Source organism: Velocimicrobium porci (assembly GCF_009696045.1).
In the GTDB taxonomy this organism is placed as follows: Bacteria; Bacillota; Clostridia; order Lachnospirales; family Lachnospiraceae; genus Velocimicrobium; species Velocimicrobium porci.
Map to the genome: position 1 here is coordinate 1 of NZ_VUMT01000002.1, position 57,671 is coordinate 57,671.

51 protein-coding genes, 1 pseudogene and 1 riboswitch (1 of these 53 running past the window's edge) are annotated in these 57,671 nt (G+C 33.8%); of the genes and pseudogenes, 5 read left to right on the forward strand and 47 right to left on the reverse strand.

Going from position 1 to position 57,671, the window contains the following annotated elements:
* Positions 1-394 precede the first annotated feature (394 nt).
* The 16 genes from FYJ58_RS01590 to FYJ58_RS01665 form a co-directional block, all read right to left on the reverse strand.
* Positions 395-730, reverse strand: a complete 336-nt coding sequence (locus FYJ58_RS01590) for a hypothetical protein (protein ID WP_154516288.1) — start codon at positions 728-730, stop codon at positions 395-397.
* Positions 679-1,581, reverse strand: a complete 903-nt coding sequence (locus tag FYJ58_RS01595; RefSeq protein WP_154516291.1) for an ABC transporter permease — start codon at positions 1,579-1,581, stop codon at positions 679-681. Before FYJ58_RS01595 ends, FYJ58_RS01590 begins: the two co-directional genes overlap by 52 nt.
* Positions 1,571-2,521, reverse strand: a complete 951-nt coding sequence (locus FYJ58_RS01600; protein ID WP_154516294.1) for an ABC transporter ATP-binding protein — start codon at positions 2,519-2,521, stop codon at positions 1,571-1,573. The genes FYJ58_RS01595 and FYJ58_RS01600 overlap by 11 nt, the downstream gene beginning before the upstream one ends.
* The gene (locus FYJ58_RS01605) at positions 2,521-4,905 is read right to left on the reverse strand and encodes a hypothetical protein (protein WP_154516297.1); all 2,385 of its coding nucleotides are present in this window, start codon (positions 4,903-4,905) and stop codon (positions 2,521-2,523) included. The genes FYJ58_RS01600 and FYJ58_RS01605 overlap by 1 nt, the downstream gene beginning before the upstream one ends.
* A gap of 74 nt (positions 4,906-4,979) precedes the next feature.
* On the reverse strand, positions 4,980-6,179 hold the full coding sequence (locus FYJ58_RS01610; RefSeq protein WP_205839129.1) for a sensor histidine kinase: 1,200 nt from the start codon (positions 6,177-6,179) through the stop codon (positions 4,980-4,982).
* Positions 6,169-6,870, reverse strand: a complete 702-nt coding sequence (locus tag FYJ58_RS01615; RefSeq protein WP_154516303.1) for a response regulator transcription factor — start codon at positions 6,868-6,870, stop codon at positions 6,169-6,171. The genes FYJ58_RS01610 and FYJ58_RS01615 overlap by 11 nt, the downstream gene beginning before the upstream one ends.
* A 201-nt stretch (positions 6,871-7,071) precedes the next feature.
* The gene (locus FYJ58_RS01620) at positions 7,072-7,437 is read right to left on the reverse strand and encodes a DUF6142 family protein (RefSeq protein ID WP_154516306.1); all 366 of its coding nucleotides are present in this window, start codon (positions 7,435-7,437) and stop codon (positions 7,072-7,074) included.
* Positions 7,438-7,450: 13 nt separating this feature from the next.
* On the reverse strand, positions 7,451-7,924 hold the full coding sequence (locus tag FYJ58_RS01625; RefSeq protein WP_235912527.1) for a VanZ family protein: 474 nt from the start codon (positions 7,922-7,924) through the stop codon (positions 7,451-7,453).
* A gap of 77 nt (positions 7,925-8,001) precedes the next feature.
* Positions 8,002-8,784: an Rpn family recombination-promoting nuclease/putative transposase gene (locus tag FYJ58_RS01630; protein WP_154516309.1), complete on the reverse strand. Its 783-nt coding sequence runs from the start codon at positions 8,782-8,784 to the stop codon at positions 8,002-8,004.
* Positions 8,785-8,956: 172 nt separating this feature from the next.
* Complete coding sequence (gene pheT / locus FYJ58_RS01635) at positions 8,957-11,398, reverse strand: phenylalanine--tRNA ligase subunit beta (RefSeq protein WP_154516312.1); 2,442 nt, start codon at positions 11,396-11,398, stop codon at positions 8,957-8,959.
* 62 nt (positions 11,399-11,460) lie between these two features.
* Positions 11,461-12,480 carry a phenylalanine--tRNA ligase subunit alpha gene (gene pheS / locus FYJ58_RS01640; protein ID WP_154516315.1) on the reverse strand — a complete coding sequence of 340 codons (1,020 nt, stop codon included), beginning with the start codon at positions 12,478-12,480 and terminating at the stop codon, positions 11,461-11,463.
* Between the two features lie 1,319 nt (positions 12,481-13,799).
* Positions 13,800-14,423, reverse strand: a complete 624-nt coding sequence (locus FYJ58_RS01645) for an ABC transporter ATP-binding protein (protein ID WP_154516318.1) — start codon at positions 14,421-14,423, stop codon at positions 13,800-13,802.
* A 148-nt stretch (positions 14,424-14,571) separates the two neighbouring features.
* Positions 14,572-16,704 carry a hypothetical protein gene (locus FYJ58_RS01650; protein WP_328597771.1) on the reverse strand — a complete coding sequence of 711 codons (2,133 nt, stop codon included), beginning with the start codon at positions 16,702-16,704 and terminating at the stop codon, positions 14,572-14,574.
* 210 nt (positions 16,705-16,914) lie between these two features.
* Positions 16,915-17,307, reverse strand: coding sequence for a hypothetical protein (locus tag FYJ58_RS01655; RefSeq protein ID WP_154516321.1), 393 nt, complete (start codon positions 17,305-17,307; stop codon positions 16,915-16,917).
* Positions 17,308-18,089: 782 nt separating this feature from the next.
* The gene (locus FYJ58_RS01660; RefSeq protein ID WP_154516324.1) at positions 18,090-18,938 is read right to left on the reverse strand and encodes a YihY/virulence factor BrkB family protein; all 849 of its coding nucleotides are present in this window, start codon (positions 18,936-18,938) and stop codon (positions 18,090-18,092) included.
* Positions 18,939-18,986: 48 nt separating this feature from the next.
* On the reverse strand, positions 18,987-21,407 hold the full coding sequence (locus FYJ58_RS01665) for a SpoIID/LytB domain-containing protein (protein WP_154516326.1): 2,421 nt from the start codon (positions 21,405-21,407) through the stop codon (positions 18,987-18,989).
* 268 nt (positions 21,408-21,675) lie between these two features.
* On the opposite strand from FYJ58_RS01665, the gene FYJ58_RS01670 reads away from it, so the two are divergent.
* On the forward strand, positions 21,676-21,834 hold the full coding sequence (locus FYJ58_RS01670; protein WP_154516329.1) for a hypothetical protein: 159 nt from the start codon (positions 21,676-21,678) through the stop codon (positions 21,832-21,834).
* Between the two features lie 264 nt (positions 21,835-22,098).
* Positions 22,099-23,493, forward strand: a complete 1,395-nt coding sequence (locus FYJ58_RS01675) for an NCS2 family permease (RefSeq protein ID WP_154516332.1) — start codon at positions 22,099-22,101, stop codon at positions 23,491-23,493.
* Positions 23,494-23,631: 138 nt separating this feature from the next.
* Here FYJ58_RS01675 and FYJ58_RS01680 read toward each other — a convergent pair whose 3' ends face one another.
* From FYJ58_RS01680 to rsxC, 12 genes are all read right to left on the reverse strand, one after another.
* A complete protein-coding gene (locus FYJ58_RS01680) occupies positions 23,632-24,924 on the reverse strand; it encodes a DUF4340 domain-containing protein (RefSeq protein ID WP_154516335.1) in 1,293 nt (430 codons plus the stop codon).
* On the reverse strand, positions 24,924-27,167 hold the full coding sequence (locus FYJ58_RS01685; RefSeq protein WP_154516338.1) for a Gldg family protein: 2,244 nt from the start codon (positions 27,165-27,167) through the stop codon (positions 24,924-24,926). The genes FYJ58_RS01680 and FYJ58_RS01685 overlap by 1 nt, the downstream gene beginning before the upstream one ends.
* Positions 27,168-28,151, reverse strand: coding sequence for an ABC transporter ATP-binding protein (locus tag FYJ58_RS01690; RefSeq protein WP_328597772.1), 984 nt, complete (start codon positions 28,149-28,151; stop codon positions 27,168-27,170).
* 141 nt (positions 28,152-28,292) lie between these two features.
* On the reverse strand, positions 28,293-29,282 hold the full coding sequence (locus FYJ58_RS01695) for a permease prefix domain 1-containing protein (RefSeq protein WP_154516341.1): 990 nt from the start codon (positions 29,280-29,282) through the stop codon (positions 28,293-28,295).
* Positions 29,283-29,297: 15 nt separating this feature from the next.
* Entirely contained in the window at positions 29,298-29,630 is a 333-nt protein-coding gene (locus tag FYJ58_RS01700) for a PadR family transcriptional regulator (protein ID WP_154516344.1), read from the reverse strand.
* Positions 29,631-29,942: 312 nt separating this feature from the next.
* On the reverse strand, positions 29,943-31,820 hold the full coding sequence (locus FYJ58_RS01705) for a methyl-accepting chemotaxis protein (protein WP_154516347.1): 1,878 nt from the start codon (positions 31,818-31,820) through the stop codon (positions 29,943-29,945).
* A gap of 165 nt (positions 31,821-31,985) precedes the next feature.
* Positions 31,986-32,771, reverse strand: a complete 786-nt coding sequence (locus tag FYJ58_RS01710; protein ID WP_154516350.1) for an RnfABCDGE type electron transport complex subunit B — start codon at positions 32,769-32,771, stop codon at positions 31,986-31,988.
* 16 nt (positions 32,772-32,787) lie between these two features.
* Positions 32,788-33,363 (reverse strand): electron transport complex subunit RsxA, encoded by a 576-nt coding sequence (gene rsxA / locus FYJ58_RS01715; protein WP_154516353.1) that lies wholly within the window; start codon positions 33,361-33,363, stop codon positions 32,788-32,790.
* A gap of 5 nt (positions 33,364-33,368) precedes the next feature.
* The gene (rsxE, locus tag FYJ58_RS01720; RefSeq protein WP_154516356.1) at positions 33,369-34,136 is read right to left on the reverse strand and encodes an electron transport complex subunit RsxE; all 768 of its coding nucleotides are present in this window, start codon (positions 34,134-34,136) and stop codon (positions 33,369-33,371) included.
* A gap of 17 nt (positions 34,137-34,153) precedes the next feature.
* Positions 34,154-34,774 carry an RnfABCDGE type electron transport complex subunit G gene (locus tag FYJ58_RS01725; RefSeq protein ID WP_154516359.1) on the reverse strand — a complete coding sequence of 207 codons (621 nt, stop codon included), beginning with the start codon at positions 34,772-34,774 and terminating at the stop codon, positions 34,154-34,156.
* The gene (locus FYJ58_RS01730; RefSeq protein ID WP_328597773.1) at positions 34,764-35,708 is read right to left on the reverse strand and encodes an RnfABCDGE type electron transport complex subunit D; all 945 of its coding nucleotides are present in this window, start codon (positions 35,706-35,708) and stop codon (positions 34,764-34,766) included. The genes FYJ58_RS01725 and FYJ58_RS01730 overlap by 11 nt, the downstream gene beginning before the upstream one ends.
* 12 nt (positions 35,709-35,720) lie before the next feature.
* A complete protein-coding gene (rsxC, locus tag FYJ58_RS01735) occupies positions 35,721-37,040 on the reverse strand; it encodes an electron transport complex subunit RsxC (protein ID WP_154516362.1) in 1,320 nt (439 codons plus the stop codon).
* A 315-nt stretch (positions 37,041-37,355) separates the two neighbouring features.
* On the opposite strand from rsxC, the gene FYJ58_RS01740 reads away from it, so the two are divergent.
* Complete coding sequence (locus tag FYJ58_RS01740; RefSeq protein WP_154516365.1) at positions 37,356-38,009, forward strand: phosphoribosyltransferase; 654 nt, start codon at positions 37,356-37,358, stop codon at positions 38,007-38,009.
* A 128-nt stretch (positions 38,010-38,137) separates the two neighbouring features.
* Here FYJ58_RS01740 and FYJ58_RS01745 read toward each other — a convergent pair whose 3' ends face one another.
* The 16 genes and pseudogenes from FYJ58_RS01745 to FYJ58_RS01815 all read right to left on the reverse strand — a co-directional run bounded on the left by FYJ58_RS01745 (position 38,138) and on the right by FYJ58_RS01815 (position 51,814).
* Entirely contained in the window at positions 38,138-38,503 is a 366-nt protein-coding gene (locus tag FYJ58_RS01745) for a DUF1667 domain-containing protein (RefSeq protein WP_154516368.1), read from the reverse strand.
* 4 nt (positions 38,504-38,507) lie between these two features.
* Positions 38,508-39,773, reverse strand: coding sequence for an NAD(P)/FAD-dependent oxidoreductase (locus FYJ58_RS01750; RefSeq protein WP_154516371.1), 1,266 nt, complete (start codon positions 39,771-39,773; stop codon positions 38,508-38,510).
* A gap of 18 nt (positions 39,774-39,791) precedes the next feature.
* Entirely contained in the window at positions 39,792-41,231 is a 1,440-nt protein-coding gene (locus FYJ58_RS01755; protein ID WP_154516374.1) for an NAD(P)/FAD-dependent oxidoreductase, read from the reverse strand.
* Positions 41,232-41,405: 174 nt separating this feature from the next.
* The gene (gene glpK, locus FYJ58_RS01760; RefSeq protein WP_154516377.1) at positions 41,406-42,902 is read right to left on the reverse strand and encodes a glycerol kinase GlpK; all 1,497 of its coding nucleotides are present in this window, start codon (positions 42,900-42,902) and stop codon (positions 41,406-41,408) included.
* A gap of 16 nt (positions 42,903-42,918) precedes the next feature.
* On the reverse strand, positions 42,919-43,485 hold the full coding sequence (locus FYJ58_RS01765; protein WP_154516380.1) for a glycerol-3-phosphate responsive antiterminator: 567 nt from the start codon (positions 43,483-43,485) through the stop codon (positions 42,919-42,921).
* A gap of 496 nt (positions 43,486-43,981) precedes the next feature.
* A complete protein-coding gene (locus FYJ58_RS01770) occupies positions 43,982-44,542 on the reverse strand; it encodes a hypothetical protein (protein WP_154516383.1) in 561 nt (186 codons plus the stop codon).
* A complete protein-coding gene (locus FYJ58_RS01775) occupies positions 44,539-45,393 on the reverse strand; it encodes a metal ABC transporter permease (protein ID WP_154516386.1) in 855 nt (284 codons plus the stop codon). The genes FYJ58_RS01770 and FYJ58_RS01775 overlap by 4 nt, the downstream gene beginning before the upstream one ends.
* Positions 45,386-46,096: a metal ABC transporter ATP-binding protein gene (locus tag FYJ58_RS01780; protein WP_154516389.1), complete on the reverse strand. Its 711-nt coding sequence runs from the start codon at positions 46,094-46,096 to the stop codon at positions 45,386-45,388. The genes FYJ58_RS01775 and FYJ58_RS01780 overlap by 8 nt, the downstream gene beginning before the upstream one ends.
* A gap of 11 nt (positions 46,097-46,107) precedes the next feature.
* Entirely contained in the window at positions 46,108-47,106 is a 999-nt protein-coding gene (locus FYJ58_RS01785; RefSeq protein WP_154516392.1) for a metal ABC transporter substrate-binding protein, read from the reverse strand.
* Between the two features lie 77 nt (positions 47,107-47,183).
* Positions 47,184-47,480, reverse strand: a complete 297-nt coding sequence (locus tag FYJ58_RS01790) for a hypothetical protein (protein WP_154516395.1) — start codon at positions 47,478-47,480, stop codon at positions 47,184-47,186.
* 327 nt (positions 47,481-47,807) lie between these two features.
* The gene (gene dapB / locus FYJ58_RS01795) at positions 47,808-48,566 is read right to left on the reverse strand and encodes a 4-hydroxy-tetrahydrodipicolinate reductase (protein WP_154516398.1); all 759 of its coding nucleotides are present in this window, start codon (positions 48,564-48,566) and stop codon (positions 47,808-47,810) included.
* Between the two features lie 81 nt (positions 48,567-48,647).
* Positions 48,648-48,887 (reverse strand): annotated as a pseudogene (locus FYJ58_RS01800) (RNA-guided endonuclease InsQ/TnpB family protein); the annotation flags it as partial.
* Positions 48,865-49,047, reverse strand: coding sequence for a helix-turn-helix domain-containing protein (locus FYJ58_RS15285; RefSeq protein WP_334296394.1), 183 nt, complete (start codon positions 49,045-49,047; stop codon positions 48,865-48,867). The pseudogene FYJ58_RS01800 and the gene FYJ58_RS15285, both read right to left, overlap by 23 nt.
* Positions 49,048-49,073: 26 nt before the next feature.
* Entirely contained in the window at positions 49,074-49,961 is an 888-nt protein-coding gene (gene dapA / locus FYJ58_RS01805; RefSeq protein ID WP_154516401.1) for a 4-hydroxy-tetrahydrodipicolinate synthase, read from the reverse strand.
* Between the two features lie 152 nt (positions 49,962-50,113).
* Positions 50,114-50,291, reverse strand: a riboswitch (Lysine riboswitch).
* Between the two features lie 63 nt (positions 50,292-50,354).
* Positions 50,355-50,852, reverse strand: coding sequence for a cob(I)yrinic acid a,c-diamide adenosyltransferase (locus FYJ58_RS01810; protein WP_154516404.1), 498 nt, complete (start codon positions 50,850-50,852; stop codon positions 50,355-50,357).
* Positions 50,853-51,184: 332 nt separating this feature from the next.
* Complete coding sequence (locus tag FYJ58_RS01815; protein ID WP_154516407.1) at positions 51,185-51,814, reverse strand: single-stranded DNA-binding protein; 630 nt, start codon at positions 51,812-51,814, stop codon at positions 51,185-51,187.
* Between the two features lie 386 nt (positions 51,815-52,200).
* Here FYJ58_RS01815 and typA point away from each other — a divergent pair, with 386 nt between their 5' ends.
* On the forward strand, positions 52,201-54,039 hold the full coding sequence (typA, locus tag FYJ58_RS01820; protein ID WP_154516410.1) for a translational GTPase TypA: 1,839 nt from the start codon (positions 52,201-52,203) through the stop codon (positions 54,037-54,039).
* A gap of 29 nt (positions 54,040-54,068) precedes the next feature.
* Positions 54,069-54,983 carry a DUF2156 domain-containing protein gene (locus tag FYJ58_RS01825; protein WP_154516413.1) on the forward strand — a complete coding sequence of 305 codons (915 nt, stop codon included), beginning with the start codon at positions 54,069-54,071 and terminating at the stop codon, positions 54,981-54,983.
* Positions 54,984-55,044: 61 nt separating this feature from the next.
* On the opposite strand, the gene FYJ58_RS01830 is transcribed toward FYJ58_RS01825, so the two are convergent.
* The 3 genes in view from FYJ58_RS01830 to FYJ58_RS01840 are tightly spaced (at most 51 nt apart) and all read right to left on the reverse strand, a layout consistent with a single transcriptional unit that may run on beyond the window.
* Entirely contained in the window at positions 55,045-56,070 is a 1,026-nt protein-coding gene (locus FYJ58_RS01830; RefSeq protein WP_154516416.1) for a ribitol-5-phosphate dehydrogenase, read from the reverse strand.
* Positions 56,071-56,072: 2 nt separating this feature from the next.
* Entirely contained in the window at positions 56,073-56,780 is a 708-nt protein-coding gene (locus FYJ58_RS01835) for an IspD/TarI family cytidylyltransferase (protein WP_154516419.1), read from the reverse strand.
* A 51-nt stretch (positions 56,781-56,831) separates the two neighbouring features.
* Positions 56,832-57,671, reverse strand: the final stretch of a protein-coding gene (locus tag FYJ58_RS01840; protein WP_154516422.1) for a CDP-glycerol glycerophosphotransferase family protein. The gene runs 948 nt beyond the window's last position; only the last 840 of its 1,788 coding nucleotides appear in the window; its start codon lies off the right edge, out of view; its stop codon occupies positions 56,832-56,834.

Here is a 57,671-nt window from a genome sequence, read left to right on the forward strand (position 1 = left end):
TTTGGTTACTTTCATTTACTCACATCTCCTAAAGTTCAGTCCTTCCCACTATGTTTGCAACCACAATGGTACTATGACCTCTGCTGACTTCTTGCCATTCGTTGTTACTACAAGTTTCATACTCTGTTTCCACTTGCTGACAAGACCTCCCTTGGTACCACACGTTTCTTTCTCTCCACATATCTGCCACATTTACCATAGTTAATTCCGAGTAGTTATTGGACTTTGGTTTGTTAAGCAACCTTATCCTTAACTATAGCCTGATGTGATTTCTGTTCGTCAGACCAGAGATTCGCCGCCACCTTCCTTCAGATTCCCCTCGCGTTAATCATAGTCGTTGCTATGAATAGGACACCCTTGGTCTTGGCTGTATCCTTCCCACTACTAGGGCGGATTAGGGACTTTCACCCATTAGAAACGTGCGCCGCAAGGCGCACTTAGGAAAATGGAATACTCCAAATAAGAGTATTCCAATCATTGTCGTTAAAATCGCTATTATAATAGAAATAAAAACTGCTTTATAAATCGGGAAAATACAAGACATAAGATTAATTGCCGCACCAATTCCAATACCTATACATCCAATGGTTATACCATTTTTAAGAAGCCCAAAACAATATATCTTCGTCTTGTTTTCTTTATAAATGTTACAATTTCTTTTTCCATCGCCAACGCTCCTTATTTTCTCCTTGGTTTTCGGATTGGATTCAATCGTTTTGCTGCTATCCACAACAAAAAAACAGCTAAAATCAACTGAATCATAATACTGATACCAAACCAATGATTTAAAACATGCTTCTCCACATCACCAAACACGGCTAAAAATCGTTCCAGATAAGTAGCATCTCCAAATTGTCCCGATACTAACGATACCATCGTAACTGCCGGATTGACTAAAAAGATATAGGGAAGACCTGTTAATGTAGGTGGCATATAATCACCCGTTGCACCAGAAGCATAATACTGTGTATCATATGCGCTGACTGAAACCATCCGAATCACATAAGCAATTATAATTGTTCCAAATAGCAGGATAATTAATGTACTGTAAGTAAATATGGTAGCCGGAACTGTTTTCTTAAAAACAGTAGAAAAAAAGATTCCGATGCTCCCTATAAATATTGCCGTAATACCAGTTACAAAGAAAAGCACAAGTATATCCTTAATTTCAACTCCTCCAACCGTAAAAATAATTGAAAGTACAGGAATACTTGAAATTACTAAAAGTAACGTTTCACTAATCGAAGAGGCTAGTTTACCAACTATAATCTGATAAGGTTTCATTGTTGTTGTCAACAAGATTTCTAACGTCTGCCGTTCTCTTTCTCCAGATATTGCACTGGAAGTAAATGCAGGAATAACAAACAAGACCAGGCCAAATTGGACACAAGCAATCAACAAATAGATTGATAACACATTTGAATATTGAATTACACCACTATAATCACCTAAAAATGTAAAGTGAAATGCTAACAAACTGATTAATGCTAAAACTGCATTATAAGCAAAAATAATCAGTGACATTCGAATGGTTCGGACACTTATTTTCAACTCCTTTTTATATACCGGATTAATTCTCATTCTCTGCACCTCCAGACATGTCTTCTCTCTCTGTAATCTGCATAAACAGAGATTCTAAATTTCCTTCTTCTCTTGAAAACGAATGAATACTCACTTTGGAAGCTATTAAAGACTGTAACAGCATTGCTTCTTCTCTCTGTCCACCACGAAAGCCAATGGATATGCTTCCTTCTTTTATTGAAATATTTTCAACCAACGGATTTTCTTTCAAAAGCCGAATTACTAAGTCCTGTTCATCTAACACTTTTATTACTAATGGATTCGATGAATTCATCGTATTCATTATCTCCTGCACAGTTCCTTTTACAACCATTTTTCCATGTTCAATAATTCCAATGGAGGAACACATTTCCGCAAGTTCCGGCAAAATATGAGAACTAATCAAAATTGTCTTTCCCATGCTGCTTAAATTTTTTAATATTTCCTTCATTTCCACTCTTGCCCTAGGGTCTAAACCCGATGCAGGCTCATCTAAAATAAGCAGCTCCGGATTATGAACAAGACTTCTTGCAAGGCACAAACGCTGTTTCATTCCACGCGACAATCCATCCACATAGTTTTCTGCTTTATCCGATAAATTAACTAATTCCATTAAATCATAACATAATTTTTTTGCTTCTTTCCCTTCGATTCCATAAATTGAAGCATAAAATTCCATATACTCAATTACCTTTAAGTTGTCATATACACCAAAGAAATCCGGCATATAGCCAATCTTCTTTTTTAAAGCCTGACGGTCACGAATTGCATCAATATCATCTACAAATACTTCGCCGGAATCTGCACTTAACAGCCCTGATACAATTTTCATTGTTGTTGTCTTCCCTGCACCATTTGGTCCAACAAATCCAAATAACTCTCCTTTTGAAATTTCCAGATTTAATCCATCTAAGGCCTTAAATTTCCCATAGCGCTTATACAAATTATGAATTTCTAACATTAGTTGGCCTCCTTTATTGCAGATAATACCGGCATTATTATATTTATATCCTGATGATTTTTCAAATCAGGCACGAACTGCATTTTCATCACATTGTCTTTATCAATATAGGAAGATATATTCTTTAAACTTCCCTCTTTACCACCTATAAATACTTTTTCATATTTCTTCTTATCAAAATTAAACAATAAAACCTCTCCGTAAAATGCCTGATATTGTTGAGCATGTTTATTAATCTCCGGATTCAATTCTTTATTATAATGGAGTTCTTTGATTTTATCATCGGAATCAAACTGTACCCTAAGCATCACTGGTTCTGAAAGTGAATTTGCAAAACCATAAGAGCCTTCTAATACTTCATAATAAGAGCTAATATCAGGAATGGTTATTGTTTTATTATTTTGATAATTTATTTCTATAGGAAAGATTATAATATGAATTCCTTCTTTTTTTATTTTCAAATCATTTACAATAGAGTTTTTAGATTGTTCTGTAAAACCAAAAATCTGACTGTTATTTTCCATGGAATGTTGTAATAAATAGTATTGCATGGAATAAAACATACGTTTTACTGATTCATCCGGATTGTTATAAGGCTCTCCTCCTGCCAATTTGCTAATTATCGAATCATCATATATTGTTTCCGCATTTAAGCTATACTCTTTACAATTCTTTAGACTAACTGTTGCACCTTTATTTAAGTCACCAATCTGATATATCTTATGTCCTAATAAAGCAACCGCATTTTTTATATTATAATTACTATTGTTTGTTATTGTTCCTTCATATTTAAAATTCTTAAATGCTAAGTTAGAAGTTAACTCACCTTTTTCTTTTTTTATCCCGGACATTTTAAAATCTGCACTTTCAAAGGAAGCACAATTTTTCATTACAATGCGATTGGATTTTGCTCCATAATTAATGTCAATATTATATTCTTCTTTCAAATTATATTCCGGGTCATACCATGTTTCTAAAGTATTTGATATAATAGAGTACTTTTTTGGAATATCAACACCGTACTCTCTGTTAAACGGAGCCATAAGCCGGAAATATACTTCTTCTCTGGCAGAACCGGAAGAAATATTGGATACCGTCAAATAATTTAACATTGGTTCTTTTAATCTTGTACTTCCTCCCAATACAAAAATCAGGAAAGAAAAAATTACCGCAACTCCAGGAATACATACCCACATATAATTTCTTTTATCTGCTTTTTTTAAAACAAAGTAAAGAGGTGGTCCAACAAATAACAAATAAACAACCAATATAACCGCATACTTCCCTACTTTTGGAATTTCATCACTATTGACAACATTCAGACTATTACTTAAATTATAAAACCCATCCTGATTATTTCCATTATATTCCATATTGATTTGTTTCTTCTTATTTTCACTAATGTTATCTTTAATTAGTGATGTAACCTCACCCCCTACAGTACTAAAAAATTTATCCTCAAGTCCAAGATCAAACTGGAATATACATACATTTCCAAGTCCAATACTCTTTTTCTGCATCAAATCATGTTTGTCTTGCTTTATTACCGTTTTAGCGTCATCCAGAATAATGTCACTTATGTCTTTCGTAATTTTCTTTTCATTTCCAATAGAAATCTGCTTTTTTTCAACTGTTTTCATTGTACCCGTAAGAAATTCATCTTTAAATAATTGCATTGTTTTATTACCGGTACTTCCAGTTCCCAGCACTAAAGTTCCACCACTTTGAACAAATTCCTTTAAAGCGGAATACTGGTCTTCATTAAACTGTTTTGTATTAAAATTATTAATTACAATAATATCTAGCATATCAAGCAATTTTTCATCTTCCGGAAAAGAATCTACGCTTAACAAAACAGGTTTCAATTTTTCATCTGCCAGGTAACTCAATGCCAAAGAATCATCTGAAAGAATTCCTGCATACAAAGTTTCCTGGTTACTTTCTATTGTAATCCTTACTGCCTTCCTTAAAACTGTAGCTTTCTTTTCATTTACAATGGAAAATTTTATTTTTTCGTTAGCAAATGTGACAGGAATTGCAAATTCAATCTTTTTTGTTTCTCCTTTAGCAATTGCAATATCTTTACTATAGCGTATACTTTTATTCTCATTATTCGGAATCAATACACAAAGCTTACCTTCAAAGTCATCTCCATTATTTGTTATCTGAGTCCATACTCCCATATTTCTTCCATATTTTACACGTTTTCCATAACCATACGTAATTTTCATTACCAGCTGATCTGATTCTACTGTTTCTTCTTTGCTTGTTTGAATATTAGCCGCTACTGCTGTTTTATATTCTACAAAACCTGTCAACAGAAAAAATACACAACTTATTCCAAGTAATATTTTCCATAATTTCTGTTTTTTTAACATAATCATATTTTATTATCACAATAAATCTGCGATATTTTCCCTTCCTTTCATAATATGATATTGGGGTCAAAAGATATTTCTTATTGTTCATCTGCAAGTTTTAAAATCACTTCAAATGTAGTACCTTCTAACGAACTTGATGCCTTAATCGTTCCATCATGCATCATTATAATTTTTTTTGCAATTGCTAATCCAAGACCTGTTCCTCCTGTTTCAGTAGAACGAGAATTCTCAACGCGATAAAATCGGTCAAAAATATAGTCTAAATCAGCTTCTGGAATTACTTCTCCATAATTTACAATTGATACTGATACATAAGAATAATTTTTATTCACAAAAATCCGCAGATTTTTTCCGTCCCTTCCATATTTTATCGCATTACCAATCAAATTCGAAAACGCCCTGGCTAACAAATCGCCATCTCCAATTACAACCGCATTTTCACAGTTATGAGAAAATTCATATTCTAGTTTTGCATCCTCCAATGCAGGATAAAATTCTTCCACCATCTGTTCCATAAATTTTACCATATCAATCGGCATGGACTTAGCCACAACCTCTTCTGAACTATACTTTGTATAGCTAAATAAGTCGCCAATTAGTTTTTCCAATCGAAGTGATTTCTCATAAGCAACGGAAATATATTTTTTCCTTGTTTCTTCATCTAAATTTTCACTTTTTATTGTCAGATTTAAGTAACCAATAATGGATGTCAAGGGAGTCCGAAGATCATGAGCTACATTAGTTATTAAATCATTTTTTGCTTTTTCATTTTTTCGTTCACTCTCAATCAGAATATTGATATCATCAGCCATCTTATTTAAACAGTCTGCAATAAACGCAAATTCATCTTTATCGTCTATTATAATTCTTGTAGATAAGTCGCCAGTCGCAATCTGATTGATTCCATTTACAATCCGCTTTAAATAAATAGAAAATTTCTTTGTTAAAAGTAAAAAATAAAATATAAATAATGCAATTCCAATTAAAGTTACAAAGAATACAAACAACCCAATCATCGGTTTTCCCATTTGAGGGTCGATTTTATTTAAATAATTGACGGAACCGTTTACAACAGCACCATTCAATTGCTGCTTCATCTCCTCTGCTCTGGTTAATCCGATTGGTTTTCCTTGTATATCACGGATAAAATAACAGACCATTCTCGCTAATATTATAATTGCGGCTTCTGATAAGATTGTATAGAGCAAACTGAGCAGACTATATAAAACGATTTTAAAACGAAAACTTTTTACAAAACTTATCTCATTATTTTTCAATTTTGTATCCAACTCCCCAGACTGTTTTAATAATTTGTGCATTTCTAGAATCTAATTCTATTTTTTCTCTTAGTCTTCTAATATGTACCATGACTGTATTATTCGCCTCGTACATTTTTTCATTCCATACTGTTTCAAAAATTTCTTCTGTACTAAATACCTTACCCGGATTACTTGCAAGAAGATATAAAATATCAAATTCAATTGGTGTTAATTTTACATCCCTGTCATATGCAATGACCTTATGCGTTTCTTTATTAATTGCAAGATGCTCCAAATAGATTTCTTTCAAAGGCTCTTTTCCTTGAGAATTAGGATTAAATGTTGTATATCTGCGAAGCTGGGATTTTACCCTGGCTGTCAATTCTAATGGATTAAATGGTTTAATCACATAATCATCGGCTCCACTTCCCAAACCTACGATTTTATCCAAATCCGTTGATTTGGCACTTAGCATAATAATAGGGATTGTACTTGTTTCGCGAATCATCTTACACATCTCAATCCCATCAATCCCCGGCATCATAATATCTAATATTGCCAATTTTATATCATTTTGTTTCAACAGTTCTAATCCCTCTTTTGCGTTATATGCTTTGAATACGCTATAACCATCCCCAACTAAATGAATTTCTACTAAGTCTGCAATTTCTTTATCATCATCTACAACTAAAATACTAATTTGTTCCATCTCTTTCCTTCTTTCTATTTTTCCCATTTCTTTACTTCTCGTTATATATAAAATTTAAAAGCTAATTTTACTATACCATATGTACTATCGTATTTCCTTAAAAAAAACTTACGTTATTCTTTATTTTAAAAAAATTTGGCTGTTGCAAAATACAGACTTCAATCTATTTTGCAACAGCCTAAACACACTGCATATAACTATTTATAAAATTCCAGAAACATATAATGTCAAATATACAATCATTAATATGCCATTTAAAATTCCTCCTATAACCGGAAAACGATAATGAATATCTCTTTTTCTCAGTGCAATCATAGCAAGTACAAATCCTACAATACTTATTAGCATTGAAAGTACTCCAACTACACCTGCCATCAAACCACTTGTCCCTTTTGCGTTTCCAGATAATACACAAAGAATTATAAATGCAAATAATGAAACAATTCCAAAACCAAATGAAATTATCCCCTGTATTGGATGTGTACGGACAGAAAATTTATATTTTCCACTACGGGCTTTCTTTACTTTTCTTGGTATCTTATCTTGTCTTCTCTTATTCTTAATCATAATTATAATCCTCTTATCTCTCTTTTTTTGATGGCTTGATAAATAGTCCGCAAATAGAGAACGCAATATATCCTAACGTCCCTCCGACCGTATTCAGAAAAATATCATCTACATCAAAAATTCCCACTTTAAAAACAAGCTGAAGTATTTCGATTGTCAAAGTCAGCTCTAAACTCAACAAAAATATATGAATAAACTTGCGATTTTTCGGGCTAATAATGGGAAGTATAAAACCAAACGGAGCAAATGCAGCTACATTTAATACTACATTTAAGAAAAAGTATTGAAAACTGCCATGTCGAAGACACCAAAAACCTCGCTTGATTTCTTGAAATAAAGTCAGATTATACCGATACACGCTTCCTACATCAGACCGGTTAAGTCCTTCACTAAAAAACAGAAAGTATGCCATAATCATCATGTATATAATAAAGAGAACCCAAGTGACCTTACGAATATACTTTTTTTGCTTTCTTGTAAACGTCAATTGATTCACTCCTACTTTTTATTCAACTCTTTTGATTATATACGAGATGTCAAATTGTGTAAAGCATTTTTTTCATTTTAAAGCTTATTATTATCTTTTAATTCACTAATTTCTTCAATAGAAAATCCGGTCATTTTAGAAATCATTTCTAAGGGGATGTTTTCTTTTAACATTGCACAAGTTACTTCAATTTTTCCTTCTTTTCTACCTTCTTCCATTTTTTCCTGATCTCTCATAAATAACGTCATAAACTCGCGCCTCCATTCTTTATTTTCTTTTACCCATTCTACTTCTTTATCCAGTTTTTTCACAAACCTATTTTCTGTTTTCTTACCTGCCACATAATCCAAAAATGCTCTTAGAGTTTCATTTACATCATCAACTGTTCCCATTGCATTTAAAAATATTTTCGTTGTGCCATCGTTTAAGGCAATATTTTCTTCCTTACATCTGTTTTCAAAAGTATATATATGTCTCCCCTTCCCAAAAGCATCAAAAGTACAAATAAATATAACATAGCTCCGATTTAGCTTTTTATAGTTTTCCCCTTTATCAATTAAATTTAAATCAATCATTCCCTGATAATATCGACTTCTTTTCGGCAATTCTCCTGTATTTACAGTCTGCATTTCAACATTAAATACGGTTTCTCTCCTATCACTAACGTAAACATCTAATCTCACGCTTTTAGAGTCTTTCGAAATATCAATCGCTTTCTGTTCTTCCAAATATTGTATTGAATCAATATTGACACCCAAAATTGTTTCAATAAGTTCTTTACAAATCTCTGCATTTCTCATAACTCTTCCAAACAAAAAATCATTTGATATACTAATTTTCTCCCAATTAATCTGTTTCATTTGTCCTCCAGTTTCTTCTCACACTGGAATATCCTCTTATCTTCATTATAGCATTTTTTATTGAAAGAACAACAAGCAAAAATAGTAAAATAAAGAAGAAGCCACCGACTAAGAATAAATCTTAGTGCGACAGCCACGTCTTAAAACAGATATGATATATTATCCTATCTAATTATTGTCTTAGTTCAATGCCCAAATCAGACAATCCATTCAGTATCTTCTTCATAACCGCATTGACATCTTTATCCTCTAATGTTTTTTCCTCTGAACGGAAACTGATAGAATATGCTACTGATTTATATCCAGCCTCTATCTGTTCTCCTTCATAAACATCAAACAGATGATAACTTTCTAATAATTTACCGCCACGTTTTCGAATTACTTCTTCAATCTGACCTACTAAAATATCTTTCTTTACTAGCATAGAAATATCTCTTGTAACTGCAGGGAATTTAGCGATTGGGTGGAATTTCTTTGCAAAAGTAGATTTTTCTATTACTTTTGGCAAATCAATGACTGCCACATACGCCTTTGTTCCTATATCGTAGTTATCACATACATCCGGATGAACTTCGCCTAAATATCCAATTACAACATTATCATAAATAATATCAGCCTGACGTCCCGGATGCAGATAAGATTTTAAAGCATTTGGGTTGTATTCTTTCACATCTGTCAGTCCACATTTATCTAAGAACATCTCCACAACGCCTTTCATGTCAAAGAAATCTCCTGCTCCATACATTCCCAATGTAAGCTGTGTTCTCTCGTCTGGTAATTCTTTTAATGGCAATTCCTTTGGAATATAAACATTTCCGATTTCATACAAGCGAACATCTTTATTTCTTCTATTATAATTTGTTGCTAATGAAGTCAACATTCCATTCAAAGGCAATGTACGCATAATACTGTAATCTTCACCAAGAGGATTGGAAATTACAATTGCTTCTCTCGCTTTATCATCTTTTTGCAATAATAATTTGTCAAATACTTTTGGACTTTCAAACGAATAAGTCATTCCTTCTGAAAAACCGCAACGCTCTGCAATATTTCTTGCCAGACCTTCAATTATTAATTTATCAGAAAGCTTACCCATCGTAGCCTCGCCTTTCGGAAGTGTCATAGGAATATTATCATATCCATAGAATCTGGCTACTTCTTCTGCGACATCAGCAAGACAACCTATATCCTGCCGCCATGTTGGTACAATAATCTCTTTCTTTTCTTCGTTTACTTCTAAATCAATCATTCTAAAATAAGAAACCATCGTAGCTTCATCAATATCTGTTCCAAGAAGACGGTTGATGCGGTCAACATCATAGCCTACTACTTTTGGCATTCTCTTTTCCGGATATACATCAACAGATCCGCCTACTACCTCTCCGGCTCCTAATTCTACAATAAGCTGGCAGGCACGATTCATAGCTTCCATCGCATTGTTTGGATCAAGACCTTTCTCAAATTTTGCCTGAGCATCTGTTCGCATTCCTAATTTTTTGCCAGAAAGACGAATATTCGTTCCATCAAAGCACGCAGCCTCAAATAACATCGTTGATACATTATCTGTAATCTTGGAATTTTCACCGCCCATAATTCCCGCGATTCCAATTGGTTTTTCATCGTCGCAGATCATAAGCATAGAAGAATCCAATTCTCTTACCTGTCCATCTAAAGTTTCAAATTTTTCTCCATCTTTTGCACGACGGACAACGATTTTATTTCCCTTGATTGTATCTAAATCATAAGCATGCATTGGCTGACCATACTCTTCCATTACATAATTCGTAATATCAACAATATTATTGATTGGACGAATTCCAGCTGCTGCAAGACGACGCTGCATCCACTCTGGTGATGGTGCAATTTTAATATTTTTTACAATTCTTCCAACATAACGAGGGCAAAGTTCCTGATCTTTTACTTCTACCGAAATATAATCCGATGCTTTTTCATCGTTTTCTGTAACTGTTACAACTGGAGGCACAAAAGGCTTACGGAATGTAGCTGCTGCCTCTCTTGCAATACCAAGAACCGAAAAACAATCCACACGGTTTGAAGTAATTTCATATTCAAATACAACATCATGTAAACCTAATAACTCTGGTACCGAACTTCCGATTTTGGCATCTTTATATGCTTCATTATCACTTAGAATATAAATTCCATCTTCCGCAGCATCTGGATACATCTCACGGCTTGCTCCTAATTCATCTATGGAACACATCATACCAAAAGATTCCACTCCACGAAGTTTTCCTTTTTTTATTTTAATACCATCAGGATGTGGTTCTCCTCCATGAGCACTCGCAGCCACACGACCACCATCTAATACAACAGGAACTTTATCCCCTTCTTTTACATTTGGAGCACCTGTTACAATCTGAACCTGTTCTCCATCTTCCGAAATCTGAACCTGACAAATAATTAATTTGTCTGCATCTGGGTGTTTTTCAATCTTTAAAATCTTTCCAACAACAATCTTTTCTAAATTTTTATCTAAACATTCAAAGCCTTCTACCTTAGTACCTGATAATGTCATTGCATCTGTATATTCCTGTGCAGTACAATCTAGTTCCGGTACATAAGCCTTAATCCATGACAATGGTGTATTCATCGTTTTCATTCCTTTCCTTTTTACCGATTACAATAATCAAATTCTAATAAAATTACAGATTTTTAAAATTGACGTAAAAATCTTTCATCATTCTCGTATAAAAGACGCATATCATCAATTTCATATTTTAATAAGGCGACACGCTCTAAACCTACACCAAATGCAAATCCAACATATTCATTTGGATCAATTCCGCTCATTTCTAATACATGTGGATGAACCATACCACATCCAAGAATTTCTATCCAACCGGAACCTTTACAGAAACGGCAGCCTTTTCCACCACATTTAAAACAGGAAACATCCATCTCAGCACTAGGCTCTGTAAATGGAAAATGATGAGGACGGAATTTTACCTTTGTATCCTCTCCAAAAAGCTGTTTCGCAAATTCTGCTAATGTTCCTTTTAAATCTGCAAATGTAATATTTTTATCAATTACTAGTCCTTCAACCTGATGGAATGATGGTGAATGGGTTGCATCCACCTCATCCGAACGAAATACTCTTCCGGGAGCAATCATACGAATTGGAAGTTTACCCTTTTCCATCTCATGTACTTGTACAGAAGATGTCTGTGTACGCAATACAATATTGCTGTTAATATAAAATGTATCCTGTTCATCCTTTGCAGGATGGTTCGCAGGAATATTTAATGCCTCAAAATTATAATAGTCGTATTCTACTTCTGGTCCCTCAACAACTTCGTAACCCATTCCTGTGAAAATAGTTTCAATCTCTTCTAATGCAATTGTATTTGGATGACGATGTCCCATTGCAGGCTTCTTCGCTGGAAGTGTAACATCAATCGTTTCTTTTTTAATCTGTTCTTCTCTTAATTTTTTTGCAAATGCAACTCTTTTTTCTTCTAATAATTCTTCTAACTGAGTTCTTGCTTCGTTCACCATCTGACCAACCTTTGGACGGTCTTCCGGAGCAACCTCCTTCATTGATTTTAAAACTGAAGTCAGTTCTCCTTTTTTCCCTAAAACTGATACACGAATCTCATTTAGACGTTCGATTTCCTGTGATTCGTTAATCTGTGCAACAGCCTGGTCTAAAATAGCTTTTAATTTTTCCTGCATCTTATTTTCTCCTTTCTTACAACAAGAGCAAAGCGGACAAGTCCACCTCAACTCCCTGTATCCCTCACTCATGAGGGACTTGCTCTACTTTGCGTGCCAGATGCGTGTTGCATGCTTTTTGCAACAACACTCCTTTCGCATCTGTGCACATCCTCGCGGAGCGTTTTTGATTTATAGGATGTAATTTCCTATAAATCAAAAAACGCCCCTTGTAATTCTTACAAGGGACGAACATATCAATGATCCGTGGTACCACCCAGTTTCTTATTTTACATTTTATAAAATAAGCACTTTTTCATAGATAACGGCTATGATTCCGTCAGAACCTACCATTCGTCTGTAAGCAATACGCTTTCAAAACAGCTTTGCCTAAAACTCACTTCAATTCCAAAGCTTGGGTGTGAAATTCTAACTATAATCTGAACTTAAAGAAGCTTCCAGCCGATGACTTCTTTTCTCTGAAAGAAAATTATAGTTTCTTGCACCTTCATTGCTCTTTCATCTTTAATTGTCTGATATAAATCTGTTTTTAATTCTAGCATAAATTTTTATTCTGTCAAGCTTTATTTTCATCCCTATAATGGTATCGTAATTTAAGACACTTTCCGAGACATTTTTTAGTGAATCTGATATACTGTAATCAACACAGAAAGAAAAATTATTATTATATCATGAACAAGAAGAAATTCCCTGATAAAGCTTCCGTTGTCTTTGACGATACACGAGAAGAAAACCTAAAAGAGAAGCTGGATTCAGAACGCAGGTAAAAAGCTGAATACACAAAAAAAGTTGGTTAACTCACCATGCAGGTGAATTGGTTGAAAAAAAATCTGAAGAAATACTTTGACCTGACTACGAGAGTAAATTTAGTCCGAAACCCTTTGAAGACTAAAGAACTCTCGGTCAAAACAAGTGCCAAATTGCTTGATATTAATCACACCGGCATATATTATAATGGAACTCCTGTTTCTCAGGAGGAACTGGGCTGTAAGGTAATTATAGACCGTTTACACACGGACAATCCAGCATGGGGTGCCCGTCAGATGTCTTCCCAACTAAACCACTATAAAATGACATTGATAGTTTATGTCCGCTTTTTTTAATTATATTAATTAAGAAAAGATATTATGAAAAAATTCATTCTCTACATATATTAAATATGTAGTATTCTTTTTATTATAATTATCAAATGTTCTATACCATATGTTTTTAATAAGAATACAAATAGTATAAAAATTAACAATAATATTATAATTATTATTTTTTTCTTTTTCATATAATTTTCACTCCTTATATTAATTTATTTTTTAACTTATTCATTATTTAACTAAATTTATAGTTCTATCTGCTGAATCTGCAACTTCTTTATCATGAGTGACACAAATTATTGTTTTTCCCTCTTTCTTTATATCTTTAAAAATCTTTATAACATCCATTTTATTTTTGTAATCCAAATTACCAGTTGGTTCATCAGCTAATACCAATTCATATTGTTTCAACATCATTCTTGCAATTGCCACTTTTTGTTTTTCTCCTCCACTTAAATAGTACACTTTTTTTTGTAAATAGTTACTATCCAGCCCTACTTTTTTCATAAGTTCATCAACATTTTTTTTATCCATTTCTTTGCTTTTATATTTAGATATACAGATATTTTCTTCAACAGTTTTATCAGGAAGCAATAAATAATCTTGGAATATATATCCAAAAAACTCTCTTCTAAGTCTTAATATATCTTTTTTATCAAAATGCTTTTTACCATCTAAAATCACTTCTCCACTATCTGGTTTTTCAAGTAAACCTATGATATTTAATAAGGTTGTTTTTCCGACACCACTTTCTCCTGTGATACACACAAATTCATTTCTATTTATAGACAAAGATATATTTGACAGAACTATTTTTTTGTCAAACTGTTTATTAATATTTGATAATTGTATCATTTCTATTTTCACGCCTTTCAATCTGTTCAAATACATACCAATATAAAATTTCTCATAAAGTTACATCTTTATGATTTTTCTTTTCAAAAAATCTAGTATCAATACGTGGGACAATAATTACAAAATCTTTTCTACATTTTTAATAACTTTATTGTTCGCCTTTAATAAATTGAATTTCACCTTTTATAATCAAACATCCATTTACAATTTTAGAAATAAAATAATCTATAATCGACATCAGAACAATAATTACAACCATATATAATGATATTTTTTTATATATAATACCAAGAAGAAATAGCACAAATATGTTTATAAATAAATTTCCTAAAATTAAATATTTATAAATCTGACAAAAACTATATCCATGCAAAGACTTTATAATAATCGTCGAAAAGAAGGTTTTGTAATAAGTATATACTATTATAATCATAAACATCACTAAAAACAAAGACATAATTATAGTATTTAATATTAGATTGTTTATGCTCTCCTCTACAAGTCTAATTTCTCTTCCTTTTTTATCATATACAGAGGCTATTGAATTTAATTCAATAACATTATATTTTTGAGTTATAGCACTAATTTCTTTCAACGCACTATATTCATCAGCAGATTCTATGAAGATATAATCTCCAAAACATGCAGCCAAAAAGGAATTATCTACATTGCCTGTATATACCGTAATGATTGAGTCTTTTATGATATTAAAACCATCCCCCGCATTGGGATTATACGTAAAAAGATTCTGATTATTATCTATATAGATTATATTAATTTTTAAATCACTTATACTTTTTTCAACTTTATTTTGTCCTCTGGCCTCTTTATACATATTAGTAACTTCAACTTTTTGAAAATAAAACCACTCTTTAAATGAATTTTGTATAGCATTTTCATAATATTTAAACTTTTTCGGTACTAATATATTCAAAACATTATCATTATTATCTATCTTATCAATAGCATTTTCCCCATCTAAAGATTTGATTGTATGCCTTTTCAAATAATTTTTATCCACCACTATATTTTTCCCATGAGGAGAATACAAATCTTCTTCTGTTTTTGCACCTATTTTATAATTATAATTGATATCTTCTTGGTTTTTTGTGTTTAAATTTTCTATTTTGGGGCGTTCAAAATTAATTGTTTCAATTATAAACGATTTATCTAATTCACTTAATTCTTTATATATTTTGAACATCTTATCATTCAGTATATCTTCTCTTGCTAAATTATCTAAATAATATGGTGAATAGGATTCATATAAATTATAGAGATTTTGGGTATCTTCCCATACTGTTAAACTATCTGACTTTTCTTTCAATTCTTCCTTCTGGAGAAAAAACTGCTCAGACAAAAAAACAATTAACAAGAGTAACAAAATTCTCGCAAAATAAGATATCATCATCATTTTTTTCAAGCCTTTTGTTCTCTTATTATTTGTAATAGAGCAAAACAACCAGAATAACGGAATTGATAATATGAATATGAATAAAATAGTAACTAGATTCAATTTTAACATTGTAAAAAAAACTTCAAGTGATAAACGAGAAAAAATATTTTTATATATTCCCCCAGCCATAAGCAAATTACTCAGAACCGTTGTTAAAAGTAATGATATATACAAAGGTTTATTTAATATATAATATATTCTAGAATCCGTATAGCCCCACAATGTATAAATGAAATATCGCTTTTTACTAACCGAATAATAAAAATATATAACTATTATAAATACAAAAACAAAAAAAGAAAATATAGGAAGAGAATTATTCCCAATATCCTTAAAAAAACGATTAAATGAAAAATTATTATTGTCAAATGTTGTTTCCAAATAATAAATATCACAATCATTTTTAAATGTTTCAGAAAGCCTTTCAATTATATCCTTATCATTTGTATCAATATATAATAAATTTTTAAATCCGACTTCTAAAATCTCATCAAAATTGTTCACTTTTATATCTCTATTAAAGATAATGTTTGGTACAAATAATATTTCTTTATACTTCTCTTTCATTGTAGAATATATGTCTATTTTATCTGCACTCAAAAAACTATATTGTGCTATTTCAACATTATTTTCTTTAGAAAAATCTTCAATTTTATTTAAAAATTCAGATTTTGATGCAACATATTTACTAGTAGAAAAGTAAAAAGATACGGTAGTTTTATCCAATAAGAAATTGTCTATTGTACTGTTACTAATATGTAAGAAAAAAAACACATTAAATAACATAGTCAAAATAACAACTATTATAACTAATTTTTTTTGCACTCCCATACCTCCCTTTACAATATAATTAAAATAGCCAGAGATTTTCTTTAATCCCTCCAATTATAAAGTACTTTTATTAAGCGAAACAAAATCTCTGGCTATTTTTAAGCTGTTATATTAAATTACATTAAACGTGCAAACCTTCATTTTGATGCTCAATAAATTTAATTCTAAATAACATAAGAATTAAATTTTAATATTTCTCAATCTTTATTTAGTTGCTGCATATGCTTTATTATTGCTAAAAGTTTGGTCTAACCAAGGAGATTTAGCTGTTGTACCTTTAGATTCCCATCTGCTCCTTTTTACTGTTCCATGATCATTCGAAACTGAACATCTGTGTGTTTTACTGCTATGATCATAATTAGCTCTAAATACCACACCGTCTTTCCATGTAGTCCAAAGTGTTCCACCTGACACAGAAACTTTATCACCTTGAATTATTGAAGATCGTGTTTTTACTCCTGTTGGTCTTTCCACTTCTATACCAATTCCTTCTTCTGAATCATAAATTAATGGACTAGCAAAAACCGTAGAACCAACCGATAATGTCATTGCCATCGCAGCTACTAAAGCCACTGATTTCTTTCTTCTTTTCAACATAAATACATCCTCCTTACAGTTTGATAAAAAGCAAAATTTGTAATAGTTCCAATTTGTTTCACCCAATTCAAAAGATAATCCCTCAAATTCTGTTCATATCTTAAACCATGAAATTATCTCTCCTTTTTCCAAAAAGCTATAATTAACAATACCGCCAGCAAGCAAACTATCTGCAACTTTCAAATCGAAAATAACTCATTGACCTTGATTTAATTATGGGTTACTCTTGAATATAAAACACATAATATCATTTCCCAATGGCAACATCTCCTTTTCAGTTTTATTTTGCACATCTAGCTTGGCATATTTACTATACCATATATTTACAACTTTGTCATCCAAATTTTTCCACGTTTTAAGAAAACATATGTTTGATTATATCTTGAACTCCTTTTGTTTTGTGGATTTCAAGCATTTTTTATTTTAAAATTTAGGCATATTTTACTAGCATTTTATGATATGTAAATATTATATTAATTGGAGTAATAGTTATATATCTAAAAAAAACACCAACCCCTCACAGTCGCATCCTACTTTCTATCGTTGACACTTATTATGATAAAGTAAAAAAATGCTCTCGTCAGAAAACGATAGAATCACTCAGATAGCTTGATAAACTGGAAAAGCAGTACGATGACCCTATTGTTCATTTCACAAAACGAGTATAACAAAATAACAAGGTCGCAAGCCAGTATAAACACCAGGCTTGCGACCATTTTTAATCTGTTTTATCTGCAAAAGTCAGGATTCTAGCATAAATTTTTATTCTGTCAAGATTTATTTTAAGTCTTCTTTATTTCTTCAATCAAATGATAAATATCGCCATTTTGAAATACAACATTAATTTCTCCACCAATAAACATGATATACATGCAGGCATATAGCCATAACATCAAAAGAACAATTGCGGTCAGCCCTCCGTAAGTATTAAAATTCGCAAAGTTATCAATATAAAATGAATAGAGATAAGAAAAACCCAGCCATCCAATTGAGGTAAGTAATGCTCCAGGAACTTCTGCCCATATACGTCGCACCTTGCGATTTGGAATCCAGATGTAAAGCATCCAGAAAAATAGAAACATAATTAAAAACCCAACTGCAGTTCTAAGGCTGATAACTAAAAATGCTAAATCTAATAATACCGGTAATCGTTCGCTAATTGCTATAAATATTTTATTACCGAATACCAGAACACAAAGGGTGATAACTAACACAACTGCAAACACTGCTGTATACCCACTGGCAATCAGACGAATCATAAAATAATTTCTGCTTTCATGAATTCCATATACCGAATTGAATCCACGAATAATCGCTAAAAATCCTTTTGAAGCTGACCAAATTGCTGCAATTACTGTAACCGAAATAATTGCTGCTGTTGGCTGTCGATAAATTTCATGAATCAGAGAAACAATATAAACATTAATTGCACCGGGAATTCCATCCTGTGCCATGGAAACCAACATTTCTTCTGTTACCGGAAGATATTGAATTAATGTCATTAGCAACATGGCAAATGGAAAAAATGATAAAACAACAAAAAAGGCAGCCTGAGCAGCATATGCAGATACTGCATCCTCATTCATTTTACTCAAAAAATAACGAATATAATTGACAATTGTTCTTATCATTCAATTACTTCCTCCTGCCTGTTTTTTTATCTATTTTCGCCCTATTTATTAGTAAATAACTCCAATCTCTGCACCTTTATAAAAGTGCTTCAGTACTTCCTCGTAGCTCTTTCCCAAATCAATCATCGCTTTAGCTCCATTTTGACTCATTCCAACGCCGTGTCCATATCCGCCTCCAGACAACCGATATCCAACGACCTTATCACCTTTTTTCTTCTCTTCAATACAGAAAAAGGCACTTGGCAGCATAGACAGATGTTCTACCTTACTGTCATCTTGTCTTATCACTTTACTAAATAGTGGTGCAAGTATAGTTCTTACATTATATTCTGTCATAACCTTTATCGTATTTTTACTTCCCGTAATAATAATCTCTGTTATAATTCCCCCTGTCTGCCGCTTTGTAATTTTAATATCTTTTACTGTTCCAACTGTACCGATTGGAACGCTTTTATAAGTTCCATCCTCCTGAAGAGTCTGAATCAAATCTGGATTTGCCTCATAACGTTTGCTAAGTGTTGTGTCAATCACTTTCTTAATTTCTTTCTTTGATAACGTAACCTTCCAGCGATACCATGGGTTATCTTCCTCATACGCTTCATATACCTTTTTCTTTATAAATGTTTTAAAATCATCTTCTTTTGATAAATCCAAATCTTTATCCTGTTTTTCACCCTGAAAGCTTCCCATCAGATAAGGAACCTCTGTCGCGCTGTTCCATACTTCATTGGCATTTGCAGTATGACCACAGGAAGTAGAAAAATAATATGCTGTTATAATTGTTCCGTGATATTTTAATATCTGACCATACGTTTCTTTCACAGCTTCAATTGAAACCTTATTCTCTGGTACATTGTTATACACCTGGTAAGATGGACTATCATCGACATGTGCACCATACTCTCTGCAACCGTTTGAAAATAATTGTTTATAAGCATAACTTCTTGCACAGATTGCCTGTACTTTTTGTGCTTCCACACCATAAGAAGTCGGCATCTCACTAGGAATTACTGCATAAAGATATTCTTCAATCGGTAATTCATTAATAAGTAAAAGCCCGCCATTTTCTTTATCAATCTCTAAATTTCCACGATATGCAGGTATCTCTTCATTTCGTTTCATTGAAAAAATCTTAATTTTTCCATCAGAATCATTTGATTTAAATTTGATTCTTCCTTTCTTTAAAAACCTAGAATTTGGTTTTATTGTTACCTTTTCCCCTGCTTTATATGTTTTTTGTTTTTTTCCATAAGTTAATGTAAAATCGCTTGTAGAAGTAACAACTGCACTCGCATGAATTACATCTTTAAACCCATTTGTTTTCAGCAAAACACGAATTGTTTTCGCCTCTACTTTCTCTTTCATTATAGCAGCACATATCTCATTTTTCACTACAACAAACTCTGAATTTTCATATCCAACTAAAATAGAATTAGCAGGTTCCATTTCAACCCCATTATATATTTTATAAATACAAAAATCTTCGCTTAATTTCTTCTTTCCATAACCTTCAATTTCTATAAAATCTTTTCCGGTCTTTAAAACACGTCCTTTTATTTTATCCGGCTTAATACTTACTTTCAACAGATTTCCTTTTTGGACAGTCAAATCGCCAACTTGTTTTTCTATATTCTTTTTAATCTGATTTCCGGTCTGAAACTTCTTTTTATATCCATTTACAAATACAGTCAATGAATTTTCTTTCTGTTCCATTATCCAAACATTTGATATTTTTGCTTCTTCTTCTATTGTTTCCTCAATACCAAGAATTTCATCCTCTTTACAGATTACTTTTAACTTAGAATCTACAAAAGGGAGAAAGTTAAGTCCATCTCCATAAAATACACCACGATTGGTTATCGTTTTCCATTTTTCAAACTCACTCTCATTTTCCCATGACTCAATGATATACAATTCCCGCTCTGATACATTACTTTTTGTAAATACTTTTTTATAAAGAAAACGATATAATTCAAACCAATCTTGATGAGTTACGAACTCTTCCGGTTTTTTTGAATCTTGAATGGAAGCTACTTTCTTTAACAGTTTCTCGGCATAAGAGTTTCTTTCGTCTTCATCCAGCTCACTTTGAATTGCCAGCCGTTTCATAATATCAGCCAGCTCTTTATAAGTTAAATACCCCATTGGACGAAATTCTGTATTCTCTTTCTGCTCCGTTTCAGATACTAACCCCATTGTATAAAATCCATTGATATACGTATCATACCACTTTTTCTTTGTCGTGTCTGTATATACAATAACACGCTCTAATTCTTGTAATTCTTCCTTTGTATAATTCAATAGGCTAATCATCTTTGCTGCTTCTGCTCTTGTAACATTTCCATTAATTCCTGTCACATATTCTTCCATTCCGGAAGGAGCAGTATCTGATTCCTGCCAAATATCCCATATTATAATCCCTGCTATAATCACAAGTCCAAGTATGATAAGAGAAATCTTTTTTTTCATATCCTCGTCTCCTATTTTGTCCTATTTCTACATTATTCCATATCAAAGCAACTTATGTCAAGTAAATCCAATTTCAAGAACTTTTAGGACAAATAGACTATTTTTATATTTATTTTTTATTGAAAATCCTTTAAAACTATACATTTTTTATTTATTAAAATACAAATTGTAAAATAATTCTGTTGAAATTTGTTATGTAGTTGTGCTATATTGAAAAAGTACCATTTTTTTAACCAAGTATGTTGATGTTTTGTATGGAGGAGTAAGTATGGACTTAATGTTCAAAGAAACACTTGACAGACACCTGTACACCAATGACAACAGTACCCGCTTAAATGAGGTACAAAAAGAGGAAATTGACGGGGAAACGATGGATCCGGAAGACACCCTCCGGTACATCATAGCCAAGTACAAACTTAATTTTTAGCTTCACCAAAAAAAGAAATGTTTCATCACGATTGAAGATTTTGTCCAAACATTTCTTTTTTTATGTCCAACAATTCCATTTTCTTTTCTGTATTTTTATACCACATCTTGTATGATCTTTTACAAATCAGGAAATTATTACCGCATAGATATTATATAATTTTTTCAAAAACCCGATACTAAAAGTTGACACATGTCCTTTCATTTGCTAAACTTTTATGGTAGAATTTTAGTTTTTTATTCAATCAGAGGAGGGCAGTTTATTATGCTTGAAAAACTTTTTAAACTCAAAGAAAACAATACAACCGTTCGTACCGAAATATTAGCCGGTATCACAACCTTTATGACAATGGCTTATATTTTAGCAGTCAACCCAAATACACTAACTGCATTTAACAGTATTTTAGGATTATCTGATGGGGAGCAGATGAATCCAAGCGGAGTTTTTATTGCAACTGCATTAGCTGGCTTTATCGGTTCCCTGCTAATGGCTTTATTAGCAAACTATCCATTTGCATTAGCTCCCGGTATGGGCTTAAATGCCTATTTCTGTTATACCGTAGTTGTTGGTATGGGATATACCTGGCAGGTTGCTTTGGCAGCAGTCGCTGTAGAGGGTATTATTTTTATTCTGTTATCTTTAACCAATGTCCGTGAAGCAATTTTTAACGCAATTCCTCAAACACTAAAATATGCAGTAAGTTGTGGTATTGGACTTTTTATCACATTCATTGGCTTACAAAATGCAAAACTAATTGAAAATAATGATAACACTCTCGTACAATTCCATTCTTTTACACAAGAAACTTTCCACTCTACAGGAATTGGAGCAATTCTTGCAATTATCGGTGTTTTTATTACTGCAATTTTATTGATTTACAATGTAAAAGGCGGCATCTTATTGGGTATCCTTGGAACATGGATATTAGGTATTATATGCCAGCTTACAGGAATCTATCAGATTAATCCTGATTTAGGTGCATTTAGTTTATTACCTGATTTTTCTCAGGGATTACAAATTGGTTCCATCAAAGACGTTGCTTTCAAGGTTGATTTTTCCAATTGTTTTTCTCTTGATTTTGTTGTCGTTGTATTTTCTTTCTTATTTGTCGATATGTTTGATACATTGGGAACATTAATCGGTGTAGCTTCTAAGGCAAATATGTTAGATAAAGACGGCAAGCTTCCTCGTATCCGTGGTGCTCTTCTTTCTGATGCTGTTGCAACCTTAATCGGAGCATTTCTCGGTACTTCTACTACTACAACTTATGTAGAAAGTGCAACCGGTGTATCAGAAGGTGGAAGAACAGGTCTAACATCTTTCACAACTGCTATTTTATTTGGACTTTCGATTTTCTTATCTCCAATCTTTTTAGCAATTCCTTCTTTTGCCACTGCACCGGCACTTATTATTGTTGGTTTTTATATGATGGGCTCCGTCTTAAATATTAATTTTGATGATATGACAGAAGCGATTCCTGCATTTATTACTATCTTTTCTATGCCTTTTGCCTACAGTATATCGGAAGGAATTTTCTTTGGTGTAATTTCTTATGTAGTAATCAATCTTCTTACAGGAAAAGCGAAAGAGAAAAAGATTAGTACATTAATGTATATTTTAGCGATCGTCTTTGTTCTTAAGTATATTTTTATCAGTTAATTTATCTTTATTGCAAAGAAACTCTTTCTTAACCTCAAAAACGCTCCTTAATGGAGCGTTTTTTAATGCTATAAAACCTCTCTCCTATTCCAAAATGTTTGTTCGAAAAAGTGCAAAAAGTTTTATTAAAATCCCACTCTATTTTAGCAATTTATCTACTGCCTTTTTATCAACCAAAAATAATTGTTCTCCATCTTTATCTACACGATAATATTTTTTCCCATCATAAGGCAAAAATGAAACGATTGATTTTTCTCCATTATTTTGAACAATACAGGTATAAATCGGTTCGTTTTCTGATACCTTCTCTTCTATCTCTCCTGAAAAAGTAAGTGCCTGAAGTGCTGTTAATGTATCCAAATCTTTCTTAACTGTCAAGTTCTTTTTATTTCCCTTTTTATCTTCTACAGTAATAGCTTTCAAGCTATCGGTCGAAAACGCAAATACTGTTTTATCAATATAATCAAATATTTTTACATTCAAAAGCTCATCTAGTATATCTTCTTCCATCTGATAAACATAAGCAGAACCCTCTGGTGTCACATAATAGCTTCCGTCTTCACTCTTATTACCGACGTAAAGAATATATTGTTCTTTTACGTTTTTCTTATCCTTCTTAACAGTATAAGTTATTTTTAGACTTTGTTCCGGATTCTCTAAACCATATTGTGAAAAATCTTTACAGGAATATTCTACACAGTTATCAAATGCAAGTTCCCCATAATTTTCAAATAAGCCTAAAATTGCCTCGCTATTACCGGTCACTGTTTTATCATAAGCACCTTTTATAACAAAAGAGCCATCTGATATTTTTTGAATGGTAACTGCCTTTCCTTTGCGATTTGTAAGCTCTAATTTTTTCACATTCTTTGACTCAATTGACGGAATTTTTTCCATTTTCACAAAATCCATCTTATTTCGTAAAATTGCCTGATATAATTCTTCTCCCATTGTATATACTTTTGTTCCATCATCTACAAGACAATAATAACCGCCTAGTATTGGCACCTCGGTTCCAAATGAAACCTTTGCTTTTACTCCATTCGTAAGTTCAATATAAATACTTTGCTCCGGCTTTTCTAATCCATACTGGGAAAGCTCCTCTGTCCCATCTGTTACCTCTGAGTTTGCATTTATTACCTTTACCAAACTTAGAATGTTATCTACCTTATCAGCATCAATTGGTAGTGAAGAATCTCCTGCGAATATCCAATTAGAAGCTTTTTTAGTTAATTCAATTGTTCCGTTTTCATTTGTTATAATAATCTTTTTCGCCTTCTCTGTGTCCAAATGGTACAACTCTATCGACTGTTCCTTTTCTGCTTCTTTCACTGCATTGATTTTTTTTATCGCACCATAACCGACTCCCAAAAGAATCATTAGAAAAATTAAAATTCCCAAAACAACTGTCTGCTTTTTCTTTTTTGTCATTAACCCTTCCTCCTTCTAAGCCAAATGACAAGTCCTGTTATAATTAACGCAAGAGGAATTCCTATTACAATTACGACCGAATAAAAACCAATCTGCCCGCCTGTTAACGTCAGATAATTCTGTGCGATACTTCTTACTGGAATCGACAAGCCATGTTCGATATCTGCCAGCCAGCTAATTGTGTTCAAAAATAATTTGTCATTTCCAAACTGTCCTATTGATAAAACCTCTTCATCCAAAAGATGCGAAGATGAATACACTGCAACCTTAGATTCTGTCTTATCACTTTCTTTTTTCGTAATTGCTGCACCAAGATAAAATGGACCATCAATATCTCCATCTTCTTTTCCAAGTTCTTCGGAATCCAAGTCTGTTTTTGAATAAGCACCTTCCGATGTAGCAAGTAATGGTTTGATTGTAACTGATTTTAAATTTTCGTCAAATTTTAATCCTTTTGACAATTGGGATACAATATATTTGTCAATTCCTGATGTTATATCATCTTCTTCTATTGTTGGTATTAAATCTGTTGGATAATTACCAACATAATTTCCATTCTGCTCAAGAACCAGGCCACTTACCGGACGAACTCCATATTCTTCTAACAAGTCACGATAATTTGTCATTGCATCTTCTGTATATCCGAAGTTTAAAATTGCCTTTCCACCGGCTTTTAAATACGCTTTCATCATTTTAACTTCATCTTTTGTAAAATCGCTTGTCGGTGCATTTACAAATAATATCTCACAGTCATCGGGTATACTCTGGCTGGAAAGTGTTTGAAATTCTTCTGTTTCTACATTAAGCTTCTTTATCGAAGCTTTTATTTTTTCGCCAAGCTCTGCTTCCCCGTGACCGGTTACTATATACATCTTTGGAAAGTTTTTTTCTGTCACATAAGAAAGTGCAGATGTTACCTGTCCTTCTACATCAAGCCCGGTTACCTGTGATTGATAAGTAGTATAGTCAATCTGTGTTTCCAACAAATCAGAATAAGGTATATATTTCGATGAATTTGTTTTATTATTTACAACAATGACACTATTTTCAACTACCTCTTCATCTGTATATTTGCTTGTAAATGTTGGATACTTTACAGGGTCTTTTTTTATTACTTTAACATGATCCGATATTTGATTATATTTATCTAATATTTTTTCTATATTAGAAACTTCATTTCCTTTCGAAACAATATAATAAATTGATATATCATCCTCTAATTTTCCCGCCAGCTTTTTTGTTTCATCGGTTAATGTAAACATTCCATTTGTACTTAAATCTTTTGTGATATCCAATTCACCGACAATTAAATTAGTAAACAATACAATAACAACACTGACTACTATAACCGCAGTCCGATAAGCCCCATTTTTTAATTTTTTTGTCGTAAAAGAGTTCTTTGTCAGCTGAATTGTTAAAAACAAGAAAATTCCTATTACACTAAGATAATAAAACAGAGCAGATCCATCTAAGATTCCAAGTGCAAAATTATTATACCGTTCTGTAACCGAAAACCAATTTAATATATTAGCTGCCAGACCCTCAAATAAATCTGATTTCCAAAAATAAATTCCTGTTAAAATCCCCTCTCCAATTACTGCTGCCACAATAGGTATAATTACACTGTGAAGTGTAAAGTAACTAATTAATACCACAACCAATACCAGTATAGAAATAATTAAAAAGTTGCTGATTCCGCTCGTTGGAAGCAGACTGCCGATTCCCGCCATCAAATTCATTAACAGCATCGTCAAAAACGAGATTACCGCTGCAATTACCTGACTCTCTGTCAACGATGAGATAAATACTCCTACTGCAATATAAGCTGCGCCCAATAAAGTAAAGCCTAAAATTCCACCATAGGCAAGTGCCATATTGACGGTACCAAACTGCCTTAAAATAAGAGGGTATGTTAATGTGATTCCCATTGTAATTAGGAACAGTGTCAATACTGCAAGATACTTTCCAATTACAATTTTTTCAATAGAAACCGGAGATGTAAATAGAAGCTGGTCTGTTTTTTGCTTCTTTTCTTCTGCCATGACCCTCATTGTTATGATTGGAACTAAAATAACAAATAAAAATGAAATACTGTTTAGAACATATTCAAAATTGCTGTATCCATTTAAAAAATTATATACAACAGTATAAATTCCTATGATTGCCAGAAAGAAAGCAATAAACACAAAGCCAATCATGTTTGTGAAATAAGACTTTAGTTCTTTTTTATATATGGCTGACATCTATTCTTCCTCCTTTTCTAAACTACATTCTTCTGGAGTTAATTCTATCTTTTCCTTCGTAACCTCCAAGAAAATATCCTCTAAGGACATTGTCATCATAGACAGCTCCATAATCGGGCACTGGTACTTGGCCAGCTTATAAAATATGTTTTCTCTTAAATCTTCCGTTTCTTTCGTATAAATTGTAAGTGAATGCATTTCGCTCTCTTCTGGTTCTTCTTCCCACTTAATATCCTTGATGCCCTCTATTTCACTAAATGCCTTTTCGACAACCTCTCTTTCACCTTTTATTGTGAGATGAATTCCTCTTTGGTTCTGCATACGCTCTACCAGGTTATCCGGTGTATCACTTACAATAAGCTTACCCTTATTAATAATCATTACTTTATCACATACTGCACTAACCTCCGATAAAATATGGGAACTTAAAATTACAGTATGTGTCTTTGCTAAATCTTTGATTAAATCCCTTATTTCAATAATCTGCACTGGGTCTAACCCAACGGTTGGTTCATCTAATATAATAACTTCCGGATATCCCATTATTGCCCCTGCCAGACCAACTCTTTGCTTATAACCTTTTGATAAGTTTTTTATCAGCCGCTGTTCCATATCCTTTATTCCTGTCAGGCTCATAATATCTTCCATCATTTTGGCCTGCTTTGCTTTTTCAACTTTCTTTATATCTGCGACGAATTTTAAATATTCTTTTACTTTCATATCAGGATATAATGGCGGAATCTCGGGAAGATATCCTATCGAGCGCTTCACTTTTTTTGGATTCTCATTGATATCATGTCCATTTACCTTTACACTACCTTCCGTAGCCGGTATATATCCGGTAATAATATTCATTGTTGTAGATTTTCCGGCACCATTTGGACCAAGAAATCCAATCACTTCTCCCTTTTCTACAGTGAAACTTAAATGATCTACAGCAACATGACTGCCATATTTTTTCACTAAGTTATCTACTTCAATCACAATAGACCCTCCTTCTACTTTTTTAAAGCTCTTTATAGACTACGCTTAAAATAAGAAAATTTTGTGAATTCATAGAATAATTCACAAAATTTTCACATTTTCTCTATTTCCTATTGGAAAGCTCGTTGAATCTTATCGAATTTATCCCTTTATTTTATGTTTTTCATCTACAATATTACAAATTACTGTAATTGCACCAAATAAAATTCCGGCAAGTGGCCAAATAATCCATGTTATATGCCAATCAAAAGTCAAAAAACTCCAGCCAAGATAGATACATACGATAACTGGCCAATAAATTCCTGCCACAGTCTGCACTAATTTATTTTCTTTCATTTCTTTCTTTTCCTGCGTAAATTCCTCCTCTTGCAAAATCACCTTATAGCTTTCCATGCGACTGCCCGATATAATAAAAAGTGTGACCCCGGTTGCTACTAATATTAAAAATACACCAACACCTATCACTGTCAAAAATTCTATTTCCTCAAACAACACACCGGTAACTAAAATTGGAATAACACTCAGAATACACAACGCAACACCAATCGCTACAAACAACGTCTGCGTACTGCGATAAGCCTCTTTTTCTTTTAAAACATATTGTTTTGTGGAAAAATCAATTTGGAATCTCTCATTTTTCAAATAATTATATTTTTCTAGTTTCATGCCTGAGAAAATAAACAGTACAACTGCAACAGCGACAAAAACCAAAAGTACAATCAGACCTCCCAGCGCCATACTATTTTCATCACCAAAACCATACTCAGCAAGCCCGCCTAATACAATCAGCAATACAGGAGAACAAATACATAAAAATACGCCAAGTGCAATTCTTTTAGACATTTTTATTGCCACTTGAATATATTCTTCCACTGTTTCAATCGATACGAATCTTGTATTTTCTTTCTCTTCAAATTCGTTTGTAATTCCTAAGATTTCTTTCAATTCATCTAAATTTCCAAATTCTCGAATAACGGTTCCAATTGCTTCATTTTCCGTCTTTCCTTCTTTTTTTAACTCATAATATTTATCTTCCATCATAGTTAGCAGCTCTTCTTTTGCCCGTCTTACTTCTTCTGACAGTGGAAGATTAGAAAACATTGTTTCCAGATAATTTTTTATCGTTTCCATAACATCTACTCTCCTTTAAATCTTTTTTATAAACTGCTCTACAACATTCTTTGTTAAATCCCATTCCTCACATTTTTCCTTATAATATTCCAGCCCGGCTTTCGTTATTGTATAATACGTTCTCCTTTTTCCATTCGTTTCTGTTCCATATGAAGATTCAAGATATCCATTTTTTTCTAATCTTGTAAAAGCAGAATACAACGTAGTTTCTTTTATAATATACTTTTCATGGGAACGCTCTTTAATTTTTTTCGAAATTTCATATCCATAAGACGGTCCATCTAATAATAAATATAAAATGATTGTATCATTATATCCCCTAATAACATCGCTACTTATCAAATACATCCCTCCTTACATTACGTCTGTCGTAGTAATTTATAATATAACTTTATCAGAATTACTACGACAGGTCAAGTAATTTTTATTTTTTTACAACAAAGTGGACAAGTCCACCTCAACTCCCTGTATCCCTCACTCATGAGGGACTTGCTCCACTTTGCGTGCCAGATGCGTGTTGCATGCTTTTTGCAACAATACTCCTTTCGCATCTGTGCACATCCTCGTGGAGCGTTTTTGCTTTATAGGAGACGAAGTTTCCTATAAAGTGAAAATAGGGTATTGCAATCCTCTTTTGCAATACCCTGACAAATATCTTTTTTAGTTTACCATCTCTTGTAATATATTGGCTTCATGTGCCATATTTTCTGAAGCTTCTTCACTTTTTTGAGAAATTTCTACATTTCGTTCAACAACCTCGGATATTTTATCAAATCCTTCAACCGCTTCTGTTACAATCTGGACATGTTCTCTTACCATACCTGTTATTTGACCTACACCTTCACTGGCATGCTGTATTTCTTCAACTACCCCTAAAAATTCTTCCACCGCCTTATGCGTAATCTCTTTTCCATTATCAACGGCATGAATAGAATTCATAATCAAATCACCTGTTTCTTTTGCCGCCTGAGCACTTCTTGATGCCAATTCACCAACCTGGAAAGCAACAACTGCAAATCCTTTTCCCATTTCTCCTGCTCTGGCTGCTTCAATAGAAGCATTTAAAGACAGCAAATTCGTCTGTTCTGCAATTGAATTGATTTCACCAATAATCTTTTCAATTTCGATTGAAGTATTACTAATTTCGTCTATTGAAGTTTCTAAAAACTCCATTTTCTCTTTCGTCTGCAGTAATTTGTTTACAGCCTCTTCCGTCATATCAGCTATATTTGTAGAAGCATCTGCACTTTCTCCCATTTTGGAAGAAAGTTCGTTCATTGTCTGTTTCAATTCTTCTACTGCCTGTTCCTGTTCCCCCGTTCCTGCATGTATTTCCTGAGAATTAAGCAGTGTTTCCTGAGATACCTTGTCAATATTAACACAGACATCTTTGATTCTTTCAATAAGCTGTAGATTCTTTTCCATATCCTCTTTTTGTCTATCTAATAACGTTTCATTTTCTTTTAGATTTTCTTTAATACTATCTACCATTTTATTAATGCTATTACTTAATAGTTCAAACTCCTTATTCCCTTTTTCATCTACAATTGTATCAAGATTTCCCTCTGTAATACTCTGAAGTCTTTCTATAATATGGTGAATACCCTGAACTATTTTTCTGTCTACCAATCGGTTAATCATAAAAAGCAGAATCAAAAAGATAATAAACATGCTAAATGATACAACTATCGTCTGATTTAATCGCACTTGATAATACTCTTTGGCAGGTGTCATCGTTCCGATTATCATATCCTCATATTCTCTTGTTACATAGTAACCTTTTTCTCCATCAATCGTTGCCTTACCTTTTCCTTCGCTGATTTTTTCAGGAAATCCTACTTCTTTTGCGGTTTTACCAATCAAAGAATCATTTTTATGTGCTAAAATCTGATTCGTTTCTTTATCAATTGCAAAAACATAACCATTTGTTCCAAAATTAAAATCTTTTAATACAACATCAAGCGAAGTACCTTCTAACATTTCTTCTAAAACTTCCGGTTTTACTCCTGCCTGCACGAATCCTTTCGCATCCCGCCTTGCAACTCCGGTATATTGAATTACAACACCTTCTGCAACATTTACCTGTGGCTCCTGGACAATCTCTTTAGAACTGTCTTTTAAAATTTCTAAAAATTCTTCTGACTGTTCACCACTACTCATATCAAACCCGACATAACTTGGAATTGTACTATGGGTAATAATTCCTTTTTCATCAATTACATGTAATTCGTTTACCATCAATTCATCACAAACGGCTTTTAACTTATCTCTGTCATCTATAATAGAAGGATCTATATCAATAATATGAGCAAATGCCTTTGTCTTCGCCAGGTTATTCTCTCCTAAGCTAGTTGTCAGCTTCTCAATCTCTTCCTCATTACTTTTTAGCTTTTCTTCTACAGAATCTAACTTTTCATTACTACTTTCCGTATTGTCCATGTTGTTTACTAGTGTCTGATAATTAAAAATTGCAAACACAGTTACAACCATGGCAACAGCCATATAAAGGCATAGCTTTTTTGCAAACATCTTTTTCATTAGTTTTATATCTCTTTTTTTGTTTTTCTTATATCTTTTACTTCAAAAACATATTCTTGCAGTAACAAGCTTTATTTACATGACAAAAAGGACATTGCAAAATAGTAAAAACTACTTTACAACATCCCTTTTATAACACAGTCCACTATATTTAAAATAAGAACGTTAAATAATAATTTTAGATGGACATTTTTCTGCACATTTTCCACATTTTATACACTTTTCCTGATCAATATATGCTAAATTATCATTTAATACGATTGCCCCGGCCTCACACTGTCTTACACAAAGTCCACAGCCAATACAACCTACCTCACAGGCTAATTTGACATTTTTTCCTTTTTCATGGGAACTACACTGTACAATATGCTTTGCACTGTAAGGTACTAGCTCAATTAAATGTTTTGGACATTCTGCAACGCATTTTCCACAGGCAACACATTTTTCTCTGTCCACGGCTGCAATTCCATTTATAATATGTATTGCATCAAATGCACAGACCTTTACACAAGAACCATATCCCATACAACCTTCTCGACACACTTTTTCTCCATCGCCCGGAACTAATGAAAGCTTTTTACAATCGGCGATTCCATAATAATCATATTTGATTTTCGTTTTGTCACAAGTACCCTTACATTTAACAAATGCAACTTTTTTTTCTGATTCTTCTGCCTCTGTTCCCATAATAGATGCTATCTCCGCAATTCTTTCTTTTGATAAGCTTGGACAGCTATTTGCCTTTGCTTCTCCTTTTACGATAGCCTCTGCCATCGCATCGCAGCCTGCATATCCACAGCCACCACAATTATTACTTGGTAATAGTTCCCGGACATTTTCCACTCTTTCATCTACTTCAACTGCAAATTTTTTACCTGCTATGCCAAGGAGCAGACCAATTAAAAGTCCGGTAATCCCAATTATGATTGCAGCTAACACAACTCCATTCATCTATCCACTCCTCCTTCTATAATAATCCTGCGAATCCACAAAATGCAATCGCCATTAAACCAGCTGTAATCAATACAATCGGAGAACCCTTAAATGACTCCGGAATATCATTATCTTCAATTCTCTCTCTGATGCCTGCCATTAATACAATCGATATTGTAAATCCTAATGCAGTACCAAAACCATTAACAATACTCGAAACAAATCCATATTCTTTCTGTACATTGGTAAGAGCTACACCAAGTACAGCACAGTTTGTTGTTATTAATGGAAGGAATACTCCAAGTGCCTGATAAAGAGCTGGCATCATTTTCTTTAGAACCATTTCTACAAACTGAACCAAAGCTGCAATTACTAAAATAAATACAATTGTCTGAAGATAAGTTACGTCAAATCTTACTAAAATTTGTGTATAGATTATATTAGAAATTGCAGATGCAATCGTAATAACAAAAATAACGGCTCCACCCATACCTGCTGCTGTTTCTACTCGTTTTGACACGCCAAGGAATGGACAAATTCCAAGGAACTGACTCAATACAACATTATTAACTAATGCCGCACTAATTAAAATTATAAGCATTTCTTTCATCTATCTCATTCCTCCCTTTTTTCCTGTTCCAGTTTCTTTGCTTTTGCTTTCGCAATTTTTTCTGCCTGTTTTGCTACCCGTTCTGCCTCAAGTAATCCATGATTTGCTTCACAGGCAGAGCCATGACATTCTGCACAATTACCGCCACATGCAATTGTAATTCCTTTTTCTGTATTCGTAGCTGATGGCATTTTTAATTTATTTTGAAGTGCCGTCAATAATGCAAGCACAAAAAATGCCCCCGGTGCTAATACAAAAATCGTTGCAGGCTCATAAGATTTTGGAAGGATATGGAGGTTAAATACCGTTCCATTTCCTATCAGTTCCCGAACTAATCCGATTGAAGTAAGTCCTACCGTAAAGCCAAGCCCCATTCCAAGCCCATCACAAATAGAAAGTAAGACACCATTTTTCGAAGCATAGGCTTCCGCTCTTCCTAGAATAATACAGTTAACTACAATTAATGGAATATAGATTCCAAGTGCATCGTATAAACTTCCTGCATATGCCTGCATTAACAATTGCACGATTGTTACAAAAGAAGCAACAATTACAATAAATGCCGGAATTCTTACCTTATCTGGAATTATATTTCGTAAAAGAGAAATCATCGCATTTGACATTACAAGCACTGCTGCTGTTGATAATCCCATTCCTAATCCATTTATGGCTGACACGGTAACCGCTAAAGTTGGACACATTCCTAACATTAATACAAAAGTAGGATTCTCTTTTACGATACCGTTATATAAACGTTCTACATACTTATTCATTTCCGTAACCTACCTTTCTATTGTTCTATTTCTCCGTTTGCATAAACAAATGCAAGTGCATTATTTACTGCCTTTGTTACCGCTTTTGTTGTTATCGTAGCACCACTTAACGCATCAATCTCATTATCTTTCGATTTGCCTTCTTTGGTGTAAACAATTTTAGAGTTCTTTATTCCCTTAAACTGCGATTTAAATTCATCTGTTGTACAGTTTGCTCCAAGTCCTGCTGTTTCACTCATACTCAAAACTTCCATTCCTGTCACTGTCCCTGTTTTGTCCACACCAATTGATAACTTAATTTCGCCACCATATCCTTCTTTTGAACCGATTGACATAACATATCCAATCTGATTTTTATTTTTATCTTTCGCAATTAAGACTTCATCAATAAAAACACCGGTAATTGATGGATCATCTGTAAAATTTTCTTTACTTTTACTCAGCTTATCTAAAGAATCTTCTTCTTCAAATGTATCTGCTGATGGAAAAACTTTTTTATATGCCTCTTGCTTTGCATCATACTCTGCTTTTGCAATCGGACTTTTTGTTACCTCATATACCATTCCAAGTAAAAGACCTGCGATAAGCGTAATCATAAAAAGTGCAATTGCATCTTTGACCAAATTATTACTTTTCATTCTTTAAATCCTCCTTCCTAAATCCAAAAGGAACCGGGATTGTAACTTTTTCTATCAAAGGAACAAGCAAGTTACAGAAAATAATTGCATAAGATACGCCCTCTGCAGAACCTCCAAAAATACGGAAAATTCCTGTTAAAATTCCAAGACATACCGCAAAAATAACCTGCCCCATTGGGGTAATCGGACTTGTAACATAATCGGTTGCCATGAAAAATGCTCCTAGCATAAGTCCGCCACCAAAAAGCTGTGCTGCCAGATAAGAAGGTTCGAATCCATGGCCACCAAAAATACCGGCAAATACAAGTAACGTTCCAATATAGATAAAAGGAATTCGAGGAGTAATTATCTTTTTAATCAGAAGATAAACTGCCCCGATTAAAATACAGATAACGGATGTTTCACCGATTGTTCCACTTGTTTTTCCTATAAACATATCAAAAATTGGAACTATTTCACCTGCCTTCACGGCTGCCAAGGGTGTTGCACCCGCAACTCCGTCAATTGAAAAATCTGTCATTCTTGATGTAAATGAAATCAATAAAAAACATCTGGCACCAAGTGCAGGGTTCATAAAATTCTGTCCCAGCCCACCAAATACCTGTTTCACAACAATAATCGCAAAAACACTACCGATTACAGCCAGCCAGATTGGTGCTGTCGAAGGCAGATTAAGTGCCAATAAAAGACCAGTTACAACTGCACTGTAATCATATGTTGTGATTGGTTTTTTCATCGCTTTTTCATATATGTATTCTGACAGTACACTTGCTGCAACACAGGTAAGAATCAAAAGCAATGCTTTGATTCCAAACTGATATACACCAAACGCACTTGCTGGCAATAACGCAATCGCTACATCTCTCATAATTGTTTTGGTCGAAGTTTTACTTCTTACATGGGGAGATGCGGATACATGTAATAAATCACTCACTATTTTTTCCTCCTACTTTCTTCTGCTGTCTAAAATACTACGTCTTGTCTGTTTAAATGCCTGTGTCAGTCTTCGTTTTGCCGGACAGACATAGGTACAGCATCCACATTCATAACATTCCATTCCATTTAATTTTTGGAAGCCCTCATCATCAAACTTTTCTGCATATTCTAACATTTTTTGCGGAATCAGTTTGCTTGGACATACCTCTACACATCTTCCACAGCGGATACACGCTGTAGGCTCCTGTTCTGCTACTTCATCGTGAGTAAGGCATAATAATGCAGAGGATGTTTTTGTTACCGGAACTTCCAGATTAAACAACGCCATTCCCATCATTGGACCACCTGATACTACTTTTTCCGGCTGCTCTTTAAATCCACCTGCTTCTTCAATTAACTCTTTATAAATAGTTCCTGTTTTTACGTTGAAATTCTGCTTTGTATTAATTGCATCTCCGGTCACAGTGACAATTCGCCGGATTAACGGTGTAGATTCACAGACAGCCATATAGATTGAAATAACCGTATCAATATTATTGACAACACATCCTGCATCTGCCGGAAGCATTTTAGAATTAATTTTTCTTCCGGTCGAAGCGTATATCAGCTGACGTTCTGCTCCCTGTGGATATTTTGTTTTTAAAACCTTGACCTCAATCCGTGCTTCATCTTTTACAAGTTCAGAAATTTTAGAAATTGCTTCCAGTTTATTATCTTCAATTGCAATTAATCCTTTTGCATGTTCAAACAATTGCAATATGACGTTTAGACCGGCAACAATTTTTTCTGGCTCTTCTAACATCATTCGATAATCCGATGTTAAATAAGGTTCACATTCTGCACCATTTACAATGACATAATCAATGGCATCGTCATCCTTTGGAGTCAGCTTAACATGAGTAGGAAATCCTGCACCACCCATACCGACAATTCCAGCCTCTTTTACACATTCCCGTATCTCCGTCTTGGACATTTTCTTATAATCTCTTTTTTTTCCAAAACCTTCTATCGCCTCGTATTTATTATCATTTTCAATAATAATCGCATCGCTTAAATTTCCTGATACCGTTAAACGCTTTTCAATCGCTTTTACCGTTCCGGAAACCGAACTACAAATTACTGCCGAAATAAACCCTCCTGCTTCTGCAATTTTTTGTCCCATTAATACTCTTTCGCCGACAGAAACAATTGGCTTGGATGGAGCACCAATATGCTGAGACATTGGATATACCAGGTCGCCTTTTGGCAGAACAAGTTTAGTTGGCAGGTTTTTTGACATATCTTTTCCCTCAAATGGGTGAATCCCGCCTCGAAATGTTGCTGCTTTCATATCTTTCTCCTCTCTTCTTTTTCTCATTTTCGACATCGTCACGTCTAATCTATTTTAAACCAAACATTCACTGGTTACAAGTGTTTTTCTATTGTATTTTATGCAAAAGTTACAATTTCTTGTTACTTTTTTAACAATTTTTTGTACTAAATTTTTCCTTTCCTTTTTGCACCAAATGGCTGACAAACAGAAAGTTGTTTAAACATTTCTTATTCTGTCTATTTATTTTCTTGAAAAATAAGGAAAAATGAATTATATTTATATATATATTCATAGTTCTGATATTTATTATTTATGAGAAAGGACGAAAGCTATATGGAAAATAACTTAGAAAGCCGTATTGTTAAAATTAATTCAAGAACCAGTTCAGGTGTTACTTTAAAAGTAATTCCAGGTCACTTTGCAACTAACCATTCTCATATTAATTACTATATTGATATGACTACTTTAAAGACAAGACAAAGTGAAGCTGCCGCTGTTGCAAAAAGCTTTGTTAATAAATATTCCGCCATTACCGTTGTTGACACAATTGTCTGCATGGATGGATGTGAGGTAATCGGTGCATACCTTGCCGATGAATTAACACGAAATGGTGTACAATCCATGAACCAGCATAAAACAATTTACGTTATATCTCCTGAATATGATTCCACTGGTCAGATGATTTTCCGCGATAATATTCAGCCAATGGTTCGCGGTAAAAATATTATTCTTCTCGTGGCTTCTGCAACAACTGGTAAGACAATTCGCCGCTGCCTTGAATGTCTTGATTATTATGGTGGTAAAGTAGAGGGTATCTCTGCAATTTTCAGTGCTGTAAGCTATATTGACGGCATCGAGGTAGATTCCATTTTCCAGGAAAAAGACGTGCCGGAATACAACACATACAGCCATGTTGACTGTCCATTCTGTAAAAAAGGAGAACGCCTGGAAGCACTTGTCAATTCATTTGGCTATTCCGCTTTATAGAATTGTTGATAAAAGGATGCTGTAAGATTAGTGATTGATTTACGAATATCAATACTAATTTACAGCATCCTTTTATTCCTTCTCAGCTTCTCTCGGACTTCTGTTTTCTAATCTTTTTTCTTGTATATTTACTGCTTTTCAACATTTTTTGTTGCTATAATCGATACCCCTGTTCCGACCACATTTTCTAAAATAACATCGCCGATTGCTACCGGTGCTTCTACACTGATATTTTTTAATGCTCTCATACAATCTTTTATTTTTCCTTTTGGAATATCTTCTTTTGTTTTAACTGATACGAGATTTTTATCACCATGTAAAACTTTAACGGTAGAAGTAACGATTCTGGTTGGATTCGTTACCTCTTTTCTTGCATATTTATCACCACGAATACAAGTATTTCCTTCTACCGATACTACGTTTTCGTCCTCCATCTGAACCGTAATCATACATCCAAGAGGACATCCAATACAAATCAATTCTCTTGTTTCCATGCTATTATTCCTCCTCAATCTTTACGGTAATATTTTTTAGGTCTTTATATTGTTGCAGTTTTGTTTTTTCTAATTTGATTTGTTCCATTTCCCCCGGTGCCATAACCGCTTTTTTTCGATGCAGCATACGTTCTCCGTCATAATATACGCTAATGTATGAATTTTTGTAGACACCGCCTACACGAAAGCGTACTGTCAAGTTGTCATCCATCTGCTCTAAATTAATATATTTTGGAACAGTATACCGTACTCCTTCCGTCGCTATTAAATTAATTTTATGTTCGTTTCCTTTCGCCCTTTGGTTCTTAATATAACTTGAAGCATTCTTTCCTGCTGTCTTAGCCTCTTCTGAAACATAATCGACCAAATCATGAACATGCAGTACATTGCCACAGGCAAATATTCCTTCTATGCTCGTTTCTAAACTTTCATTTACTACAGGACCAGATGTCACAGGCTCCATTTCAATTCCAATTCCACGTGACAATTCATTCTCCGGAATCAGACCAACTGATAATAATAAAGTATCACAAGAATAATATTCCTCGGTTCCCTGTATTGGTTTTCCTCTTTCGTCAACTTCTGCCAACGTAACTCCTTTTAAACGCTCTTTTCCATCGATATCAACTACTGTGTGGCTAAGTTTCAAAGGAATACCAAAATCATCCAGACACTGAACAATATTTCTTTTTAATCCACCGGAATAAGGCATCAATTCTGCAACTACTTTTACCTTAGCACCTTCTAAAGTCATTCTTCTCGCCATAATTAAGCCAATATCGCCTGAACCTAAAATAACAACCTCTTTTCCCGGCATATAGCCTTCCATATTAACAAGGCGTTGTGCCGTTCCTGCCGAATAAACTCCTGCCGGACGATATCCCGGAATATTTAATGCACCTCTGGAACGTTCTCTGCAGCCCATTGCAAGTATGATTGATTTTGCCTGAATCTCAAACAGACCTTCTTCTCTGTTCATTGCAGTTACTACCTTATCTTTGCTGATGTCCATAACCATTGTATTCAAACGATATTCAATATCCAATTCTTTTACAATTTCAATAAAGCGACCTGCATATTCCGGACCTGTCAACTCTTCTTTAAATGTATGAAGTCCGAATCCATTATGAATACACTGATTTAAAATTCCCCCCAATTCTTTATCACGTTCTAAAATTAAAATTTTTTCCACACCATTTTCTCTTGCAGAAGCTGCTGCCGCAAGACCGGCAGGACCTCCTCCAACGATTACCAAATCATACAAAAGCATGTAGACTCTCCTCTCTTTCTATTCAATTTCTTCTTTAATATGTCCAACGATTAGCTTAGATTGTCCTCCACTCTTCGTAACATCCATCATATCCATTTCTAATTCTCTAGCCAAAATTTCCATCGTTCTAGGGGAACAAAATCCCGACTGACATCGTCCCATTCCGGCTCTGGTTCTTCTTTTTACTCCATCTAAAGACTTCGCACCAATCGGTCTTTTAATGGAATCAATAATCTCACCCTCTGTTATCATTTCACAACGGCAAATAATATTTCCATATGCCGGATTCTTACGGATTAATTCTTTCCTCTCTTCTTTCGAAAGAGTTTCCGGATTTAATATTCCTTTTCTCTCTGCCTGGAATTCCTCATTTTGCTTTAAATCTAAAATATCTTTCACAATTTCAGCTGCCATAACGCCAATTGCCGGAGCACTGCTAAGTCCCGGAGATTCAATTCCTGCAACATCGACAAAACCTTTTGCCTCTTTTAGCTCTTCGATAAAAAATTCATGACGGTCTTCATGTGCACGAAGCCCTGCAAAAGATGTAATTACCTGACGCATTGGAATATTTTTTACGGATCTTCCGGAGGCTTCTATTACTTTATCCAGACCTTCTCTTGTCGTTGCCGTACCTTCTTTTTCCTCAATATCAATCGCTGTTGGTCCTACTAAAAGATTACCATGAACCGTCGGTGTTACAAGTACACCCTTTCCATTCTTTTCCGGTAGAGAAAAAACAGTATGCGATACATGGGTTCCGGCAGACTTATCAAGCAGGCAATAATCTCCGCGTCTAGGAATAATGTGCATTTTTTTCTCGCTTACCATATTATGGAACTTATCTGCATAAACTCCTGCCGCATTTACAATTACTTTTGATTCTATTTCTCCTTGATTTGTTTTAAGGAGATATCCTGTTTCTTGTTTTATAATATTCATTACTTCTGTATTAAATTTAAATTCAACTCCATTTTGATTTGCATTCTCAGCTAACGCAATTGTAAGATTAAATGGGCATACGATTCCACCGGTTGGAGCGTACAACACTTTTGTAACTTCGTCCGAAAGATTTGGCTCTAATTGAAGAGCTTCTTCTCTTGATAAAATTTTTAAGCCTTTTACTCCATTTTTCTTTCCATTTTCCATTAAATCATATAATTTTTTTTCATCCTCCGGGCGAAAGCATACTACCATAGATCCATTCCGTTTAAATGGAAAATCTAATTCTTTTGATAAATTTTCCATCATTTCATTTCCAAGAACGTTTAATCTTGCCATTAAGCTCCCATTTTGTGCGTCATATCCTGCATGTACAATCGCACTATTTGCTTTTGAAGTACCACAACATACATCTTCCTCTTTTTCTACTACGCAAGCCTTTACCTGAAACTTAGACAGTTCTCTTGCCACTGCACAGCCGGATACACCTGCACCAATAATTACAACATCATACATAATCGTTACTCCTTTTCTTTTTCTATTTCATAAATCCACGCAAAAAGAGATGACAAAGAAAGGTATCTCAATACCTGTTTCATTGCCATCTCTTTTTCTCACGCAATTCCATATTTTCCTGTTTCTTATATTATACTACAATCCGTTCCAAATTCCCAATACTTTTTTACTTTTTTAATCTTCTCTTGCCCATCCGTAAGAATATTTGACTGCCTTCTCCCAGCCTTTTAATAATTCCTGTCGTTTTCTCTCATCAATCTCCGGTTCAAAAACTTCGCTTACACGACAATTTTTTAAAACGTCTTCTTTACTTTCCCAATAACCGACTGCAAGTCCCGCAAGATATGCTGCTCCCTTTGCTGTTGTTTCAACACATTCCGGTCGATGAACCGGTGTGTTAATAATATCGGATTGAAACTGCATCAGGAAGTTATTTTGACTTGCTCCGCCGTCTACTCTCAATGATTTAAGCTCAATTTCAGAGTCTGTCTGCATCGCTTTTATTACATCATTAACCTGATAAGCCATTGATTCTAGTGTTGCACGGATAATATGATACTTGTTGACTCCTCTTGTAATTCCAACAATGGTACCTCTTGCATACTGGTCCCAATGTGGTGCCCCAAGACCCGTAAATGCCGGTACAACATAACAGCCATGAGTATCTTTTACCTTTTTTGCCATATATTCCGAATCCTGTGCCGACTCAATTAACTTAAGTTCATCTCTCAACCACTGAATTGCGGCACCTGCTACAAAGATGGAACCTTCCAACGCGTAACTAACTTTTCCATCTAGCCCCCATGCAATTGTTGTTACTAATCCATTCCTGGAGTAAACCGGTTTTTCACCGGTATTCATCAATAAAAAGCACCCTGTTCCATAAGTATTTTTTGCTTCTCCTTCTGTAAAACAAGTCTGACCAAATAATGCCGACTGCTGGTCACCTGCTGCTCCTCCAATTGGAATTGCTCCACCAAAATAACTGGAATTCGCCTCGCCATATACACAGCTTGATGGCTTTACCTCCGGAAGCATACATTCCGGAATATTAAGCTCTTCTAATATTTCTTTATCCCATTTTAACTCTTTGATGTTAAATAGCATCGTTCGGGAAGCATTCGAATAGTCTGTCACATGAACCTTTCCTTTTGTCAGTTTCCAAATCAGCCACGTTTCAACCGTTCCAAATAATAATTTCCCTGCTTCTGCTTTTTCTCTGGCTCCCTCTACATGCTCAAGAATCCATCGAAGTTTTGTACCAGAAAAATAAGCATCAATAATTAATCCCGTTTTTTCCCTAAACTTTTCTGTAAGACCTTTATCAATTAAAGAGTCGCAATACCCAGAAGTTCGTCTGCACTGCCATACAATTGCATGATAAATTGGTTCTCCTGTTTCTTTATCCCATACAATTGTTGTTTCTCTCTGATTTGTAATGCCAATTGCTGCAATATCTTTCGCTGTTGCCCCAATCTTTGACATTGCCTCAACTGCAACGCCTAATTGGGTTGACCAGATTTCATTGGCATCATGCTCAACCCATCCCGGTTTTGGAAAATACTGGGTAAATTCCTTTTGTGCAATACTACATATTTCCCCCTTCTCATTAAATAGAATACAACGATTACTCGTTGTTCCGGCATCAAGTGCCATTACATATTTTTTCATCGATCAATGCCTCCTTTTACATTCCCCACACTTCTTTTCGAGTCGATGATATTCCAAATGCACCATTTGAAAGTGCCCCAATTACATCCTCTTTATCTGTAACCAGTCCTCCTGCAATAACAGGAACACTGCTGATTTCACTTATTTTCTTTATAATCTTTGGCATCACTCCAGGCAAAATTTCAATAATATCCGGCTGTACCATATTTTTCTGCTTTTCGATATTCATAAGCGAAATGGAATCGATTACAAAAAAACGTAAAATCGTAAATAATCCTACTTCTTTTGCATGCTTGATTAATGCCTGTCTTGTTGTTATAATTCCATCCGTTTTTGTCGTCTTTTTTATGAAATCAATGCTTACTTCCTTTCCGCCAAGACCAACAATCAAATCCACATGCACAATAGCCATTTTACCTGCTTCCTTAATTTTTTCTACAATTTCTCCAATATTACAGATGTCTCCAAATAGAACAAATACAATTGACACATCTGTATGCAGGCATTCCTCTAAACCTTCAAAATCTTTTACCGCTGCTATCACTGGATTTTCTTCAATGGATTCTAACAAACGATTTGCCATATTACTTCACCTCAATCTTCAATTCGACACATAAAAAAAGAGTCAACTAATAAACAGTAATTCCCCCAATACTACTTATTAGCCTGCTCTCTTCTCCAAGGCGTCTATGTATCATATACATAGTATACCATTTTATTTGTTATATTTCAATATATTTTTTTTTATATCCAATGCTTTATTATGCAGTTTTCCATTTTCTTTTGCTGTTTTTTTTATTTTACATTCTCCTATTCAATAAAAATAGAATCAAATATAATTATTTTTTGTTATTTTCTTCTAATTTCAGAAGTGGCTTATCAATCTAATTCATATTATTATTCCAGCCATCTAAGTTTAGAAAAATAACCAAAAAAAGTGTAATATAACAAACTTATAAAATATAGTTTTTAAACGACTCACAATATCAATAAAAGAGATACAATAAAAATCAACTGAAAGATTCCTATTATATCTCTCTTTTGAGCATGCTTATGTATATCAATTAGATACAAAAGCTCTATTTCATAACTTCCATCATAGCATCTTTTAATCTACAATACAAATAACTATCGCCTTTTTCACGATAGGTTTCAAAAAATCCAGTAACAATAATTTTCGTTTTCTCATTCGGATATTCATCAGGATAAATGTGGCTCCCATTATCCCATATAAATTCCATTCCTTGAACACAACATGCAGCTGCATCTTGTACAACGCAGTAATGGTAATATTTCTTTGTGTTTTTATCATAAGTAGATGCATAAGTTCCCTGTATTCTAATTTTCTTTCCTTCATATTCATCTGGATTTACCATAAACTGATAGATAGTAGCATATACCATATCACTTCCCATCACAGTTAAATCATAATCTATTTTCGGCTCACTTTTTCTTTCATCTGATATACTACTCTCTTCAGAAAGAACCATTTCTGTCTTAGAATTTACTGTATCCTGAGATACTTCTTTACCTGATTCTATACTCCTTCCTTTCGTATCAAGTCTGCTGTCCTTATTACCACAGCTGGCAAGACACAAAACAAGAATAAAAATCATATATGTTAATTTTATGTCTTTCATGCCGTATTACCACCACATATTCTTCCAATGATACAGCAAAGAAAAAATACCACAATATCTGCTGCCACAATTGTAGAACCTACTGGGGTTGAAAATACGATGGACACTATCATACCAATCAGTGTGCACATAACAGAAATAATAGTAGAAGCTATCACTACCCCCTTAAAATTCGCAATCATTCGCATCGCTGATAAAGCAGGAAATATAATTAGTGCAGAAATTAAAAGAGAACCAACGAGATTCATTGCCAATACAATAATAACAGCAGTTATAATCGCAATCATTAAATTATAAACCGTTACATTCTTTCCGATTGCCTTCGTGAAATTCTCATCAAAGGTAACAGCAAAAATCCGATTATAGAACAGACAATAAAAAGCAATTACCACAACCGACATAATTACACATAACCATACTTCCTTGACTGTAAGTGTCAAAATTGAAGTTGAACCAAATAATGTACTACAAACATCACCAGTTATGTTGGCAGAAGTCGAAAACAAATTTAGTACAAGATATCCAATTGCCAAAGCACCAACAGAAAGCATAGCAATGGCTGCATCTCCTTTTAATTTTGTATTTTGCCCTGTACGGAGCAAAAGAACTGCTGCTATCACAGTTATCGGCATAATAAGTAAAGTATCATTTGCCAGCTTGAAAACTGTTGCGACAGCCATTGCCCCAAATGCTACATGAGAAAGTCCATCTCCAATAAATGAAAAACGCTTAAGAACCAATGTAACTCCTAGCAAAGAAGAACACAACGCAATTAATATCCCTGCAACAAGTGCATATCGAACAAATGGATATTCCATATAAAATAAAATTTTTTCTATAACATCACTCATAATTCACTGCCTCCGCGTTCTGAAAGAGTTTACACTTGTTACTTTGCAAATATTCTTCTCTCGTACCAAAAAAAGAATTTTTCTTTTCGATGTGAAGTATGTGACTTGCATAATCAATTGCCTGTATATCATGGGACACCATTATAACAGAAATTCCTTCTTCATTCAGCTCTTTCACTAGATTATAGAAATCAGCAGTGACTTTAGGATCCAGTCCAGAAACCGGTTCATCTAATAATAGCAATTTACTTGTGGCGCACAATGCTCTTGCAAGTAATATCCTTTGCTGTTGTCCACCAGAAAGATTGCGGTAACACTTATGACGAACCTGCCATATATCCATTTTTTCCATATTTTTTCTGGCAATTTCTTTCTCTCTTTCTCCATAAAAAAGCTTTCTTCCACATTTAGAGAGTGTTCCAGACAAAACAATCTCCCATGCAGAAGCAGGAAAATCTTTCTGTATAATTGTCTGTTGGGGAAGATACCCAATTTCATATGGCATTAAACCATCATCTATGTCAATTGTTCCTCCTAATGGTTCTTGTAAATGTAACAGAGTCTTTACCAAAGTACTCTTCCCTATTCCATTTTCTCCTACAATACAGAGATAATCACCCTTTCTCACCTGAAAAGATAAATTGAATACTATTTTCTTCCCAGCATAACCGAGCATTAAATTATTACAACTAATATAAGCCATAGCAACCCCTCCTAATTTAATGCCTGCTTCAAAATTTCAAGATTATCCTCCATTGCATTCAAGTAGGTAAAGTCCCCCTCTAGTTCAGCCTTTGTAACAGATTGCAAAGAGTTCATAACAAGAATTTTTTGATTTTTTTCTTTTGTATTTTTACAAATTGTGTCTGCAATTTTTTGATTAGAATTTTCAATTACTAAAACAGAAGATAATTCTAACTCATCTACTTTTTTAGCTAAAAATGTAATTGTTTCAAAGCTCGCCTCTGTCTCCGTACTGCATCCAGCAAAGGCAGCATAATATTTAATGTTATAATCATCTGCCAAATATCGGAATGGAAATCTATCACCAAATAATATGGTCCGATTAGTGGAAGCTTTTACAGTATTTTCATAGTTTTTATCTAACTCATCTATTTTAGTAATATAGCGATTTCTATTCTGTTCAAATTCTTTCTCATGACTGGTATTTATTTTCACGATAGATTCTGTAATTTTATCTACGAGAATTTTAGTATTTTTCAATGATAGCCAAACATGCTCATCGTATTCCAGACTTTCTTCTTGCTTTTCGTCCTCTTCTTCCCCACTTTGCATTCCTTCTACAACTTCTTCCGCTTTCACATTAGCGCCAAGAACCTCCAATAAGTTAATAACCTGCATATCTTTATTGGTTGTTTTTTCCAAAGCATCTTCTACCCATTCATCCGATTCGCCTCCGACGTAAATAAAAATATCACAAGCTCCTACTTTTGCAATATCCCCCGCTGTCGGTTGATAATTATGCAGGTCAACTCCATCATCCATAAGCAATGTTAAATCAAATTGCTCCGTATTCTTCCCGATGATTTCCCGAACCCAGTCATATTGTGGAAAATTCGTGCAAACAATACTTATTTTATTTTTTTCTTTCATTTTATCTGCACTTGAATCTATTTTTCCGCATCCGGAAACAAGCCCCATACAAAGTATCAGAGCAACTATCAATACCAATATTTTATTTTTTTGTATCATAAAAACCTCCATAATCTAAAAAATTGTATGCGAAAAATACCAACTACTGTTGGCATACTTTTTGATTATGGAGCTATTTAATCCAGTAATTCTACTTTTAAAGTTATAAGGGTATGTTTTACACAGAACTCATTATTATAAATCGTGTATATTAGTGTGAACACACAAAGCATCGCTAGGAATAGCGATAGAATTGGAATTAATTTAATACTTGAAATAAATTGCGAAGCCTCATCAATATGCATACAAATTGGACAATTTTCTCCAGAACAATCATGATACAGGTTCTCAGCAATATAAAGGTAAGAAAATGTTATTTCAAAAAATAAAAAAGTAATCATAAGAAATACTAATATTCTATAACTCTTTTTCATAAAATACACCTCCACTCATAAATTACTTGTTTTTGCCCAATTCAAACAGAACACTAAAAACAATTTTACTACAACAAAAATAAAAATTACATTTTTTTATTTTATACATAGTCCACAGAAAAGTCAAGAATTTAAAATTGCTAACTTTTTATTCTGCTGTTACATTGCAATCACTTACCATCATAAGCATTATTATAAAAAAATAGACTAAAAAATATCTATAAACACCCTAAACTCCAAACAGCTGTTTAACTAAAATTCAGTTCAAAACAGCCTGCTTCGGATAAACAGCATTTTTAATACTCTTCAGTCTATTTTTTTAATATATTAAATTCTCACAACATCGCTCATGTCATAAAATCCAGGTCTTCTACCCTTTAAAAACTTAGCGGCTGCTACTGCACCTTTTGCAAATACAGCTTTCGAATATGCAGTATGCTTAAATTCAATCACTTCGTCAGTTCCGGCAAATATTACTTCATGCTCACCAACAATTGTTCCGCCTCGCACTGCAGAAATACCAAGTTCTTTTTTACCACGTTTTTCATTTCTAGTCGAACGGTCAAACATATATTCATATTGACCATCCATTACCTCATTTATAGAATCAGCTAATGCTAATGCCGTTCCGGATGGAGCATCCTTTTTCTGATTATGATGCTTTTCCACAATTTCGACATCAAAATCAGCCGGTGCTAAAACGCTTACTGCTTCTTTTACTAATTTAAGAAGCATATTGATTCCCAAAGACATATTTGCAGACTTTAAAATAGGTATTAAATTACTGCATTGCTTTACTTTTTTTAATTGTTCCTCTGTTAAACCTGTTGTACATAATACAATAGGCAATCTTTTTACAATTGCATTATCTAATAACGAATCAACGGCAACCGCCGCAGCAAAATCAATGATTACATCGGCTTCGATATCACATTGGCTAAGACTTTGAAATACAGGATACTCATTTTCCATTGTATTATGAATATCAATTCCTGCTACAATTTCAGCCTCCGCGTCTTCCTTTACGATTCTTGTAATTGTCTGCCCCATAGCACCATTACAACCGTGCATGATTATTCTTGTCATAATGTACCGTTACTGAAAACTTATAAAAAGTTATAACCTTTTATATTTCATTCCTACTAATTCCGAACTAACGTATCCGTACAAATCTTCGATACAAATAAAGCTTGGTTCTTGTTCACTTTTTATAAGGTTACTTGTTTTACAGTAATTTTCTCCTTTCTTATTTTTCCCATATCTTCTTGATATGGAACGCTGTAACCTGCATTTTCTTTTCTCTAGTTTCTTTACTTTTTGAGTTTTATTTATATTCTGATACTTATGCCCATCCGAACAGATCGCTAAATCTTTCATTCCTAAATCAATTCCAATGCCTTCGTTTGATGGAAGAGCAAAACGATTTTCGCAAGTCGCCGTCCGGGATAAACTTACCACCATTCTTATAATTCTCTTGCTCTCTACTCAAAGCCCAGTTATAAGCAAATCTGGCCGTATTGACATATTGGAATAATTTCGTCTTTTGCTTATTGTTTGGTAGCAACATGATTCGAATTGTTTTTATTTTGTTTATCAGTTAAGCAGTCCTGCTTTTTTCAATTCCTCCTCGAGCTTTGGAACATGCGTTGCTTCCATTTCTGTCAGTGGAAGCCGCAGGGAGCCAACTTCCATTCCCATCAAATTCAATGCTTTCTTAACCGGAATTGGATTTACCTCACTAAATAATGCTTTGACTAATGGTAAATATTTTAATTGTAATTGTAAGCTTTCTTTTGTACGTCCTTCCAAATAATAAGTAACAATATCATGGGTTTCTTTTGGTACTACATTCGCCAAAACAGAAATAACACCTTTTCCACCTAATGATAAAACGGGTACAATCTGGTCATCATTACCAGAATATAAATCTATTTTTCCATCTGTTAAGTTCATAATTTCTGCAACTTGTGAAATATTTCCACTTGCTTCTTTAATCGCAACAATATTTTCTACATTTTTATATAGTGTCGCTACCGTCTGAGGTGCAATATTTACCCCCGTTCTACTTGCTACACTATATAATATGATTGGAAGCTTAACTGATTTAGCTATTGCTGTATAGTGAGCAATTAAACCATTCTGTGTTGCTTTGTTATAATATGGTGTTACACACAACAAACCGTCTGCACCATATTTTTCTGCCTCCATCGACATATCAATTGCACTTTGGGTACAGTTTGAACCTGTACCTGCAATAATCGGAATACGTTTCTTTGCAAAATCAATACATGCCTTTATTGTTTCTTTATGTTCTTTTACAGTTATTGTTGAAGCCTCTCCTGTTGTTCCACAGACAATAATAGCGTCTGTGCTATTCTTTACATGGTATTCAACTAACTCCTCTAATTTTTCAAAATTGATTGCTCCATTTTCTTTCATTGGTGTTACCAATGCAACACCTGATCCTGTAAATATAGCCATTTACTTTTCCTCCTAAAAATAATAAACTGCAAACAAAAAAGTCGACCGATGGCCGACCCCTAAAGAACATGCTAATTAATCCTCAACAGTTGTATATTATTAGACTGCGTATCACACTAATAATTATACATTCTATTATGAAAACTTACACCTCTTTAGGTAGCACTCCATCAAACGATTGATGACAGTGATATGGTTCTTCACCATACCCCCAGGAACGATAAAATTCAGGTCTATCTACCTTCGGCATTGCCACCTTTCTGCCATTCTCATCTATGCCTGAACATATCCAATAACATACTATTTGTACAATGCACCTCTACCAATTTTAGTATATACTAACATTGTGTAATCTGTTTGTCAACTTAAAATTCAAATTCTTTTCATAATTATTCATTCGTTGTTCTCTTTTACTGTTCTGAATTCTGTCACAACATCCGCATGGGAAATCAACTCGTCCGGAAGCTTTTGCCCAGTAAGAATTAAACCAAAATCTTCCTCTTTAAGCTCAATCAAGCTTATCAATTCTTCTTTTGATATAATTTCTAAATCTAATAGTCCAAGAACCTCATCTAATACAAGCAAATCACACTCTCTTGTCTCAATTACCTTTTTAGCAAAATTAAATCCATTAATAATATTCCGTTTTTCTTCATTTTTTTCTTCGTCTGACAGATTACAATAACCTTCTTCTTCTTTTTCAAAACGGAATAGCTTAATCTCAGGTTCTAAACGGTTTAAAAATTTAACTTCTTCTAAACCTTTCCCCTTCAGAAATTGTATGATAATAACACAGCGTCCAAGACTGGCTTCTTTTATACAAAGACCAATGGCAGAAGAAGTCTTTCCCTCACCCTGTCCATAGTATATTCGTACCTTTGTATTACTCATTTTATTCCCTCCTTTTTCTCTTCCCATCAATAAAGAGAAAATATGGTTTTGCTATAACAATTTCCTCATACGAAAGTTATTATAGCACCATTCCCAAGAAAAAGCTATTCTTTTATTTATATGATACCAGGGTCAAAAGGTCATGTTTTTCATGCTGGCATGAAAAAACATGGCTTTGCGACCCGCAAAAACATGAGAAAGTAGCCTGGACAGGGCGGATTTCGAATGTTTTTAGGATGACGGGAGCACAAAGTGCATAGTCATCCGTAGGTATCAAGGGGCAAAATATCTTTTGACCCCGACATCATTTATATGCTCTTATTATCTCCTTACTATTCTTCTAAATATTCTAATTTGCTAACAGAAACTTCATAGGCAACTCTCTTTTCTACCTCAGTTTCTGATATTTTCTTTTGGTATTCTCTACTTTGAATTCTTCCCCAAATACGCAAATGTCCTCCTACTTCAAACTTTTCTGCATATCTTGCATTTCTTCCCCATGAGATACAAGGTATATAATCTGATTTTCCATATGGACGATTAACCGCCAGCAATAAATCTGCAATTTCTCTTCCAAGAGGCGTCTTTCTATATACTGGTGTTTTGCAAATATACCCGTCTAAATAGATAAAATTAGGTTTACTACTCTCATATCCCTCTTCACATACCCTAATTTCTCTTACAAATACGGATAATACTAACTTGTTTTTTGATTCTTCATGACGATTATAAGAACGGAATTGACCACTTGCTTCAATAATCTCCCCTCTATAATCTTTACTTACATCAATTAACCGTTCCGATATCATAAGTGGAATGATATCATAAGAATCACTCAAACGATTCACTTCAACATCCAGTAAATAAAATCCTTCCCCAAACACGTCATGACTATAACGGAATTCACTTACTACCTTTCCTGAAATGTTTACCTGATTGTTATCAAATACTTTATCTGTCATATGTATGACTCCTCTCTTTTTTCGAATATGTATTTTTATATTTTGTCATTAATATATATATGTAAAAAAATATAAAAATAGAATAAATTTTCATCCCCCTTTTTCTACATTTTAAAACATTTGATTCATTCTATCAAACAACTGCTATTATTTCAATTATTATTTCTAACAATATTTCCCATGATTTTTATATAATATTACATTCTAATTTATTTTTTCATGCAAAGAATGGCACTCGTTATAAGTCGTATTCCCTTTTTAATAGCAAAGTGCATAATAATAAGAACAGACAAAACTTAAAACTTGCAAATTTTCAAAGATGTGATATAATTAATCAGTTGTACGTGAACGGGTAACCCCCAACAGCAATTGATAGGAGAAATAAAATGAAACAAAAAAGAGAAGATATTCGTAATATTGCTATTATTGCCCATGTAGACCATGGTAAAACTACATTGGTTGACGAATTATTAAAACAGAGCGGAGTATTTCGTAGCAATCAAGCTGTTGTTGAGAGAGTCATGGATTCCAACGATATTGAAAGAGAACGTGGAATTACAATTCTTTCCAAAAATACAGCCGTTTATTATAAGGATACTAAAATTAATATCATCGATACACCCGGACATGCTGACTTCGGTGGCGAAGTAGAGCGTGTATTAAAAATGGTAAATGGTGTTATTCTAGTAGTAGATGCTTTTGAGGGAGCTATGCCTCAGACTAAATTTGTTTTAAAGAAAGCATTAGAGCTGGAGCTTCCTGTTATTGTATGTATCAATAAAATTGACCGTCCGGAAGCTCGCCCTAACGAGGTCATTGATGAAGTACTGGAACTTTTCATTGATTTAGATGCAAATGAAGAACAACTTGATTGTCCTTTCGTATTTGCTTCTGCAAAATCCGGTGTAGCTTGCCTGGATTTAAATCAAACACCTGAAAATATGCAGCCATTATTTGAAACAATTCTTGATTATATACCTGCACCTGAAGGTGACCCGGAAGCAGATACACAAATGTTAATCAGTACAATTGATTACAATGACTACGTTGGTCGAATCGGTGTTGGTAAAATTGATAATGGAAGTCTTCGCGTAAACCAGGATGTTGTTCTTGTAAACGAACATGATCCGGACAAGTTCCAAAAGGTTAAGATTAGTAAATTATACGAATTTGATGGTCTTAAAAAAGTAGAAGTTACCGAAGCAAAATTTGGTTCAATTGTGGCCGTATCCGGTATCACAGATATCCACATTGGTGACACAATTTGTTCCCCGGATAATCCTGAACCAATTCCATTCCAAAAAATTTCAGAACCAACGATTTCTATGGATTTCTTGGTAAATGATTCTCCACTTGCAGGGCAAGAGGGAAAATTTGTAACTTCTCGCCATTTAAGAGACCGCTTATTCCGTGAATTAAATACAGATGTTAGTCTTCGTGTTGAAGAAACAGAAAGTGCAGACTGCTTTAAAGTATCAGGACGTGGAGAACTCCACTTGTCTGTACTAATTGAAAATATGCGTCGTGAAGGCTATGAATTTGCTGTCAGCAAGGCAGAAGTCCTATATAAATATGACGAAAGAAATAAAAAATTAGAACCAATGGAACGTGCTTATGTTGATGTTCCAGAAGAATTTGCAGGTAATGTTATCGAAAAATTAAGCCAGCGCAAAGGTGAATTACAAGGTATGTCAATGGCAAATGGCGGATATACAAGACTCGAATTTTTAATTCCTTCCCGTGGTTTAATCGGTTATCGTGGTGAATTCATGACAGATACAAAAGGAAATGGTATTATTAATACTGTTTTTGAAGAATATGGTCCATACAAGGGTGATATTCAATATAGAAAACAAGGTTCTCTTATTGCCTTTGAATCTGGTGAAACAATCACTTATGGCTTGTTTAATGCCCAAGAACGTGGTACATTATTTGTAGGACCCGGTGAAAAAGTATATGGTGGTATGATTGTAGGGCAAAATGGAAAAGCTGAAGATATTGAAGTAAATGTATGTAAAAGAAAGCAGTTGACAAATACTCGTGCTTCCGGTTCTGATGATGCTTTGAAATTAACCCCACCTAGAGTATTAAGCTTAGAGCAGGCACTTGAATATATTGATACTGATGAATACTTGGAAGTAACACCTGAGAGCCTGCGTATTCGTAAGAAAATTTTAGATCCAACGCAAAGAATGCGTGCAAAACGTAATAGTAACAACAAATAACCCCTCTCACTTTATAAGGAAGGTGAATTATGACTGTAAGTTTAAATAGCATAACCGCATTTAGCCAGTCAGAATTGAGGAAATACGCTGCTCTTCGTCCTATCTATACTAGCGAAGGGCAGTTTTTAAATCAATTTATCTGGTCTGAATACTATAATACAGAGTATATTAAAACAGATTCTTATCTTTATTTTCTAATTGATGTATACAAACGACGTTCTACGATGATGCCTTACTGCCGTGTAGAAGATATCGAATCCACCTTTTGGGCAATCAAGCAATACTTTAATGAAGAATTAAAACTTCCGATGATTATGTACCTTGCAGATGAAACATTTTTATCTGTAATGAAACAATCTCCACGTTTTTTAGATGAATTTACATTTGAAGAAGACCGTGATTCATCGGATTATATCTATTCTGCTGACAAATTACGCACATTAAGCGGAAAGGCTTATCATAAGAAAAAAAACCATGTAAATGCTTTTTTAAAGGAATATGCCGGACGATTTGAGTATTCTACTCTTTCCTGCCGGAATATGGATGAAATTGAACAATTTCACGAGGAATGGTTAAAAGAACGAACCTTAACAGACCATTTTAACAGTATACGAAGTGAAGAAGACGGCGTTCACCGGATTTTTGATAATTGTTTTCTTTTGGATTGTAAATTAGGCGGAATTTATATCGATGGTAAGCTGGAAGCTTATTCTATCGGGAGCTATAATCCTAATACAAAATATGCTTATATTCATATAGAAAAAGCCAATCCAAACTTCCGAGGTTTATACAATTATATCAATCAGCAATTTCTGATTCATGAATTCCCGGAAGCTGAATTTGTAAACCGTGAAGATGACCTAGGGCAGGAGGGTCTTCGTAAATCCAAACTTTCTTATAAACCAATACGTTTAGAAACCAAATATGTAATACGAGAAAAATAAAAACTAAGAGTTTGGTACAAAGTAATTTTGCTTCTGTACCAAACTCTTATTCATCTATAGCTTATTTATTCCAAATCATAATTGTTTTTCCCATTACTTTCTGGATATCCATTTCAAATGCCCTTGTCATATCTTTAATGGAAGATACTTCTATCTGAGCACCTACTAAATTGCTTAAATATCCAAGAATTTCCGGATTACTTACATACATATCAACTGTTTTTTGAAAATCATCTCTACCACTGCGACTGCTTCCAAAAAGACGTAATCCTTTTTCCAGTACCATACGTGTGTTAATAGGAACCGGATATTCAGAAACACCTAATAATGAAATTGTACCTTCTGGATGAATGTGATCGATAATCTGGTCAATTGCTTTCTGAGAAGCTGCTCCTCCTACACATTCAATTGCATGATCAATTCTTAAATCTTCCGGAATATCTTTTACATTAAAGGTATCGTCTGCAAATGTGAAACCAGCTAATTTTTCCTCTGTTACACCAAAAATGTATAATTTCGTATCTGGAAACATTGCTTTAAAAAACGTTGCTGTAATGTAACCAAGGTTTCCATCTCCCCAGATTCCGACTGCATTTCTTCTCTGATGTGCAATTGAATCGAGTCTTCTCAACGCATGAACACTAACCGATACCAACTCTGTAAATGCTGCAACTGTCTTATCAATTCCATCTGGAAGACGAACAAGACGATCTCTTCCCATTGCCACATTGTCCTGCATGAAACCATCAAAACCACTGGCACGGAATTTGCTGCTACGGAGATAATTTTCAGCAATTACATTATCCACTTCTGTTGGTGTATTCGGAATCATTACAACTGCCTCACCCGGTTTATATTCTCCTTTTGGATCATATACAACTTCACCAATTCCTTCATGAATCAACGCCATTGGCAATTTTTTTGCAAGAATTTCAGCCGGTCTGACTCCTTGATAATATCTTTGGTCAGCATGACAGATAGATAAATGTGTCGGTCTGACTACAATCTCTCCACTAAATAAATCAATATCACTAAATGCAACTTCAAAACGCCTTGGTGCAACTAACCGATATACTGTATTAAGCATTTTTATTTATCTCCTTCTATAAGTGTTTCTGCCACTCTCAAATCATATGGATAAGTTATTTTAATATTAAATACTTCTCCCTCTACTAAATAAACAGGTTCTCCCTTTATGACAAAAATCTTTGCCGCATCTGTTAATATTTCTTTTTCCTCTTCTGTCAAAGCATTATACATATCTTTTAGTTTCTTTGCCTTAAACGATTGAGGTGTCTGTCCCTGGTACATTTTAGAACGGTCTGGAACTGAAGCTATTATATTAGAGTCGTCACTTTCTACAATTGTATCAGTAGCCGGAATAACGGTATCACACGCACCATATTCTAAAGCATAACGAATGTTATCCTCAATAATACGATAAGTAACAAATGGACGCACAGAATCATGGGTAACAATAATTGTATCATCATCCAATGTGTAATTTTCTTCAATATAACGAATTGAATTCATAATGGTTTCATTTCTAGTAGAGCCACCTTCAATTACAACAATCCTGTCTTCATCCTTTAAATATTTTTTCACTAAATTTTTTGTGTGACTAACCCACTGAGCTGGACACAATACTATCAACTTTTCAAAACTGTCATTCACATAGAATTTTTCAATTGTATGAATGATAATTGGTTTCTCCCCCACAGTCAGGAATTGTTTTGGTTTTTCTACATTTCCCATTCTACTTCCAATTCCTCCCGCCAGAATTACTCCAAAAATCATAATTTCCTCCATTCCGCCGTATAAACGGCATAAAAATTACATATTTATATTTTACTTCTTTAATGAATCATAAATAAGTTTTACAGTCCGTTCGGAAGATTTCCCATCTAAATCATCGAAAAATCTTGTTTTAAATGCCTTAATTTTCTCGGCTTCAAAATCTTCCTGCTTTATTGCAGTCACTGCCTGTCCAAAGCTTCTTACTATTTTACCTGGAACAAACTTCTCGTATTCATAATAAAAACCTCTTGTAGCAATATAACGCTGCAAATCATATGCAAAAAACAACATTGGAATATCTAGCAATGCAGCTTCGAAAATAACAGATGAATAGTCCGTAACCAACAAATCAGATACAAACAATAAATCATTTAACTCCGAATTATCTGACATGTCAATAATATATTCTTTATACTCATCTGGTATCTCATTTCTATCTTGTACAAATGGATGATGTTTGATAATAATAGCATACTCTTTATTCAGCTCTTCATATAAACGAACAACGTCAAACTTATCGACCGGATAAAATCCCGTCAGTTTACCTTTTCCACGGAAGGTTGGTGCAAATAATAAAATCTTCTTATTTTTAAGCTGTGGATAATTGGAATAAAACTGCTCCTGAACCTTTTTCTTATAATTGTCATCAAAGAAAATATCTGTTCTTGGTATTCCTGTTGCAACTGCTTTTTCCAAAGAGATTCCAAAACCTTCTGCATAAAACTTAGAAATTTCTTTTGAACTTACAATTGCATAATCATAATTTCTATGAGAAGGACTCTTCTGCTTTTGTCCACCCGGCTTTCCTAAACGGCTGTATCCGAATGTCTTAAATGCACCGCAGGCATGCCAAAGCTGAATCATTGTTGTTCCTTCTCTTCTAGGTATTTT

Excerpts from the sequence above, each read along its gene's own strand:
- FYJ58_RS01595 (WP_154516291.1), bottom strand. The coding sequence starts at position 1,581 with ATGAGAATTAATCCGGTATATAAAAAGGAGTTGAAAATAAGTGTCCGA.
- FYJ58_RS01600 (WP_154516294.1), bottom strand. The coding sequence starts at position 2,521 with ATGTTAGAAATTCATAATTTGTATAAGCGCTATGGGAAATTTAAGGCC.
- FYJ58_RS01605 (WP_154516297.1), bottom strand. The coding sequence starts at position 4,905 with ATGATTATGTTAAAAAAACAGAAATTATGGAAAATATTACTTGGAATA.
- FYJ58_RS01615 (WP_154516303.1), bottom strand. The coding sequence starts at position 6,870 with ATGGAACAAATTAGTATTTTAGTTGTAGATGATGATAAAGAAATTGCA.
- FYJ58_RS01620 (WP_154516306.1), bottom strand. The coding sequence starts at position 7,437 with ATGATTAAGAATAAGAGAAGACAAGATAAGATACCAAGAAAAGTAAAG.
- FYJ58_RS01630 (WP_154516309.1), bottom strand. The coding sequence starts at position 8,784 with ATGAAACAGATTAATTGGGAGAAAATTAGTATATCAAATGATTTTTTG.
- pheT (WP_154516312.1), bottom strand. The coding sequence starts at position 11,398 with ATGAATACACCATTGTCATGGATTAAGGCTTATGTACCGGAACTAGAT.
- pheS (WP_154516315.1), bottom strand. The coding sequence starts at position 12,480 with ATGCAGGAAAAATTAAAAGCTATTTTAGACCAGGCTGTTGCACAGATT.
- FYJ58_RS01645 (WP_154516318.1), bottom strand. The coding sequence starts at position 14,423 with ATGATACAATTATCAAATATTAATAAACAGTTTGACAAAAAAATAGTT.
- FYJ58_RS01655 (WP_154516321.1), bottom strand. The coding sequence starts at position 17,307 with ATGTTGAAAAGAAGAAAGAAATCAGTGGCTTTAGTAGCTGCGATGGCA.
- FYJ58_RS01660 (WP_154516324.1), bottom strand. The coding sequence starts at position 18,938 with ATGATAAGAACAATTGTCAATTATATTCGTTATTTTTTGAGTAAAATG.
- FYJ58_RS01665 (WP_154516326.1), bottom strand. The coding sequence starts at position 21,407 with ATGAAAAAAAAGATTTCTCTTATCATACTTGGACTTGTGATTATAGCA.
- FYJ58_RS01670 (WP_154516329.1), top strand. The coding sequence starts at position 21,676 with ATGGACTTAATGTTCAAAGAAACACTTGACAGACACCTGTACACCAAT.
- FYJ58_RS01675 (WP_154516332.1), top strand. The coding sequence starts at position 22,099 with ATGCTTGAAAAACTTTTTAAACTCAAAGAAAACAATACAACCGTTCGT.
- FYJ58_RS01680 (WP_154516335.1), bottom strand. The coding sequence starts at position 24,924 with ATGACAAAAAAGAAAAAGCAGACAGTTGTTTTGGGAATTTTAATTTTT.
- FYJ58_RS01685 (WP_154516338.1), bottom strand. The coding sequence starts at position 27,167 with ATGTCAGCCATATATAAAAAAGAACTAAAGTCTTATTTCACAAACATG.
- FYJ58_RS01695 (WP_154516341.1), bottom strand. The coding sequence starts at position 29,282 with ATGGAAACGATAAAAAATTATCTGGAAACAATGTTTTCTAATCTTCCA.
- FYJ58_RS01700 (WP_154516344.1), bottom strand. The coding sequence starts at position 29,630 with ATGTATTTGATAAGTAGCGATGTTATTAGGGGATATAATGATACAATC.
- FYJ58_RS01705 (WP_154516347.1), bottom strand. The coding sequence starts at position 31,820 with ATGAAAAAGATGTTTGCAAAAAAGCTATGCCTTTATATGGCTGTTGCC.
- FYJ58_RS01710 (WP_154516350.1), bottom strand. The coding sequence starts at position 32,771 with ATGAATGGAGTTGTGTTAGCTGCAATCATAATTGGGATTACCGGACTT.
- rsxA (WP_154516353.1), bottom strand. The coding sequence starts at position 33,363 with ATGAAAGAAATGCTTATAATTTTAATTAGTGCGGCATTAGTTAATAAT.
- rsxE (WP_154516356.1), bottom strand. The coding sequence starts at position 34,136 with ATGAATAAGTATGTAGAACGTTTATATAACGGTATCGTAAAAGAGAAT.
- FYJ58_RS01725 (WP_154516359.1), bottom strand. The coding sequence starts at position 34,774 with ATGAAAAGTAATAATTTGGTCAAAGATGCAATTGCACTTTTTATGATT.
- rsxC (WP_154516362.1), bottom strand. The coding sequence starts at position 37,040 with ATGAAAGCAGCAACATTTCGAGGCGGGATTCACCCATTTGAGGGAAAA.
- FYJ58_RS01740 (WP_154516365.1), top strand. The coding sequence starts at position 37,356 with ATGGAAAATAACTTAGAAAGCCGTATTGTTAAAATTAATTCAAGAACC.
- FYJ58_RS01745 (WP_154516368.1), bottom strand. The coding sequence starts at position 38,503 with ATGGAAACAAGAGAATTGATTTGTATTGGATGTCCTCTTGGATGTATG.
- FYJ58_RS01750 (WP_154516371.1), bottom strand. The coding sequence starts at position 39,773 with ATGCTTTTGTATGATTTGGTAATCGTTGGAGGAGGTCCTGCCGGTCTT.
- FYJ58_RS01755 (WP_154516374.1), bottom strand. The coding sequence starts at position 41,231 with ATGTATGATGTTGTAATTATTGGTGCAGGTGTATCCGGCTGTGCAGTG.
- glpK (WP_154516377.1), bottom strand. The coding sequence starts at position 42,902 with ATGAAAAAATATGTAATGGCACTTGATGCCGGAACAACGAGTAATCGT.
- FYJ58_RS01765 (WP_154516380.1), bottom strand. The coding sequence starts at position 43,485 with ATGGCAAATCGTTTGTTAGAATCCATTGAAGAAAATCCAGTGATAGCA.
- FYJ58_RS01770 (WP_154516383.1), bottom strand. The coding sequence starts at position 44,542 with ATGAAAGACATAAAATTAACATATATGATTTTTATTCTTGTTTTGTGT.
- FYJ58_RS01775 (WP_154516386.1), bottom strand. The coding sequence starts at position 45,393 with ATGAGTGATGTTATAGAAAAAATTTTATTTTATATGGAATATCCATTT.
- FYJ58_RS01780 (WP_154516389.1), bottom strand. The coding sequence starts at position 46,096 with ATGGCTTATATTAGTTGTAATAATTTAATGCTCGGTTATGCTGGGAAG.
- FYJ58_RS01785 (WP_154516392.1), bottom strand. The coding sequence starts at position 47,106 with ATGATACAAAAAAATAAAATATTGGTATTGATAGTTGCTCTGATACTT.
- FYJ58_RS01790 (WP_154516395.1), bottom strand. The coding sequence starts at position 47,480 with ATGAAAAAGAGTTATAGAATATTAGTATTTCTTATGATTACTTTTTTA.
- dapB (WP_154516398.1), bottom strand. The coding sequence starts at position 48,566 with ATGACAAGAATAATCATGCACGGTTGTAATGGTGCTATGGGGCAGACA.
- FYJ58_RS15285 (WP_334296394.1), bottom strand. The coding sequence starts at position 49,047 with ATGTTGCTACCAAACAATAAGCAAAAGACGAAATTATTCCAATATGTC.
- dapA (WP_154516401.1), bottom strand. The coding sequence starts at position 49,961 with ATGGCTATATTTACAGGATCAGGTGTTGCATTGGTAACACCAATGAAA.
- FYJ58_RS01810 (WP_154516404.1), bottom strand. The coding sequence starts at position 50,852 with ATGAGTAATACAAAGGTACGAATATACTATGGACAGGGTGAGGGAAAG.
- FYJ58_RS01815 (WP_154516407.1), bottom strand. The coding sequence starts at position 51,814 with ATGACAGATAAAGTATTTGATAACAATCAGGTAAACATTTCAGGAAAG.
- typA (WP_154516410.1), top strand. The coding sequence starts at position 52,201 with ATGAAACAAAAAAGAGAAGATATTCGTAATATTGCTATTATTGCCCAT.
- FYJ58_RS01825 (WP_154516413.1), top strand. The coding sequence starts at position 54,069 with ATGACTGTAAGTTTAAATAGCATAACCGCATTTAGCCAGTCAGAATTG.
- FYJ58_RS01830 (WP_154516416.1), bottom strand. The coding sequence starts at position 56,070 with ATGCTTAATACAGTATATCGGTTAGTTGCACCAAGGCGTTTTGAAGTT.
- FYJ58_RS01835 (WP_154516419.1), bottom strand. The coding sequence starts at position 56,780 with ATGATTTTTGGAGTAATTCTGGCGGGAGGAATTGGAAGTAGAATGGGA.